Annotated in this window: 54 protein-coding genes and 2 pseudogenes (1 of these 56 running past the window's edge); 26 read left to right on the top strand and 30 right to left on the bottom strand. The window is 66.7% G+C overall.

All coding sequences use genetic code 11. The features are described from left to right. Positions 1-742, top strand: a pseudogene (locus ACAG20_RS09200) (hypothetical protein); the annotation flags it as partial. 194 nt (positions 743-936) lie between these two features. Here the strand turns inward: ACAG20_RS09200 and ACAG20_RS09205 are convergent. From ACAG20_RS09205 to ACAG20_RS09215, 3 genes are all read right to left on the bottom strand, one after another. Further along, on the bottom strand, positions 937-1,353 hold the full coding sequence (locus ACAG20_RS09205; protein WP_370492511.1) for a nitroreductase family deazaflavin-dependent oxidoreductase: 417 nt from the start codon (positions 1,351-1,353) through the stop codon (positions 937-939). A gap of 73 nt (positions 1,354-1,426) precedes the next feature. Next, on the bottom strand, positions 1,427-1,837 hold the full coding sequence (locus tag ACAG20_RS09210; RefSeq protein ID WP_112688428.1) for a hypothetical protein: 411 nt from the start codon (positions 1,835-1,837) through the stop codon (positions 1,427-1,429). After that, complete coding sequence (locus ACAG20_RS09215; RefSeq protein WP_112688426.1) at positions 1,837-2,988, bottom strand: steroid 3-ketoacyl-CoA thiolase; 1,152 nt, start codon at positions 2,986-2,988, stop codon at positions 1,837-1,839. The genes ACAG20_RS09210 and ACAG20_RS09215 overlap by 1 nt, the downstream gene beginning before the upstream one ends. Before the next feature lie 145 nt (positions 2,989-3,133). On the opposite strand from ACAG20_RS09215, the pseudogene ACAG20_RS09220 reads away from it, so the two are divergent. From ACAG20_RS09220 to ACAG20_RS09250, 7 genes and pseudogenes are all read left to right on the top strand, one after another. Then, a pseudogene (locus ACAG20_RS09220) lies at positions 3,134-3,298 on the top strand (steroid C27-monooxygenase); the annotation flags it as partial. Positions 3,299-3,331: 33 nt separating this feature from the next. Continuing rightward, entirely contained in the window at positions 3,332-4,579 is a 1,248-nt protein-coding gene (locus ACAG20_RS09225) for a cytochrome P450 (RefSeq protein ID WP_112688424.1), read from the top strand. Between the two features lie 15 nt (positions 4,580-4,594). Next, on the top strand, positions 4,595-5,608 hold the full coding sequence (locus ACAG20_RS09230) for an acyl-CoA dehydrogenase family protein (RefSeq protein ID WP_370492350.1): 1,014 nt from the start codon (positions 4,595-4,597) through the stop codon (positions 5,606-5,608). Continuing rightward, on the top strand, positions 5,593-6,756 hold the full coding sequence (gene fadE29 / locus ACAG20_RS09235; protein ID WP_370492351.1) for an acyl-CoA dehydrogenase FadE29: 1,164 nt from the start codon (positions 5,593-5,595) through the stop codon (positions 6,754-6,756). Before ACAG20_RS09230 ends, fadE29 begins: the two co-directional genes overlap by 16 nt. A 13-nt stretch (positions 6,757-6,769) precedes the next feature. After that, a complete protein-coding gene (locus ACAG20_RS09240) occupies positions 6,770-7,744 on the top strand; it encodes a bifunctional MaoC family dehydratase N-terminal/OB-fold nucleic acid binding domain-containing protein (RefSeq protein ID WP_370492352.1) in 975 nt (324 codons plus the stop codon). Beyond that, positions 7,741-8,154: a MaoC family dehydratase gene (locus tag ACAG20_RS09245; RefSeq protein WP_370492353.1), complete on the top strand. Its 414-nt coding sequence runs from the start codon at positions 7,741-7,743 to the stop codon at positions 8,152-8,154. Before ACAG20_RS09240 ends, ACAG20_RS09245 begins: the two co-directional genes overlap by 4 nt. A gap of 8 nt (positions 8,155-8,162) precedes the next feature. After that, complete coding sequence (locus ACAG20_RS09250; RefSeq protein WP_370492354.1) at positions 8,163-9,320, top strand: lipid-transfer protein; 1,158 nt, start codon at positions 8,163-8,165, stop codon at positions 9,318-9,320. A gap of 45 nt (positions 9,321-9,365) precedes the next feature. On the opposite strand, the gene ACAG20_RS09255 is transcribed toward ACAG20_RS09250, so the two are convergent. The 3 genes from ACAG20_RS09255 to kstD all read right to left on the bottom strand — a co-directional run bounded on the left by ACAG20_RS09255 (position 9,366) and on the right by kstD (position 13,577). After that, on the bottom strand, positions 9,366-10,823 hold the full coding sequence (locus tag ACAG20_RS09255; RefSeq protein WP_370492512.1) for a PPE family protein: 1,458 nt from the start codon (positions 10,821-10,823) through the stop codon (positions 9,366-9,368). Positions 10,824-11,031: 208 nt separating this feature from the next. Then, a complete protein-coding gene (locus tag ACAG20_RS09260; RefSeq protein WP_370492355.1) occupies positions 11,032-11,892 on the bottom strand; it encodes a MaoC/PaaZ C-terminal domain-containing protein in 861 nt (286 codons plus the stop codon). 2 nt (positions 11,893-11,894) lie between these two features. Beyond that, complete coding sequence (gene kstD / locus ACAG20_RS09265; RefSeq protein ID WP_370492356.1) at positions 11,895-13,577, bottom strand: 3-oxosteroid 1-dehydrogenase; 1,683 nt, start codon at positions 13,575-13,577, stop codon at positions 11,895-11,897. Positions 13,578-13,825: 248 nt separating this feature from the next. Here kstD and ACAG20_RS09270 point away from each other — a divergent pair, with 248 nt between their 5' ends. From ACAG20_RS09270 to ACAG20_RS09295, 6 genes are all read left to right on the top strand, one after another. Continuing rightward, positions 13,826-15,085, top strand: a complete 1,260-nt coding sequence (locus ACAG20_RS09270; protein WP_370492357.1) for a cytochrome P450 — start codon at positions 13,826-13,828, stop codon at positions 15,083-15,085. A 116-nt stretch (positions 15,086-15,201) separates the two neighbouring features. Beyond that, positions 15,202-15,987 (top strand): 2-keto-4-pentenoate hydratase, encoded by a 786-nt coding sequence (locus ACAG20_RS09275; protein WP_370492358.1) that lies wholly within the window; start codon positions 15,202-15,204, stop codon positions 15,985-15,987. 10 nt (positions 15,988-15,997) lie between these two features. Further along, positions 15,998-16,927, top strand: coding sequence for an acetaldehyde dehydrogenase (acetylating) (locus tag ACAG20_RS09280; protein ID WP_370492359.1), 930 nt, complete (start codon positions 15,998-16,000; stop codon positions 16,925-16,927). Positions 16,928-16,929: 2 nt separating this feature from the next. Continuing rightward, complete coding sequence (gene dmpG / locus ACAG20_RS09285) at positions 16,930-17,958, top strand: 4-hydroxy-2-oxovalerate aldolase (RefSeq protein WP_112685710.1); 1,029 nt, start codon at positions 16,930-16,932, stop codon at positions 17,956-17,958. Positions 17,959-17,965: 7 nt separating this feature from the next. Beyond that, entirely contained in the window at positions 17,966-20,047 is a 2,082-nt protein-coding gene (locus ACAG20_RS09290; RefSeq protein ID WP_370492360.1) for a RecQ family ATP-dependent DNA helicase, read from the top strand. A gap of 21 nt (positions 20,048-20,068) precedes the next feature. Beyond that, positions 20,069-20,332, top strand: a complete 264-nt coding sequence (locus ACAG20_RS09295) for a hypothetical protein (protein WP_370492361.1) — start codon at positions 20,069-20,071, stop codon at positions 20,330-20,332. Here ACAG20_RS09295 and ACAG20_RS09300 read toward each other — a convergent pair. From ACAG20_RS09300 to ACAG20_RS09315, 4 genes are read right to left on the bottom strand one after another with little or no spacing between them, the layout of a single operon-like run. Next, positions 20,307-21,023, bottom strand: coding sequence for a hypothetical protein (locus ACAG20_RS09300; RefSeq protein WP_370492362.1), 717 nt, complete (start codon positions 21,021-21,023; stop codon positions 20,307-20,309). The two genes, ACAG20_RS09295 and ACAG20_RS09300, sit on opposite strands and share 26 nt — an antisense overlap. Positions 21,024-21,032: 9 nt before the next feature. Beyond that, complete coding sequence (locus ACAG20_RS09305; protein WP_370492513.1) at positions 21,033-21,962, bottom strand: TIGR03619 family F420-dependent LLM class oxidoreductase; 930 nt, start codon at positions 21,960-21,962, stop codon at positions 21,033-21,035. Next, a complete protein-coding gene (locus tag ACAG20_RS09310) occupies positions 21,962-22,426 on the bottom strand; it encodes a nuclear transport factor 2 family protein (RefSeq protein ID WP_083039724.1) in 465 nt (154 codons plus the stop codon). Before ACAG20_RS09310 ends, ACAG20_RS09305 begins: the two co-directional genes overlap by 1 nt. After that, positions 22,423-23,340 carry an IclR family transcriptional regulator gene (locus tag ACAG20_RS09315; RefSeq protein ID WP_112685720.1) on the bottom strand — a complete coding sequence of 306 codons (918 nt, stop codon included), beginning with the start codon at positions 23,338-23,340 and terminating at the stop codon, positions 22,423-22,425. Before ACAG20_RS09315 ends, ACAG20_RS09310 begins: the two co-directional genes overlap by 4 nt. A gap of 141 nt (positions 23,341-23,481) precedes the next feature. Here ACAG20_RS09315 and ACAG20_RS09320 point away from each other — a divergent pair, with 141 nt between their 5' ends. The 3 genes from ACAG20_RS09320 to ACAG20_RS09330 are packed head-to-tail and all read left to right on the top strand — an operon-like array spanning position 23,482 to position 26,542. Further along, the gene (locus ACAG20_RS09320; RefSeq protein ID WP_083039728.1) at positions 23,482-24,612 is read left to right on the top strand and encodes a hypothetical protein; all 1,131 of its coding nucleotides are present in this window, start codon (positions 23,482-23,484) and stop codon (positions 24,610-24,612) included. Positions 24,613-24,614: 2 nt separating this feature from the next. After that, entirely contained in the window at positions 24,615-25,397 is a 783-nt protein-coding gene (locus ACAG20_RS09325) for an SDR family oxidoreductase (protein ID WP_083039730.1), read from the top strand. Continuing rightward, positions 25,397-26,542, top strand: coding sequence for a sulfotransferase (locus ACAG20_RS09330; RefSeq protein ID WP_112685724.1), 1,146 nt, complete (start codon positions 25,397-25,399; stop codon positions 26,540-26,542). The genes ACAG20_RS09325 and ACAG20_RS09330 overlap by 1 nt, the downstream gene beginning before the upstream one ends. A gap of 88 nt (positions 26,543-26,630) precedes the next feature. Here ACAG20_RS09330 and ACAG20_RS09335 read toward each other — a convergent pair whose 3' ends face one another. Both ACAG20_RS09335 and ACAG20_RS09340 read right to left on the bottom strand, forming a co-directional pair. Continuing rightward, positions 26,631-27,107 carry a hypothetical protein gene (locus tag ACAG20_RS09335; RefSeq protein WP_083039735.1) on the bottom strand — a complete coding sequence of 159 codons (477 nt, stop codon included), beginning with the start codon at positions 27,105-27,107 and terminating at the stop codon, positions 26,631-26,633. A gap of 5 nt (positions 27,108-27,112) precedes the next feature. Further along, positions 27,113-28,285, bottom strand: coding sequence for a Rieske 2Fe-2S domain-containing protein (locus tag ACAG20_RS09340; RefSeq protein WP_370492363.1), 1,173 nt, complete (start codon positions 28,283-28,285; stop codon positions 27,113-27,115). A gap of 112 nt (positions 28,286-28,397) precedes the next feature. On the opposite strand from ACAG20_RS09340, the gene ACAG20_RS09345 reads away from it, so the two are divergent. Then, entirely contained in the window at positions 28,398-28,931 is a 534-nt protein-coding gene (locus ACAG20_RS09345) for a gamma carbonic anhydrase family protein (RefSeq protein ID WP_370492364.1), read from the top strand. Positions 28,932-28,938: 7 nt separating this feature from the next. Here the strand turns inward: ACAG20_RS09345 and ACAG20_RS09350 are convergent, their stop codons facing one another. The 5 genes from ACAG20_RS09350 to ACAG20_RS09370 form a co-directional block, all read right to left on the bottom strand. Then, positions 28,939-29,562: a hypothetical protein gene (locus ACAG20_RS09350; protein WP_370492366.1), complete on the bottom strand. Its 624-nt coding sequence runs from the start codon at positions 29,560-29,562 to the stop codon at positions 28,939-28,941. Between the two features lie 215 nt (positions 29,563-29,777). Next, positions 29,778-30,191: a nuclear transport factor 2 family protein gene (locus ACAG20_RS09355; protein WP_083039744.1), complete on the bottom strand. Its 414-nt coding sequence runs from the start codon at positions 30,189-30,191 to the stop codon at positions 29,778-29,780. A 99-nt stretch (positions 30,192-30,290) separates the two neighbouring features. Further along, positions 30,291-31,475, bottom strand: coding sequence for a thiolase domain-containing protein (locus ACAG20_RS09360; protein WP_370492367.1), 1,185 nt, complete (start codon positions 31,473-31,475; stop codon positions 30,291-30,293). Next, complete coding sequence (locus ACAG20_RS09365) at positions 31,475-32,539, bottom strand: thiolase domain-containing protein (RefSeq protein WP_370492368.1); 1,065 nt, start codon at positions 32,537-32,539, stop codon at positions 31,475-31,477. The genes ACAG20_RS09360 and ACAG20_RS09365 overlap by 1 nt, the downstream gene beginning before the upstream one ends. 14 nt (positions 32,540-32,553) lie before the next feature. Beyond that, positions 32,554-33,519 (bottom strand): Zn-ribbon domain-containing OB-fold protein, encoded by a 966-nt coding sequence (locus ACAG20_RS09370; protein ID WP_370492514.1) that lies wholly within the window; start codon positions 33,517-33,519, stop codon positions 32,554-32,556. A gap of 86 nt (positions 33,520-33,605) precedes the next feature. Here ACAG20_RS09370 and ACAG20_RS09375 point away from each other — a divergent pair, with 86 nt between their 5' ends. Beyond that, positions 33,606-34,637, top strand: a complete 1,032-nt coding sequence (locus ACAG20_RS09375; RefSeq protein ID WP_370492370.1) for an LLM class F420-dependent oxidoreductase — start codon at positions 33,606-33,608, stop codon at positions 34,635-34,637. Between the two features lie 82 nt (positions 34,638-34,719). Here the strand turns inward: ACAG20_RS09375 and ACAG20_RS09380 are convergent, their stop codons facing one another. The 6 genes from ACAG20_RS09380 to ACAG20_RS09405 form a co-directional block, all read right to left on the bottom strand. Then, entirely contained in the window at positions 34,720-35,448 is a 729-nt protein-coding gene (locus ACAG20_RS09380) for a hypothetical protein (RefSeq protein WP_370492371.1), read from the bottom strand. 33 nt (positions 35,449-35,481) lie between these two features. Further along, positions 35,482-36,987, bottom strand: coding sequence for a hypothetical protein (locus ACAG20_RS09385; protein WP_370492372.1), 1,506 nt, complete (start codon positions 36,985-36,987; stop codon positions 35,482-35,484). Beyond that, positions 36,969-37,283 carry a DUF2563 family protein gene (locus ACAG20_RS09390; protein WP_370492373.1) on the bottom strand — a complete coding sequence of 105 codons (315 nt, stop codon included), beginning with the start codon at positions 37,281-37,283 and terminating at the stop codon, positions 36,969-36,971. Before ACAG20_RS09390 ends, ACAG20_RS09385 begins: the two co-directional genes overlap by 19 nt. 357 nt (positions 37,284-37,640) lie before the next feature. Further along, positions 37,641-38,027 (bottom strand): hypothetical protein, encoded by a 387-nt coding sequence (locus tag ACAG20_RS09395; protein ID WP_370492374.1) that lies wholly within the window; start codon positions 38,025-38,027, stop codon positions 37,641-37,643. Between the two features lie 106 nt (positions 38,028-38,133). Beyond that, the gene (locus tag ACAG20_RS09400; RefSeq protein WP_370492375.1) at positions 38,134-39,024 is read right to left on the bottom strand and encodes a hypothetical protein; all 891 of its coding nucleotides are present in this window, start codon (positions 39,022-39,024) and stop codon (positions 38,134-38,136) included. Continuing rightward, on the bottom strand, positions 39,006-39,320 hold the full coding sequence (locus ACAG20_RS09405; protein ID WP_370492376.1) for a DUF2563 family protein: 315 nt from the start codon (positions 39,318-39,320) through the stop codon (positions 39,006-39,008). The genes ACAG20_RS09400 and ACAG20_RS09405 overlap by 19 nt, the downstream gene beginning before the upstream one ends. A gap of 224 nt (positions 39,321-39,544) precedes the next feature. On the opposite strand from ACAG20_RS09405, the gene ACAG20_RS09410 reads away from it, so the two are divergent. Continuing rightward, positions 39,545-40,018: a hypothetical protein gene (locus ACAG20_RS09410; protein ID WP_370492515.1), complete on the top strand. Its 474-nt coding sequence runs from the start codon at positions 39,545-39,547 to the stop codon at positions 40,016-40,018. Between the two features lie 1,882 nt (positions 40,019-41,900). Next, positions 41,901-42,539, top strand: coding sequence for a DUF5631 domain-containing protein (locus ACAG20_RS09415; RefSeq protein WP_370492377.1), 639 nt, complete (start codon positions 41,901-41,903; stop codon positions 42,537-42,539). A 258-nt stretch (positions 42,540-42,797) separates the two neighbouring features. Here ACAG20_RS09415 and ACAG20_RS09420 read toward each other — a convergent pair whose 3' ends face one another. Further along, a complete protein-coding gene (locus ACAG20_RS09420; RefSeq protein ID WP_370492378.1) occupies positions 42,798-43,523 on the bottom strand; it encodes an acetoacetate decarboxylase family protein in 726 nt (241 codons plus the stop codon). A gap of 58 nt (positions 43,524-43,581) precedes the next feature. Here ACAG20_RS09420 and ACAG20_RS09425 point away from each other — a divergent pair, with 58 nt between their 5' ends. Next, positions 43,582-44,793, top strand: a complete 1,212-nt coding sequence (locus ACAG20_RS09425; RefSeq protein ID WP_370492516.1) for a cytochrome P450 — start codon at positions 43,582-43,584, stop codon at positions 44,791-44,793. On the opposite strand, the gene ACAG20_RS09430 is transcribed toward ACAG20_RS09425, so the two are convergent. From ACAG20_RS09430 to ACAG20_RS09440, 3 genes are all read right to left on the bottom strand, one after another. Further along, a complete protein-coding gene (locus ACAG20_RS09430) occupies positions 44,794-45,669 on the bottom strand; it encodes a hypothetical protein (protein ID WP_370492379.1) in 876 nt (291 codons plus the stop codon). 80 nt (positions 45,670-45,749) lie between these two features. After that, complete coding sequence (locus ACAG20_RS09435) at positions 45,750-46,772, bottom strand: NAD-dependent epimerase/dehydratase family protein (RefSeq protein WP_370492380.1); 1,023 nt, start codon at positions 46,770-46,772, stop codon at positions 45,750-45,752. Continuing rightward, entirely contained in the window at positions 46,772-47,572 is an 801-nt protein-coding gene (locus ACAG20_RS09440) for a crotonase/enoyl-CoA hydratase family protein (protein ID WP_370492381.1), read from the bottom strand. The genes ACAG20_RS09435 and ACAG20_RS09440 overlap by 1 nt, the downstream gene beginning before the upstream one ends. A gap of 69 nt (positions 47,573-47,641) precedes the next feature. Between ACAG20_RS09440 and ACAG20_RS09445 the strand changes: the two genes are divergently transcribed. After that, positions 47,642-49,282 (top strand): acyl-CoA synthetase, encoded by a 1,641-nt coding sequence (locus ACAG20_RS09445; RefSeq protein ID WP_370492382.1) that lies wholly within the window; start codon positions 47,642-47,644, stop codon positions 49,280-49,282. 64 nt (positions 49,283-49,346) lie between these two features. After that, positions 49,347-50,762: a wax ester/triacylglycerol synthase family O-acyltransferase gene (locus ACAG20_RS09450; protein WP_370492383.1), complete on the top strand. Its 1,416-nt coding sequence runs from the start codon at positions 49,347-49,349 to the stop codon at positions 50,760-50,762. A gap of 4 nt (positions 50,763-50,766) precedes the next feature. On the opposite strand, the gene ACAG20_RS09455 is transcribed toward ACAG20_RS09450, so the two are convergent. Both ACAG20_RS09455 and ACAG20_RS09460 read right to left on the bottom strand, forming a co-directional pair. Next, a complete protein-coding gene (locus ACAG20_RS09455; RefSeq protein WP_370492384.1) occupies positions 50,767-52,320 on the bottom strand; it encodes a succinic semialdehyde dehydrogenase in 1,554 nt (517 codons plus the stop codon). A gap of 42 nt (positions 52,321-52,362) precedes the next feature. After that, on the bottom strand, positions 52,363-53,163 hold the full coding sequence (locus tag ACAG20_RS09460; protein WP_235620597.1) for a hypothetical protein: 801 nt from the start codon (positions 53,161-53,163) through the stop codon (positions 52,363-52,365). A gap of 142 nt (positions 53,164-53,305) precedes the next feature. Here ACAG20_RS09460 and ACAG20_RS09465 point away from each other — a divergent pair, with 142 nt between their 5' ends. Continuing rightward, entirely contained in the window at positions 53,306-53,740 is a 435-nt protein-coding gene (locus ACAG20_RS09465; protein WP_013830569.1) for a DUF6636 domain-containing protein, read from the top strand. 12 nt (positions 53,741-53,752) lie between these two features. Here ACAG20_RS09465 and ACAG20_RS09470 read toward each other — a convergent pair whose 3' ends face one another. Then, positions 53,753-54,412: a DUF3298 domain-containing protein gene (locus tag ACAG20_RS09470; protein ID WP_232062382.1), complete on the bottom strand. Its 660-nt coding sequence runs from the start codon at positions 54,410-54,412 to the stop codon at positions 53,753-53,755. A 301-nt stretch (positions 54,413-54,713) separates the two neighbouring features. Here ACAG20_RS09470 and ACAG20_RS09475 point away from each other — a divergent pair, with 301 nt between their 5' ends. Further along, positions 54,714-56,456, top strand: partial view of an ABC transporter ATP-binding protein gene (locus ACAG20_RS09475; RefSeq protein ID WP_370492385.1) — the 5' portion only. 138 nt of this gene lie beyond the right edge of the window; only the first 1,743 of its 1,881 coding nucleotides appear in the window; the start codon lies at positions 54,714-54,716; its stop codon lies off the right edge, out of view.

Genomic DNA, 56,456 nt, shown 5'->3' on the forward strand with positions numbered 1-56,456 from the left:
GGCGGCTGCTGATGGCCAGCAGGGTGCTGATGCGGTCGGCACCGGTAACGGCGGTAACGGCGGCAAGGGCGGCAACGGCCAAGCCCAGACCGGTCAGGCCGGCGGTACCGGTGGCCAAGGCGGCAACGCCGGACCGGACGGTGACGGCGGGAAGGGCGGTAACGGCGGCGCCGGTGGTCAAGGTACGACCGGTGCCACCTCGCCTGACTACGGCGGACCGGGCTACACCGGCGGTGTCGGCGGTGTCGGCGGCGCCGGCGGCGATGGCGGTGCGGGTGGCTGGAACTCGGGCGACGGTGGTGCCGGCGGCCATGGCGGTGTCGGCGGGACCGGCGGGCGTGGCGGCCCCGGCCAGAGCGGTGAGACCGGCGATCCCGGCGGTGGCCAGGGCCACATCGGGGGTCCGGGCGGCAGCGGCGGTGTCGCCGGTGACGGCGGTGCGGGCGGTAACGGCGGCACCGCGGCTAACGGCACGACCGGGGTCGGCGGCAACGGTGGCAACGGCGGTACCGGCGGCACCGGCGGCGGCGGCGGAACCGGTGGAACCGGTGGCCAAGGCACCGAGGAGCATCCGAGCGGTGGTCCAGGCGGCCCCGGCGGGCCCGGAGGCGGCGCCGGCCTTGTCGGAGGTAAGGGTGGTGCCGGAGGTACCGGCAGCGTCAATGGCCAGGATGGTGCCGACGGGGGCGCGGGCAACGCCGGCAGCGCCGGTCACCAGGGCGCCTACGGCGCGAACTACTGATCGAGGTCCGAGCCCTCGGCAGCGAAGCAGCACCGGGAGGCCCCGTACGCATGGCGTGCGGGGCCTCCCGGCCGTTCGTCGGAGGATCGCCGGAACGCCGGCGGCCTAACCGCCTGCCGAAAAACCGCCTGCCGAAAAGCGACTTCCGATTACCTGGCCGGGATCGGGCCCAGCCTGCGCTACCACTGCGAGCGCTAAGGATCGCAGATGACGATCGGAATCTCCCGGTCGGTCCAGGCGCGGTAGTTGACGAAGTCCGGGTACATCGCATCGAGCTTGGGCCAGTAGGCGGCCCGCTCCGACTCGTCGGCGTCACGGGCACGCAGCCGCAGCACCTCGTTGCGGATCCGGAACGAGACCTGCGGGTTGGCTTTGAGGTTCAGGTACCACATCGGGTTGGTGGCGCGCCCGCCCTGGGATGCCACCAGGATCACCCGGTCGCCTTCGCGCAGGAACAGCAGCGGGGACTCACGCGGCTCACCGGTCTTGCGTCCGGTGGTGGTGAGGATGCCGACCTCGGGAACCTCGCCGAAGTGCTTGGTGCCCAAGCGCCACTTGCCGCCGACCCGGCCGCCGGTGGCCTTGTAGGCCCAGGTGTTGGCCCGCGACATCCATTTGATGATGGTGCCGGTGACCGGCGAGTCCAGCGATTTCGGCTTCTCCGGTGTGCTCACGTGCGCAACCCTACTGAATGAACGGCTTGATCCCGGCCCGGATGTGGTGGATCGTCGCGATGCCGTCGGGACTGTCGGACGGAATGACGAATACCTCGTCGACGTGCGCGCACACCCGCCGCCCGAACAGCGACGGCTTGGTGATGATGTCGTAGACCGCCCGCACCTCATCACCGTCGACGCTGTATTCCGGCAGCGTGGCGGCTGAGATCAGCCGAAACTGCGGGCCACGATTCAGGCTGCGACGCAAGTGATTTCCGGAGAAGCCGGTCTTGATTCCGACTTCGACTCGGGTGCAGTCCGGACTGAACCGGACCGCGGACGCGTCGTGGCTGACCAGCGCGTCGATGTAGGCCTGCGCCGCTGCGATGCGGTCGGCCTCCGTGACGGGCTTTGAAAGGGGCTGAGACACCGGCGCCACTAAATCCGCTCGATGATGGTGCCGGTGGACAGCGCCCCGCCCGCGCACATGGTGATCAGCGCGGTCGACTTGTCGGTGCGCTCCAGCTCGTGCAGCGCGGTGGTGATCAGCCGGCTGCCGGTGGAGCCCACCGGGTGCCCCAGCGCGATCGCCCCGCCGTTGACGTTGACCCGGTCCATGTCCGGGTTGTGCACCGCCGCCCAGGACAACACCACCGATGCGAACGCCTCGTTGATCTCGACCAGGTCGATGTCACCCATCTTCATCCCGGCCTTCTCGAGCACTTTCGCGGTGGACTGCACCGGGCCGTCCAGGTGGTAGTAGGTCTCGGCGCCGACGTTGGCCTGGCTGATGATCCGGGCCCGCGGCTTCAGGCCCAGCGCTTTGGCCTTGTCCTCATCCATCCACAGCACCGCGGCCGCCCCGTCGGAGATCTGCGAGGAGCTGCCGGCAGTGTGGATGCCACCCTCGATCACCGGGTTCAGCTTGGTCAGGCCCTCGATCGTGGTGTCGCGCAGACCCTGGTCGCGGCTGACGGTGTTCCACTCGGCGGTGGGTTGCTTGTTCTCGTCGATCACCGGCGCCTCGATCGGGGAGATCTCCCGGTCGAACCGGCCTTCATCCCAGGCCTGCTTGGCCCGCTGCTGGGAGCGCAGCCCGAATGCGTCGACGTCGGCGCGGGTGATCCCGCGCCGCTTGGCGATCCGCTCGGCGGCTTCGAACTGGTTGGGCAGGTCGATGGTCCACGACGACGCCCGGGCGCCGCCGCCGTTCTCGCCCAGCCCGACCCGGCTCATCGCCTCGATACCGCACGCGATACCGATGTCGATGGCACCGACCGAGATCAGGCCGGCGATCAGATGGTTGGCCTGCTGCGCACTGCCGCACTGGCAGTCGATGGTGGTGGCGCCCACGTGCTCGGGCAGCCCGGCGATCAGCCAAGACTGCCGGGCCACGTTGTTGGCCTGCTCGCCGTACTGGGTGACACAGCCGCTGATGACCTGCTCGACGCTGCCCGGCTCGATACCGGCCTTGGTGACCAGCGCCTTCTGCACCGCCCCGAGCAGTTCAGTGGCGTGCAGACCCGAGAGCCAGCCGTTACGTTTACCGATGGGGCTTCGTGTGGCTTCGACGATGACAGGATTACCCATGCGGCCAGGCTAGAACACGTTTCATTAGTCTGACAAGCGGCGATGCGAACAGGCCTTTGGTCTATGGTGAGCCCATGTTTTACTGCTACTAGAACGCGTTGCATTTAGGAGTCCGCCGATGTCGAGTGTCAAAGTGCCGCCGCCTTGCATCGGCACCCAGCTGGCCCGGATGTCGGGGAACCTGATGTCCAACGCGATCGCCGACCGCAACCCGGACCTCAAGCCGCTGGACACGCCGGACCGGTTGAAGTCGGGTTGGCTCAACGGCAGCAAAACCTGGCGGGTCGACTACACCGGCAAGTCCGCCTGAACCACCGAACGAGACACGGAGGCTAGTTCCAGCATGTCCACACTTCCCGCAGGATTCGACTTCCTCAACCCCGACCTCATCGCCGAGGGCATCCCCGAGAAGGAGTTCGCGCAACTGCGCAAAACCGCGCCGGTCTGTTGGATCGAGCAGGCCCCCGGCAAGGGCGGCGGCTTCAACGACGGCGGCTACTGGGCGGTCACCAAGCTCGCCGACGTCAAAGAGGTGTCGCTGCGCAGCGACGTCTTCTCCAGCTACGAGAACTGTGTGATCCCGCGGTTCTCCGACGACATGCAGCGGGAGAACATCGAGGTTCAGCGGTTCGTGATGCTCAACATGGACGCACCGCACCACACGCGGCTGCGCCGGATCATTTCCCGGGGTTTCACACCGCGGGCTATCGGACGGTTGCGCGACGAACTCCATGAACGGGCGCAGGCGATCGTCAAGGCCGCCGCCGAGGCCGGCTCCGGAGACTTCGTCGAGCAGGTGTCGTGCGAACTGCCGCTGCAGGCGATCGCCGGACTGCTCGGTGTGCCGCAGGAAGATCGCGACAAGCTGTTCCAGTGGTCCAACGAGATGACCGGCAGCGAAGACCCCGAGTACGCCGACATCGACCCGCAGGCCTCGTCGTTCGAGTTGATCACCTACGCCATGCAGCTGGCGGCGGCCAAGGCGGAGAACCCCGGTGAAGACATCGTCACCACGCTGATCAACGCCGACATCGACGGCGAGAAGCTCTCCGACGACGAGTTCGGCTTCTTCGTGGTGATGCTGGCGGTGGCCGGCAACGAGACCACCCGCAACTCGATCACCCACGGCATGATCGCGTTCTCCGAGCACCCCGAGCAGTGGGAGTTGTTCAAGAAGGAACGCCCGGCGACCACTGCCGACGAGATCGTGCGGTGGGCCTCCCCGGTGATCTGCTTCCAGCGCACCGCGCTGGAGGACTACGAGCTGTCCGGCGCGCAGATCAAGAAGGGGCAGCGGGTGGTGATGTTCTACCGCTCGGCCAACTTCGACGAGGACGCCTTCGATGAGCCGCATAAATTCAACATCCTGCGCGACCCGAACCCACACGTCGGATTCGGCGGCACCGGGGCGCACTACTGCATCGGCACCCACCTGGCCCGGTTGACGATCGACCTGATCTTCAACGCGGTGGCCGACCACGTGCCGGACCTTGCGCCGCTGGCCAAACCCGAGCGGCTGCGCTCGGGGTGGCTCAACGGCATCAAGCACTGGCAGATGGACTACACCGGCAAATGCCCGGTGGCCCACTAGATTTAAGGAGATTCGGTGGACTTCAGTCCAGAGCCGGAACAGCAGGCGGTCGCCGATGTCGTCGCGTCGGTGCTCGAGCGGGACAACAGCTGGGAGGCGCTGGTCGCCGGCGGGGTGAGTGCGCTCGCGGTGCCGGAGCGGCTCGGCGGTGACGGCGTCGGCCTGTCGGAAGTGGCTACGGCGCTGACCGAGATCGGTCGGCACGGGACCGTCAGCCCGGCGCTGTGCACCCTCGGGTTCGCGCTGGTGCCGCTGCTGGAGTTGGCCGGCGACGCCCAACAGGACCGTTACCTGGCCGGTGTGGCCAAGGGCGCGGTGCTGTCCGCCGCGCTCGACGAGCCGGCCGCCGCGCTGCCCGAGCAGCCCGCGGTGACGCTGGCCGGTAACCGGTTGTCCGGCACCAAGATCGGCGTGCCCTACGCCGATCAGGCCGAGTGGATGCTGGTCACCGCGGATTCGGGCGTCGCGGTGATCTCGCCGAGGGCGGCCGGGGTGCGGCTGACGAAGACCCCGACCGCCAACCACAGCGACGAGTACGCGGTCGTATTCGACGATGCCGAGGTCGACGCCGTTTTGGACGGCGCCTCGGTACATCGGGTGAACCAATTGGTGCTGGCGATGGTCGGCGCCTACGCCTCCGGGCTGGTAGCCGGCGCGCTGCGGCTGACCGCCGACTACGTCGGCAGCCGCGAACAGTTCGGCCGGCCGCTGTCCACCTTCCAGACGGTGGCAGCTCAGCTCTCGGAGGTCTACATCGTCTCGCGCACCATCACGCTGGCGGCGACATCGGTGGTCTGGCGGCTGGCCAACGGTCTCGACGCCGACGACGACCTCGGGGTGCTCGGGTACTGGATCACCTCGCAGGCCCCGCCGGTGATGCAACTCTGCCACCACCTGCACGGCGGGATGGGCATGGACGTCGACTACCCGATGGACCGCTACTACTCCACGATCAAAGACCTGAACCGCCTGCTGGGTGGCCGGTCGCAACGTCTCGAAACCCTTGGAGCGCAATGTTTGTCGATCTGACCCCGGAGCAGCGCAAACTCCAGGCCGAACTGCGCGAGTACTTCGCCAACCTGATCACGCCCGATGAGGAAAAGGCGATGGCCTCCGACCGGCACAACCAGGCCTATCGCGATGTGATCCGCCGGATGGGCCGTGACGGCAAGCTCGGCGTCGGCTGGCCCAAAGAGTTCGGCGGCCTGGGCTTCGGGCCGATCGAGCAGCAGATCTTCGTCAACGAGGCGCAGCGAGCCGACATCCCACTGCCGGCCGTGACGCTGCAGACCGTTGGCCCCACCCTGCAGGTGTACGGCAACGAAGCGCAGAAGAAGAAGTTCCTGCCGGCCATCCTGGCCGGGGAGGTGCATTTTGCGATCGGCTACACCGAACCGGAGGCCGGCACCGACTTGGCGTCGTTGCGCACCACCGCGGTTCGTGATGGCGACCATTACATCGTCAACGGCCAGAAGGTGTTCACCACCGGCGCTCACGACGCCGACTACATCTGGCTGGCGGTGCGCACCGATCCGGCGGCGGTGAAACACAAGGGGATTTCGATCCTGATCGTGGACACCAAGGACCCCGGTTACTCGTGGACTCCGATGATCCTGTCCGACGGGGCGCATCACACCAACGCGACCTACTACAACGACGTTCGGGTGCCCGTCGAGATGCTGGTGGGCGAGGAGAACGGCGGCTGGCGGCTGATCACCACCCAGCTCAACAACGAGCGGGTGATGCTGGGTCCGGCCGGCCGGTTCGGCGCCATCTACGACAAGGTGCTCGCCTGGGCCACCAAGCCCGGCAGCGACGGGGTGACCCCGATCAGCCATGATGCGGTCAAACGCGGTCTCGGCGAGATCCACGCCATGTTTCGCATCAACGAGCTGCTCAACTGGCAGGTCGCCGCGGCCGGCGAGATCATCGACGTCGCCGACGCGGCGGCCACTAAAGTCTTCGGCACCGAGCGGATCCAGTACGCCGGGCGGTTGGCCGAGGAGTTGGTCGGCTGCTACGGCAACCCGGCCGATGCGGCCACCGCCGAGCTGCTGCGCTGGCTGGACGTCCAGACGAAACGCAACCTGGTCATCACGTTCGGTGGCGGGGTCAACGAGGTGATGCGGGAGATGATCGCGGCCTCGGGCCTGAAGGTTCCGCGGGTGCCACGATGAGTCGAGGAGACAGATGAGCGACCTTTCCGCCGGGATCGAGCAGATACTGGCTTCCGGCCGCAGCGAGCCGCGGACCGGCCGGGATCCGGTGAACCAGCCGATGATTCGGCACTGGGTTGACGCCATCGGCGATGAGAATCCGATCTACGTCGATGAGGAGGCCGCGCGCGCGGCCGGGCATCCGGGGATCGTCGCACCGCCGGCGATGATCCAGGTCTGGACGATGATGGGCCTGGGCGGCGAGCGCCCCGCCGACGACCCGCTCGGCAAGGTCATGGAACTGTTCGACGGCGCCGGCTATGTCGGGGTGGTGGCCACCAACTGTGAGCAGACCTACCACCGCTACCTGCGGCCCGGCGAAGAGGTCAGCGTCACCGCCGAGGTGACCGATATCGTCGGCCCCAAACAGACGGGTTTGGGCGAGGGCTACTTCATCACCCAGAAGATCCGCTGGTGGGCAGGCCAAGACGGTGACGGGGAACTGGTGGCCGACATGAACTGGCGCATCCTGAAGTTCCTGCCGAAGGATCGTGTCGAAACCGTCGAGACGCCTGAGGATCTCGACCCCGCCAAGATGATGCGGCCGTCGTGGTCGAGGGATTCGGCGTACTTCTGGGAGGGGGTCGCCGCCCACGAGTTGCGGGTCCAGCAACGCCCCGACGGCAGCCTGCAGCACCCCCCGGTGCCGGCGGTCTGGAAGGACAAGACCGAGACCACCGACTACATCGTGGCCTCCGGCAACGGAACGGTGTTCAGCTTCGTGGTGCACCATGCACCCAAAGTCCCCGGTCGCAGCGTGCCGTTCGTCATCGCGTTGGTCGAACTCGAGGAGGGCGTGCGGATGCTCGGTGAGCTGCGCGGCGTCGACGCCGCGGCCGTGCGGATCGGAATGCCCGTCCGGGCAATCTATCTCGACTTCCCGGCTAGCGATGCCGGACCGGCGTGGAGCCTGTACGCCTGGGAGCCAGTGGAAGGAGGCGGGGCATGAGCGCTCCGACCGTCGAAGTCGGCACCAAGCTGCCGGAGCTCAAGATCTATGGCGACCCGACGTTCATCGTCTCCACCGCCATCGCGACCCGCGATTACCAGGACGTGCACCACGACCGGGACAAGGCGCAGGCCAAGGGCTCCAAGGACATCTTCGTCAATATTCTCACCGACACCGGCCTGGTGCAGCGCTACCTCACCGATTGGGCCGGATCCAAGGCGGTGATCCGCTCCATCGGGCTGCGACTGGGCGTGCCGTGGTACGCCTACGACACCGTCACCTTCTCCGGCGAGGTGACCGCCCTGGAAAACACCGCAGACGGACCTCTGGTCACCGTGAAAGTTGTGGGCAACAACAGTCTTGGCGATCACGTCATCGCCACCGCCACACTCACCCTCGGGGAGCGCTAATGCCCGGCATGCTTTCAGCACAGGCGGCTATCGCCGGAATCGGCGCGACCGACTTCTCCAAGGAATCCGGGCGCAGCGAGCTGCGACTGGCCGCCGAGGCGGTGCTCGACGCCCTCGATGATGCGGGCCTGAAGCCCGCCGACGTCGACGGCCTGGTCACCTTCACCATGGACTCCAACCTGGAGACCGCCGTCGCGCGCGCCACCGGTATCGGCGAGCTGACCTTCTTCTCCCAGATCGGCTACGGCGGCGGTGCGGCCGCCGCGACCGTGCAGCAGGCGGCGCTGGCGGTGGCCACCGGGATTGCCGAGGTCGTGGTGGCCTACCGGGCATTCAACGAGCGCTCGGAGTTCCGGTTCGGCCAGGTGATGACCGGGCTGACCATCAACGCCGATTCGCGCGGCGTGGAGTACAGCTGGTCCTACCCGCACGGGCTGAGCACACCGGCGGCATCGGTGGCCATGATCGCCCAGCGCTACATGCACGAATACGGCGCCACCAGTGCGGATTTCGGTGTGGTGTCGGTGGCTGATCGCAAGCATGCGGCGACCAACCCCAAAGCGCACTTCTACGGCAAGCCGATCACCATCGAGGATCACCAGAATTCGCGGTGGATCGCCGAGCCGCTGCGGCTGCTGGACTGCTGTCAGGAGACCGACGGCGGGGTGGCGATCGTGGTCACCACCCCGGAACGTGCCAAGGACCTCAAGCACCGCCCGGCGGTCATCGAGGCGGCGGCACAGGGCGCCGGGGCCGACCAGTTCACCATGTACTCCTACTACCGCGACGAACTGGGGCTTCCCGAGATGGGACTGGTGGGCAAGCAATTGTGGGCGCAGTCCGGCCTGACGCCGACCGACATCCAGACCGCGGTGCTCTATGACCACTTCACCCCCTACACCTTGATCCAGTTGGAGGAGTTGGGATTCTGCGGTAAAGGCGAGGCCAAAGACTTCATCGCCGGTGGCGCCATCGAGCTGGGTGGCCGACTGCCGATCAACACCCATGGTGGGCAACTCGGCGAGGCCTATGTGCACGGCATGAACGGCATCGCCGAAGGAGTACGCCAGCTGCGCGGCACCTCGGTCAACCAGGTGCCGAACGTGGAGCATGTACTGGTCACCGCCGGCACCGGTGTGCCTACCTCGGGGCTGATCCTGGGTTAGTCCCTCCGGCACTGCGCACCGCGAACAGACGCTCGCGCAAGGAAATCAGGCGCCGGTGCCGTCGTTCCAGCTCTCGGGGAGCAGCGGAACCCTCGGTCCATGGCTGAAACCGTTGACCGTCAATGCGGTCATCCCCGCCGCGGCCCGTTCCCGCTTGGCTTGCGCGCCCGGGAATCCCCCGCTGCCGGCGCCGCGGTCTGACGGCTGAGCCGCTGTCTCGACTGGTTCGACGGCGACCTTCACATCGGCGAACTCATTGGCCTCGTCGCGTGCGCGTCGACGGCGGCGGGCGCGGGTGCGGTCCCGCCCGCGAGCCGCCGCCGCGGCCGACTCGGCCGCGTCATCCGGGTTCGGCGTTTTGGTGACTGCGCGGGTGCGGGACTTGGCGTTCGCCCGCCCGTAAGTACCGGCCGGTCCGATTACGTAGGGCGGGAAGAATCCCGGGTTTCCCCCGGCCGGCGGCGCCGTGGGCGGTGCCGCCGCGGGAGCTGCGCTGGTTGCCGGTGCCGATATCGACGCGGTCGTGGCGGCTGCCGGCGCCGCGGGGGCGCTCGAGACGGTGGTGGACGCGCCTCCGGCGGCCGGCAATGCCGCGGTGATCGGTTCTGCGTCGACGGCCACGATCGCAGCTGGCTGCACGCCGGCGAGGCCGGCCAAGCCTGCTGCCCAGCCCAGATTCCCGATGACCAGGACGAGTGCCGGCTGGATCAGCGCCGGGGCGAACTGGCTGAGCGTCGAGGCGATCTGAGAGGCGTGGAAGGTCAGATCAGCCACGATCCATGACAGGTCGGTCATGAAGGCACCCGGATTGGTGAGCAGGTCATTCAGCAGCACTTCGCCGTAGTGGCCCAGCTCAGAGAAGAAGTCCGTCCACCACTCCGGGTCTGCTGGAGTCAGGCTGCCGTCGTGAATTCCGCCGCCCCCGTGGTCGTGGTCGTGGTCATGGTCATGGTCATGGTCATGGTCATGGTCGGACTCGTCGTGCAGCAGGATCGGTGGCGCAGCCGCGGGCTGCGGGGCCGAGGCCAGCGCCGCGCCGGAGACCGCTTCGTAGGTGGCCATGGTGGTGGCGGCTTGGACCCACATCCGTGCGTAGTCGGCTTCGTTGAGTGCGATCGGGATGGTGTTGATCCCGAAGAAATTGGTCGCCACCAAAACCCCGTGGATCGCGTGGTTGGCCGCCAACTCCGGCAACGTCGGCATGGCGGCCAACGCACTGACATACGCCGTCGCCACTGTTTCATGCCGCGCCGCCAACGCGGCGCTGTCAGCGCTGGCCGCCGCCAACCATGCCAGATAGGGCAGATGTGCGGCGGCGTACCGGTCAGCGGTGGGTCCCTGCCACGCCGCTGCCTGGACGGCCCCGAGCTGCGATCGCAGCGCGTCAGCGATCGCGGTGTACTCCAGGCTCAACGACGACCATGCGCCGGCGGCCGACAACAGCGGTCCGGGTCCGGGCCCGCTGCTCAGCGCCGCTGAATGCACCTCGGGTGGCGAAGCCATCCACACCGGAGCCGTCACAGGGTCGCCTTCATTTCGTCGGTCCACGACGCAACCGGAGTGGATGCGTTTCGCGATTCCGATCGACCCTAGCGAAGATGACAATCGTTTTCAATAACGATCACGAAGAGCGGCAGAGCCGGTCCGTGAGGCTACTGCGGGAGGCGTCGTTCCGGCGGATCGCGCGGGGGAAAGACGCGGAACGGCGTTGCTAGGCCGGAACCAGTTCCACGTCGCCCAGTACGGCGGCGTTGTCGCGGCCCGGGGCGACCACGTTGCCCAGCAGCCGGCCGTCTGCTTTCCAGATGTGGGCCCGCAGTGTCTCGCCCGGGAAGACCACGCCGGCGAACCGGGCGCCGAAGGAACGCACCGCGCCGGCGTCGCCGTCCAGTGCGGTGTCCACCACCGCCTTGCAGGTCATGCCGTAGGTGCACAGGCCGTGCAGAATCGGCCGGTCGAAACCCGCCGCGGCCGCGAACTCCGGGTCAGAATGCAGCGGGTTGCGATCCCCGCAGAGCCGGTAGAGCAGTGCCTGCTGCGGCGCCGTCGGGATGTCGATTTCGAAGTCCGGTGCGCGGTCGGGCTGTTCGGCAGCGGTGGACGGTCCGCGCTCGCCGCCGAAGCCGCCCTCGCCACGGGCGAAGATGGACCGCTGCTGGGTCCACAGCGGGGTGCCGTCGGTACTGGTAACGCTCGTCTCGAGCACCACGACGGCGGCCTTGCCCTTGTCCCAGATGTCGACGATCCGGCTGACCGACCGTGCGCTGCCCGACGGCGGCAGTGGCGCCGGCACGATGACTTTCTCGGACGCGTGCAGGATCTTGGCCAGGTCGATCTCGACGCCCGGCCAGCTCACCTTGGGCGGGTCGACGTCGTTGAACGACGCGGCGACGCAGCCGAACGTCGGCAGCACCTGCGGGGTGCGGTCGACGACGTAGCTCAGCTCACGCGGGTCCATCGGGTCCGAACCAGCGCCCAGCCCCAGGTTGTAGAGCTGCACATTGGTTGCGCTCCAAGAGAACTCAACCCGGCCGAACTCTGCACCGAGAGCGGCATCGAGATCGATTGCCATGTCTAAGCCTTTCCTGCGATGTCGAGAGCGGCCAGGTAACCGAATGTCATCGCGGGCCCGATGGTGCCACCGGGGCCCGGGTAGGTGTGGCCCATCACCGGGGCGCTCACGTTGCCCGCCGCGTAGAGCCCCTCGATGACGCTGTTGTCGTCGCGCAACGCCCGGCCGCGCACGTCGGTGCGGATCCCCCCCTTGGTCCCCAGGTCACCGGGCACCATCTTGGCGGCGTAGAACGGGGCCTGGGCGATCTGGCCCAGGTTCGGGTTCGGCTTGTTGGTCGGGTCGCCGTAGTAGCGGTCATAGGCGCTCTCGCCGCGGTGGAAGTCCTCGTCGACGCCGGTGCGCGCGAACTCGTTGAACCGTTCGACGGTCGCGGTCAAGGCCGCCGCCGGCACGCCGGTCTTGGTCGCCAGCTCTTCCAGGGTGTCGGCCGAGACGATCACCCCCGACTCCAGCCACTTCTTCGGGATCCGTTGTCCGGGCTGCAATCCGGCAAAGATGTAGTTGTTGCGGTAGCGCTGGTCGAACACCAGCCAGGCCGGAATGTTCTCGCCGGGACCCGGTCCCTGGCCGTATTGGCCGCCGTACATATGGTGGCAGGCTTCGACATAGGGCATCGACTCATTCATGAACCGCTTGCCGGCCATGTTGACGATGATCGACCCGGGGGAGTTGCGCTCCGAGAGCGCGAACCACGGTGCGTTCGGCAGCGGCACCGTGGGGCCCCACCAGGAGTCCTCCATGATGTCCAGCGCGGCACCCAGTTTCTCGCCGGCCAGGATGCCCTCGCCGGTGTTGGCCTTAGCGCCCACGGTCCACTCGGTGGTGATCGGCGCGCGCTGATACTTCACCCGCATCTGCTCGTTGTGCTCGAACCCGCCGCTGGCCAGAATGACGCCGCGTCGTGCCCGGATCAGCCTCGGCTCGCTTTCTTCGGAAGCGTTGCTGTCGCGCACATAGACGCCGCGCACCACGCCGTCGGAGACGTAGAGGTCGGTCAGTGCGGTGTTGAGCTCGACCGGGACACCGGCGTCGCGCAGCCCGATGCGCAGCGGCGCGATCAGGGCGCGGCCCATGCCCACCAGGTTCTTTCCGGTGGCCTGCGCCCACATGGTGCGGGCGCCCACCTTCAGGCTGCGCAGCACCCCGCGCGGGTGGCGCTTGAGCTGGTTGAGCCGGACGTAGTCCTGCTGCATGACAACGACGTTCAGCGGCACCTTGCCGTACGGCGGTTCCAGGCCGGCCATGTCGGCGCCGAGTTTGCGGGCGTTGAACGGCTTCGGCTCGATCGATCGGCCGGTCGGCTTGCCGCCGGGCTGCTCGGGGTAGTAGTCGGCGTAGCCGGGAACCCAGCACATCTTCAGCGGCGAGTTCTTCAGCACGAACGACAGCATCTCGGGACCGCGCTGCAGGTAGGTGTCGATCTTCTCGGCCGGAACCACGTCGCCGATGATCGTGTGCAGGTAGGTGCGGGCGGACTCGGCGTCGTCTTTGACGCCTGCGCGCTTGAGCACCTCATTGTTCGGGATCCACACGCCGCCGCCGGAGCGCGCGGTCGATCCGCCGTAATGGGCGGCTTTCTCGATGACTACCGTTGACAGTCCCTGGTGGGCCGCGGTGAGAGCGGCGACCATCCCGGCGCCGCCGCTTCCGACCACGACGACGTCGTACTCCTGTTCGGCCATGTAGAACACGTTATAGAATTGCCCCGCCCGCGCGCCAGTTGGCCGGTGGTATCGCCGGTCCGTCACCCGGACGACCGTTCTCTTCCCTGCTGGTGGCCGACGGGACCGTCCAGTTCAGGTTGGTCGACCGCCCGGTAGAACGCGTTCCAGTTTGGTCGCCTGCGCGCCTTTCGTTCGCGGCTAGACCATGTTTTACTGGCGCGAGTAAGTATCGTGTTTTTTACACGCCGTATGAAGGAGTTGTCACCGTGGCCAGCCCCACCGCCCGCTCAGCCCCCAGCATCCCCGCCGGTTTCGACCCGACCGATCCGGAGATCTGGGCGGAGCGCATACCGAATGCGGAGTTGGCCGCGCTGCGTGAAAGCGAGCCGATCAAGTGGATCGAGCAGCCCGACGGCGTCGGTGGCTTCAACGACGGCGGCTATTGGGCCATCACCCGCCACGCGGACGTCAAAGAGATCTCCCGCCTGGACGACGTGTTCTCCAGCGAGATCAACACCGCCATCCCGCGGTTCAACGACGACATTCAGCGGGAGCAGATCGACCAGCAGCGTTTGATCATGCTCAACCAGGATGCGCCGCGGCATACCCGGTTGCGCCGGATCGTCTCGCGTGGCTTCACCCCGCGCCACATCCTGCCGCTGCATGACGACCTGGAGCAGCGGGCGCAGAACATCGCCAAAGAAGCGCTGGCCCGCGGCACCGGTGACTTTGTGGTGGAGGTGGCCTCCGAGCTGCCGCTGCAGGCGATCGCCGGTCTGATGGGGGTTCCGCTGGAGGACCGCGGCAAGCTGTTCAACTGGACCAACCAGATGACCGGCTATGACGACCCGGAATACACCGACAAGTACGACCCGGCGATGTCGGCGATGGAGATCATCGCCTACGGGTTGCAGCTGGCCGAGATGAAGCGGCAGAACCCCGGCAGCGACATCGTGACGACGCTGATCGAGGCCGACATCGACGGCGAGAAGCTCAACGACGACGAGCTCGGGTTCTTCATCATCCTGCTGGCGGTGGCCGGGTCCGAGACGACCCGCAACTCGATCACCCAGGGGATGATGGCCTTCATCGACCACCCCGACCAGTGGGAGCTGTTCAAATCCGAACGCCCGGAGACCACCGCCGACGAGATCGTGCGCTGGGCCAGCCCGGTGTCGTCGTTCCAGCGCACCGCAACTCGTGACTACAACCTCAACGGAACGCAGATCAAGGAAGGTCAGCGTGTGGTGATGTTCTACCGCGCCGCCAACTTCGATCCCGAGGTGTTCGACAACCCGCAGCAGTTCAACATCCTGCGCGACCCCAACCCGCACGTCGGCTTCGGCGGCACCGGTGCGCACTACTGCATCGGCACCCACCTGGCGCGGATGACCATCGGCCTGATGTTCAACGCCATCGCCGACCACATCCCGGACCTCAAGCCGCTGGACGCTCCTAGCCGGCTGCAGTCCGGCTGGCTGAACGCGATCAAGCGTTGGCCGGTCGATTACACCGGTAAGGCTTAGTTCACGGGCCTTCCCGGCTACCGGAACCGCGGCCGCCACCAGCGCCAGCGCCACCTAGACTGGCTGTTGGCGGGGTTTCACCCGTTCACCACCAGCACCCGAGGGGACCATCGAAGATGCTCAGCGCCCAGATCCGCGACGAACTCGCCGCCGAGTTGGCGCAAGCGGAGCGCAGCCGGGTCCCGATCTCCCCGTTGACGGCGGCCCACCCCGACATCGATGTCGTCGACGCCTACGAGATCCAGTTGATCAACATCCGGCAGCGGATCGCCGAGGGTGCTCGGGTCGTCGGACACAAGGTCGGCCTGTCCAGCGAGGCGATGCAGCAGATGATGGGTGTCGATGAGCCGGACTACGGGCATCTGCTCAACGAGATGCAGGTGTTCGAGGACACGCCGGTCAAGGCGTCGAACTACCTCTACCCGCGGGTCGAGGTGGAGGTGGCCTTCATCCTGGGCGCTGATCTGCCCGGCGCGGACTGCACCGAGGAGCACGTGCTGGCCGCCACTGAGGCGTTCGCCCCGGCGATCGAGCTGATCGACAGCCGGATCACCGACTGGAAGATCAAGCTCTGCGACACCATCTCCGACAATGCCTCCTCGGCCGGCTTCGTCCTCGGCAAGCAGCGAGTCAAGCCCGGTGATATCGACATCAAAGGCATTGATGCGTCGCTGACCAAGAACGGCGAGGTGGTCGCCAAGGGCCGCAGCGACGCGGTGCTGGGCAACCCGGTCACCGCGGTGGCCTGGTTGGCTCGCAAGGTGGAGAGCTTCGGGGTGCGGCTGAAGGCCGGCGACATCGTGTTGCCGGGTACGGCGACCCGGGCCATCGATGTGCACGCCGGCGATGACTGCGTCGCCGATTTCTCCGGGCTGGGTTCGGTCCGGCTGGTTTTCGAATAGAGGAGCGTTCATGGCTGCCAAAGCCTCAGTCGCGATCGTCGGGTCGGGCAACATCAGCACCGACCTGCTGTACAAACTGCTGCGCTCGGAGTGGCTCGAGCCGCGCTGGATGATCGGTATCGACCCCGAATCCGAGGGCCTGGCCCGCGCCCGCAAACTCGGTCTGGAGACCTCGGCGCAGGGGGCGGACTGGCTGCTGGCCCAAGATGAGTTGCCGGACTTCGTCTTCGAGGCCACCAGCGCCTACGTTCACAAGGCGTACGCGCCCAAGTACGAGGCGGCCGGCATCCGGGCCATCGACCTGACCCCGGCCGCGGTCGGCCCGGCGGTGATCCCGCCGGCGAACCTGCACGAACACGTCGACGCGCCCAACGTCAACATGATCACCTGCGGCGGGCAGGCCACCATTCCGATCGTCTACGCGGTGACCCGCGCGGTCAAAGAGCAGGGCGGCACGGTGCCCTATGCCGAGATCGTCGCCAGCGTCGCGAGCGTCTCGGCGGGGCCGGGCACCCGGGCCAACATCGATGAGTTCACCAAGACCACCTCGCGCGGAGTGGAGACCATCGGCGGTGCGCAACAGGGCAAGGCGATCATCATCTTGAACCCGGCCGACCCGCCGATGATCATGCGCGACACCATCTTCTGCCAGATTCCCGAGGACGTCGACCGCGACGCGATCACCAAGTCGATCCACAGCGTGGTCGAGCAGGTGCAGACCTACGTGCCCGGCTACCGGCTGCTCAACGAGCCACAGTTCGACGAGCCGTCGCTGAACTCCGGCGGTCGCGCGGTCGTCACCACCTTCGTCGAGGTCGAGGGCGCCGGTGATTACCTGCCGCCGTATGCGGGCAACCTGGACATCATGACCGCGGCCGCCACCAAGGTCGGCGAGGAGATCGCCCGCGAGCTGGCGACCGCGAAAGCCGGAGGGGCGTAACCATGTCTGATCACATCTTCGACGTGCGGATCACCGACACCTCGCTGCGGGACGGTTCGCACCACAAGCGCCACCAGTTCACCCCCGAGGAGGTGGCGGCGATCGTTGCCGCGATCGACGCCGCCGGGGTGCCGGTCATCGAGGTGACCCACGGCGACGGCCTCGGTGGATCCAGCTTCAACTACGGGTTCTCCAAGACCCCCGATCAGGAGCTGATCAGGCTCGCGGCGCAGACCGCCAAAGACGCCAAGATCGCCTTCCTGATGCTGCCCGGCGTGGCCACCAAGGAAGACATGAAAGAGGCGCAGGGCAACGGCGGTCAGATCTGCCGGATCGCCACCCACTGCACCGAGGCCGACGTCTCCATCCAGCACTTCGGGCTGGCCCGCGAGCTGGGTCTGGAGACCGTCGGGTTCTTGATGATGGCCCACACGATCCCGCCGGAGAAGCTGGCCGCCCAGGCCCGGATCATGGCCGACGCCGGCTGTCAGTGCGTCTACGTGGTGGACTCCGCCGGTGCGCTGGTGCTCGAAGGCGTGCGCGATCGGGTGGCTGCGCTGGTCGCCGAACTCGGTGGCGACGCGCAGGTTGGTTTTCATGGCCACGAGAACCTCGGTCTGGGTGTCGCCAACTCCCTGGAGGCGGTGCGCGCCGGTGCCAAGCAGATCGACGGCTCGGTGCGCCGGTTCGGCGCCGGTGCGGGCAACGCCCCGGTCGAGGCGCTGATCGGGGTGTTCGACAAGGTCGGCATCAAGACCGGTATCGACTTCTTCGACATCGCCGACGCCGCCGAGGACGTGGTGCGCCCGGCCATGCCCGCCGAGTGCGTGCTGGACCGCAACGCGCTCATCATGGGCTACTCCGGGGTGTACTCCAGCTTCCTCAAGCACGCGGTGCGCCAGGGCGAGCGCTACGGCGTGCCCGCCCACGAATTGCTGCACCGGGCCGGCCAGCGCAAGCTGATCGGCGGTCAGGAGGACCAGCTAATCGACATCGCGCTGGAGATCCAGCGGGAGCGGGCCGCGAAGTAATCGCGACATGACAGCACGGCCGCAAGCCCAGGCGATTCTGGAGCAGCTGGCCGGACCGCAGGCGCTCCTGCGCGACGACCAGTGGGCCGCGATCGAGGCGCTGGTGGTGCAGCGCCGGCGCGCGCTGGTGGTGCAGCGCACCGGGTGGGGTAAATCGGCGGTGTACTTCATCGCCGCGAAGCTGTTGCGTGCGGCCGGGCACGGGCCGACGGTGATCGTCTCGCCGCTGCTGGCCCTGATGCGCAATCAGGTCGCCGCCGCCGAGCGGGCCGGGGTGCATGCCGCCACCATCAACTCCTCGAATGTCACCGAGTGGGCCGACGTGCAACGCCGGGTGGCAGCCGGTGAGCTGGACGTGCTGCTGGTCAGCCCGGAGCGGCTCAATAACCCGGACTTCCGCGACGAGGTGCTGCCCGCGCTGGCGGCCCGGGCCGGGCTGGTGGTGGTCGACGAGGCGCACTGCGTCTCGGACTGGGGCCACGATTTCCGGCCGGACTATCGGCGCATCCGCACCTTGATCGCCGACCTCCCGGCGGGAGTCCCGGTGCTGGCGACCACGGCGACCGCCAACGATCGGGTGGTCGACGACGTCGCGCGCCAACTCGGGGTGGGCGGTGCCGACACCTTGGTGCTGCGCGGCGGCCTGGACCGGGAGTCGCTGCGGTTGTCGGTGGTGGCCGCCGGCGGCCCGGCGCAGCGCGCCGCCTGGATCGGCGAACACCTCAACGAGCTGCCAGGCTCTGGGATCGTCTACACGCTCACCGTGGCCCAGGCGCACGACGTGGCCGCCGATCTGCGTGCCCAGGGCTTCGCGGTGGCGGCCTATACCGGTTCGACCGACTCCGCCGACCGGGAGCAACTCGAGGCCGACCTGCTGGCCAACCGGGTCAAGGCGCTGATCGCCACTTCGGCGTTGGGTATGGGTTTCGACAAGCCGGACCTCGGATTCGTGGTGCACCTTGGCGCGCCGTCGTCGCCGATCGCCTACTACCAGCAGGTGGGGCGGGCCGGGCGTGCCACCGCCAGCGCCGAGGTCATCCTGCTGCCCGGTGCTGCCGACCAGGACATCTGGCGCTACTTCGCCTCGCTGGCGTTCCCGGCGGAGTCGTTGGTGCGCAAGGTGATCGGCGAGCTGTCGCTCGATCAGCCGCTGTCGACGCCGGCGCTGGAGGCCCGGGTCGACCTGAATCGGTCGCGATTGGAGATGGTGCTCAAGGTTCTCGACGTCGACGGCGCGGTCCGCCGGGTCAAGGGCGGCTGGCTGGGCACCGGTGCGGAGTGGACCTACGACGAACCGCGCTACCGCAAGCTCGACGAGCTGCGCCGCGGCGAGCAGCAGGCGATGCTGGACTACCAGAGCACCGATGGCTGCCGGATGAGTTTTCTGCGCGCGCAGCTCAACGACCCGCAGCTGCGGGAGGGCGAGCGTTGCGGGCGGTGCGACAACTGCGCCGGGCCGCGGTTCGACGCCGAGGTGGATCCCGCCGCCGCCGCAGCCACCCGGGAGCGGCTGATGCGCCCCGGCGTGGAGCTCACCCCACGCCGACAATGGCCGTCCGGACTGGCCCAGCTCGGTGTCAAGCTGTCCGGCCGGATCGGCGACGGGCCGGAGCCGGGCCGGGTGATCGGCCGGCTCACCGACCTGGGCTGGGGTGTTCGGCTGCGGCGGCTGCTCGACGAGCCGGACCGCGAGGTTCCCGACGACGTGGTGCGGGCGGCGGTGTCGGTGTTGGCGGGCTGGGACTGGCAGACCCGACCCACCGCGGTACTCGGGCTGGATTCGGCCACGCATCCGGTGCTGATCAGCTCACTGGCCGACCGGCTGGCGCAGCTCGGCCGCCTTACCCGGCTGGATACGCTGCGCTACGCGCCGGACCGGCGGCCGGTGACCGCGGCGAACTCGGCCTATCGGGTCGCGGCCCTGCAGGGCGCCTGGCAGCCGCCCACCGGTCTGCCGGCCGATGTCGGCCCCGTGTTGCTGGTCGACGACGTGACCGACACCGGGTGGACCCTGACGATGGCCGCCCGGGTGCTGCGCGCCGCCGGTGCGCCGCAGGTGCTGCCATTCGCGCTGGCCAGCATGAACTGACAATGCGAGTACCGTCGAGTGATGAGCGGCATTACTCGAGCAATTGTGGTGGGTCTGCTGAGCATGGCCGGGATGCTGGCACCGGTGGCCCACGCGCAACCGTGTGACCAAACCGTCGGGGAATCCATCGACGCGTACCTGAACCGGCATCCGGATGTCCGGGCCGAGCTGGACGAGAAGGGGCGGCAGGAAGACCCTGGTGCCCCGAATCCGACGCTGTCCTATCTGGAACGGCACCCGCACGTGCGGCAGGCGCTGATCACGTTGTCGCAGCAATGCGTGTGAACGGCGACCGCAGCAGGTAGCGGCTGGTGGGCACCGTGTCGATGTTCTGGTGCGCACCGAAGGCACTGACACTGGCCAGCAGCCGCTTGAGCCGGTCGGCCAGATCGGCCTCGTCGGACGCGCCGTAGAACGCGTATGGATCCGACACCGCGCCGTCGGGGAACAGTTCCTCGACGATGCCGTCGATCGCCGGCGCATCCTCGGTGAGCGCGCGGACCACGACGTTCTGGGTGTAACCGAAGGTCGCCTGGGTATCGATCGCCACCTGGGTGTGGTCGACGTGCCAGCGGTGCAGCCAGCTACGGTGATCCAGGTCGGGGGGCCGGCGCAGCAGGGCCACGTTGGCCAATCCCGGAGTGCGGGTGCCGTCGCCCGAGTCCGGTGGCGCCATCGGCGTCGATTCGGTAACCAGATACGCTGCTGCCGAATCGGATTCGGATTCGATCAGCGCGATGGCGGCCCGAACCTGCGAGCCGTAGTACTGCTCGGTCCACAGGCTGATGACTGCGGCGACCGGCGGATCCAGTGTCGTCAGGGTCATCATGGCGTCGCGCACCGGCTCGTCGCGCACGTTGACCGCCAGGCCCGGAAGTCCCGAATCCAGCAGCTCCGCGGCTACCGGCCCGCGCAGCTTGCGGCACCATTCCTCACTGAAATCGGCTGTCCGGGCGATGATCACGACCTTTTCCATCGGTGTCTCCTAGGTTGCGGCGGCGCGGAACGCTTCGACGAGTTCGCTCAGCAGCTTGGTGGCCCGCTCGGCGTCGCGCGGCAGTGAGCAGGTGACACGTACGTCGGTGACGCCGGCGGCCACCAGCGCCGGCGCCGATGCCACGGTTGCCGCGGCATCGAGGGAACCGTCAGCGCGCTTGACGGTCTTCGCGTGGCCCAGCACCTGCAGGCCGGTGGGATCGCCGCCGAGGCCGGCGATGCGGTTCTTCATCGCGGCGATGGCACCGGCCGGGTCCCGTATCGCCGGACCCCACGGGATCCAGCCGGTCCCGAACCGGGCCAGCCGGCGTGCCACCGCGTCGTTGACGGTGCCGCTGACCCAGATCGGAACACCGCCCGGCTGCACGGGCTTGGGCATCTGATGAATGTTGTCGAATGACAACTCCGGTGAGGCGTAGCTGCTGCGCTGCTGGGTCCAGAGTGCCTGGCACACCTCGAGGGTGTGATCCAGTAACCGCCCGCGGCGCTCGAATACCAGCCCGGCGGCCTCGTATTCCTCGCGTTGCCAGCCGACGCCGACGCCCAGATCCAGCCGCCCGCCCGAGAGTACATCCAGGGTGGCCAACTGCTTGGCCAACACCGCCGGTCGGCGCAGCGCCGCCAGCAGGACCGCGGTGCCGAGCCGGATCCGGGTGGTTGTCGCCGCCAGCGCGGTCAGCACGATCAGCGGGTCGAGCCATTGGCCGTCGGGCCCGGTCGGTTGTCGGCCACCGGCGATCCCACCCAGCCGGGGATCGGCGTAGGCGTCCGGGTTCTCGCCGAACACCACATGGTCGGAGACGACGACCCGATCCACCCCGGCGGCGTCCATCGCGGCGCCCAGCGCCAGCGTGGCCTCCCAGTCATGGCCGGGATCGTCGGTGAAAGTCTTCAGCTGCAACGAGATCTGCGGTGACATCACGTTCGCACCTTTCGGGCCGGCCGGGACTCGATCGCGTCGATCGACAGCGCGCGCACCGCGATCCGCCAGCCCTGCTCGCCGCGGCGGTAGACGTCGCTGTAGCGCAGGTACCAGACGTGGTCGGTCAGCTTGCCGTCGCTGTCGATCCAGTGATGCGCTACCCCGGCGATCTGTCCGGTCGCCGTGTCGCCGGCGGCGGTATCGGAGGCGGTGTAGATCTCGCCGAGGATGCCGTGCTGGGTCCGGGTCACGCCGCCGAGCGCGGACAGCGCTTCTCGGACCCCGGCATGGCCGGTGTGACGCACGTGCGGCTCGAGGTGCTCCGGTGGTTGCGGCACGATCAGTTCGGCGTCGGCGGTGAACAATTCAGCCACTTCGTCGAATCGGCGCGCATCGACGTAGCCGGCGTAGCGGTGCACAAGCCCCGACACTGCCAGCCGGTCGGCCATCGGCAAGCTCATGGCGCCGACCCCAACAGCGACGTCGGCTTGCTCCCACCGAGTTGCCCGGTGAGCGCGTCGGCGGTCCGGAGCAGCCCGCGCGCCCATCTGGTGATCTCGGTGTCGGTCAGTGCGCGCTGGGCGTGCAGCGAAACCACCATCGCCTGACGTTGATGATGGTCGTACACCGGTGCCGAGATGACGCTGATGTCGTGGCGGCCTCGGCCGCCGGCCTCGCTGCGCAGGTACACCCGCTCGCCGATGTCGGAGACCAGTTCGCCGAGCAGGGCGCGCAGTTCGTCGGGCAGGTCGCTGGACAGCCCCGCCATCATGGCGTAGAGCCGCTGCCCCCCCGGGGTCAGCCGCTCGACCAGGTAGCCGTCGGAACGGCATTCGGCGATGACCCGCCGCAGCCGTTCGCTTTCGGAGCGCAGCGGAATGGTGGGCTGCCGGGCCAACCAGTCCTGCAGGGCGGCGTCGTCCCAGAGCACGAACATCAGCCCCACCGGCGGGGCGAACGGATAGCTCTGGCCGGCTTGAACTCCCAGGTGTGCGTTCGGCGCCGCGACCAACTCCAGAACCGTGATCCGGTCGTCGAGCACCGCGCTCAGCGCGGCGGACGTGGCGAACTCCACCGAAAGGCGCCGCAGTTGCTCACGGGCCGCCGGGCCGGCCCGCAGCGACTGCTGGGCGGCGCGGCCGAGCGAGATCAGCCCCGGACCGAGCCGATAGGTCTTGTCCGGGTCATCGCGCGTCAGGTAGCCGGCCTCGGTCAGTGTGGTGGCGATGCCCAGGCAGGTGGGCTTGGACAGGCCGGTCCGGCGGGCGAGGTCGGAGAGCCCGAAGCGCTGGTCGGGGTGCTGGGCCAGAAAGTCCAGCAGCGCCACCACCCGTTCGGTCGGTGGCGACGACCGCGCCGATTGTCGGGGCGCCACTTGCCCAGACGCCGGTCGTCCAGACGGTTGTACGGGCACACCCATTGCCGCATGGTAGCGCGACCATCTAAAGTCGGTTCGAGATATCTACCATCTCGGTTCATTATTGAACCAACCGATGATCAGTGAGGTGCTGCCGCGATGTACTCCGAGCCACTGACGGCCGCGATCGCCGAGGCGGAGAAGCTGGTCGCCGCCGCCCCCCACATCGAGTCCGAGGCCGACCTGCTCGAAGGTCTGCAGTACCTCGCCGGCGGGATCGAAGCGTGCGTGCATGCCGCGTTCAACTCTGAACGCGACCACCCGTTCCTGCTGTCGGGCACCGGACCCTTCACCAAGATGGGCCTGGACAATCCCGACACGTTGTATTTCGGCACCGTGGTGCGTCCCGGCAACGACTATGTGGTGCGCGGTGTCCGGGGCACCACGACCGACCTGAGCTTCCAACTGCTCGGCGGCGAGTACACCGACGACAACGTCCCGGCCAGCGAGGCGGCGTTCGACGACCGCGAACTCGATATCTCGGCCGCCGACGGCAGCTTCGAATGGCGGTTCCGTCCGAAGACGCCGGCGCAACTGGTGATCCGCGAGGTCTACAACGACTGGAGCGCCCGGCGCGGCACACTCTCGATATCCCGGACCGACACCGCGGGCACCGCCCCGCCGCCCCTGACTCCCAAACTCATCGAGAAGCGTTATGCAGCAGCGGGAAAGCAACTGATCAACCGGATCAAGACCTGGTTGGCATTCCCGCAGTGGTTCTACCTCAATCTTCCGGTCAACACCATGGTGGCGCCGCGGCTCACGCCCGGCGGGCTGGCCACCCAGTACTCGTCGGCGGGGCACTACGAGTTGCGGCCCGAGGAGGCGCTGCTGATCACCCTGCCGGTGTCGGATGCGCCCTACCTGGGTTTCCAGCTGGGCAGCCTGTGGTACATCTCGCTGGATTACATCAACCACCAGACTTCGCTGAATGCGACTCAAGCGCAGGCAGACCCGGACGGCAAGATCCGAATCGTGGTCTCCGACACCAACCCCGGCATCACCAACTGGGTCGAGACCCTTGGTCACCGCCGCGGCTTCCTGCAGTTCCGCTGGCAGCGCGTGTCACGTCAGCTCACCGAGGCCGACGGGCCGACCGTCGAACTCATCGGCGTCGACGCGATTCCGGCGGCACTGCCCTTCTACGACCACAACAAGATTTCGCAAGAGGACTGGCGAGCGCGTATCGCGCTGCGGCAGCGCCAAATCGCCAACAGAATGCTGGGGTGAAGATGACCGGAATGCTGAGCGGAAAAGTCGTGGTGATCAGCGGGGTCGGGCCGGGGCTCGGCAGTACGCTGGCGCACCGATTCGCGGCCGAGGGTGCCGACCTGGTGCTGGCCGCCCGCAGCGCGGACCGCCTCGACGAGGTCGCGCAGCAGGTCCGCGCCGCCGGGCGTCGCGCACTTGCGGTACCCGCCGACATCACCGACGACGACCAGGTAGCCAACCTCGTCGAGGCGGCCACCGGCGAGTACGACCACATCGACGTGCTGATCAACAACGCCTTCCGGGTGCCATCGATGAAGCCGCTGGCGCAGACCAGTTTTCAGCACATCCGGGATGCCATCGAGCTCAGCGGTCTCGGTGCGCTGCGGCTGACGCAGGGGTTCACTGCCGCGCTGGCCGAGGCCAACGGCGCGGTGGTCAACCTGAACTCCATGGTGATCCGGCACTCCCAGCCCAAGTACGGTGCCTACAAGATGGCCAAGGCGGCGCTGCTGGCGATGTCACAGTCACTGGCATCCGAACTGGGAGAGCAGGGCATCCGGGTCAACTCCGTTGCGCCCGGCTACATCTGGGGCGACACGCTGCAGGGCTATTTCGCCCACCAGGCCGGCAAGTACGGCACCACCGTCGAGCAGATCTACGCCGCCACCGCCGCCAACTCCGACCTGAAGCGGCTGCCCACCGAGGACGAGGTGGCCTCGGCGGTCCTGTTCCTGGCCAGCGACCTGGCCAGCGGGATCACCGGCCAGGTGCTCGACGTCAACTGCGGGGAGTACCACAACTGATGACGCCACGTACCGATGTCGGAACCGTCGAGGATCTGCATGCCTCGGCCACCAAGATGGTCGGCCTCGACGACTTCGGTCCCGACGACGACAACTACCGTGAAGCCCTCGGCGTGCTGCTGGAGTCCTACCGAACCGAGGCCGATCTCACCGAGCTGGGCAGCAAGATGAACCGGTTCTTCCTGCGCGGTGCGCTGGTGGCCCGGCTGCTGGCCCAGGCCGGTTGGAAGCAGCATCCCGAGTACGCCGAGGTGGCCGTCGAACGGCCGATATTCGTCACCGGGCTGCCCCGCACCGGCACCACCGCGTTGCACCGGCTGCTGGGCGCCGACCCGGCGCACCAGGGCTTGGAGATGTGGCTGGCCGAATTCCCGCAGCCGCGCCCGCCGCGTGAAACCTGGGAAGACAACCCGGTGTTCGCGCAGATGCAGGCGCAGTTCGCCCGGCACCACGACGAGAACCCGGACTACACCGGGCTGCACTTCATGACCGCCGACGGTCTCGAGGAGTGCTGGCAGTTGCTGCGCCAGTCGCTGCATTCGGTGTCCTATGAGACGCTCGCGCACCTGCCGAGCTATTCGCGCTGGCTCTCCGAGCAGGATTGGATCCCGTCATACCGGCGGCATCGCCGCAACCTGCAGCTGATCGGGCTCAACGACCCGGGTAAACGTTGGGTGCTCAAGAATCCCAGTCACCTGTTCGCCCTCGACGCGATTATGGCGGTCTACCCGGACGCGCTCATCGTGCAGTGCCACCGGCCGGTCGAGACCATCCTGGCGTCGATGTGCTCGCTGGCCCAGCACACCACCGAAGGTCAGTCGAACACCTTCGTCGGCGCGCAGATCGGCATCGACGAGATGGAGACCTGGGCCCGCGGACTGGAGCTGTTCAACAGCCAGCGCCCCCGCTACGACCAGGCCCAGTTCTGCGATATCGACTATCGCGAGTTCGTCGCCGATCCGCTGGCGACCGCGGCGGGCATCTACGAACGCTTCGGCCTGCCGTTGTCGGATGAGGCACGTCAGGCGATGGCCGACGACTACGCCGCCAGCCAGACCGGACCGCGTGCGCCCAAACACGAGTACTCACTGGAGGATTACGGGCTGACCACCGAGCAGGTCCGGGAGCGTTTCGCCGGCCTGTGAGCCGGACCCCTTGCGCGAGTGTGCGCGTCCCCGGCCGACACGCCGGCCAAAACACCGGGTTTGCGCACACCCGCGAACGGCGAGACGGTCAGTCGATCCCGTCACCGGGCGGCGGCGCGCTGGAGGTCTCCTCCAGGTGGCCCTCGGCGACCGCGTGCCGGATGCTTTTCGCCAGGTTCGGGCAGCCTTTCGTGCGGCTACTGGAACGGCCGGCTTCGCGCTCGGCGGCGAAGTACGCACACTGCGCCAGCGACTCCGAACTCCACTGCACCGAGGTGTATCCCGGCCCCAGCTTCTTCACCTCGACACTCGCCCGGCAGTGCCGGCACTCGACCGGCACCAGGCCGGAGTGCAGATAGCGCTCCGAATCCCGTTCCGTCGCAGCACGTATTGCCTCATACCGGGCTGGATCGACCGGGAACAACGGCTGCCTCGAGTAACGGGAGTCAGGACCGGAGTCGTCGGTGTCGGGCTCGTCGTGGTGGTCGTCATGCGGGCCGTACAGCGCCAGCATGGACCGCGCCAGGTCTTCGACTGCCGGGACGCCGCGTTCCTCCGGGCCCATGACGGCTACTCGGCGCTAACGGTTTCGGTGGACTCCGGGCTCTTGTCGGACTCGGCCTGCTCGCGCAGGTTCTCGGCGACCTCAGCGTTCCACTTCTCATTGGCGACCGTCGCGTCGATCTCGATCTCGAAGCGATCGGTCATCTCCGGGGTGACGTCGGCGACGTCGACGTAGAACTGCGAGTACCAGCGCCGCAGCTGGTAGACCGCGCCGTCCTCCTCGACCAGCAGCGGGTTCTCGATGCGGCTCTTGTGCGTCCAGATCTCGACGTCCTGCAGGAAGCCCTTGCTGACGCCCTCGGTCATCACCTCGGCGAGCTTCTCGGTGGTCTCATCGTCCAAGCCCTTGGGCTTCTGCACGATGACGCCCCACATCAGCCGGAACTGGTCATGGCTGATCGGGTAGTGGCAGTTGATCAGAATCGACTCGGACTTGAAACCGCTGTAGCTGTTGTGCAGCCAGTTGATCATGAACGACGGCCCGAAGTAGGACGCCTCGGAGTCCAGTTCCGCACCGGCGTAGCTGGTGCCCAGGCCGGGGACGTCGGGACGTCCGACGTTGTGCAGGTACTGCGAGGCGATGTGGCCTTCGAAGACGTTCTTGAACGACGTGGGCAGGCCGTAGTGGATGTAGAAGAAGTGCGCGAAGTCGGTGACGTTGTCGATGATGTCGCGGCAGTTGGAGTCGATCACCATGGAGTTCCAGCGCCAGTCGGTCCACTCGCCGCTGGACCACTCCGGGATCTCCGGGATCCGCACCTCGTCCGGCGGCGGGTTGCCCTCCGGGTCGTGCCACATGAACAGCAGGCCGCCGCGCACGTCGGTCGGGAAGGAGCGGGTCCGGGCCATCCGCGGGGTCCGCTTGGAGTAGGGCACCAGTTTGCAGCGGCCGTCGCCGCCCCAGCGCCAGTCGTGGAACGGGCAGGCCACCTCGTCGCCCTTGATGGTGCCGCGACTGAGGTCGCCGCCCATGTGTCGGCAGTAGGCGTCGAGTACGTGCAGGTCACCGTGGGAATCGCCGAAGACCACCAGCTTGGCGCCGAACGCGTGGATCGCGTGCGGCTTGCCGTCCAGGAACTCTTTGACCGGCCCCAGGCAGTGCCAGCCCCTGGCGTAGCGATCCGGCAGTGTGCCGGTGTCGATTTCGCGGACGCCGACCTCGGCGCTGTCAGTGCTCACCTGTTGCCTCCAACCCGTTGCTTCTAACTAGAACACGTTACAGTTTTGCTGCCCGGTTGTGCAATAAAGCCAGCTTGTTCCGGGTCTTTAGTCCTTGCGGTATATGTGAACGATGCAGCTCTTCGCCTTCAACGGACGTTCTCCGCGGATCGACCCCACCGCCTTCGTCGCGCCGACGGCCACCCTGATAGGCGACGTCACCATCGAGGCCGGCGCCTCGGTGTGGTTCGGCGCTGTGCTGCGCGGTGACGACGCGCCCATCGTGGTGCGCGAAGGTGCCAACGTTCAGGACGGCTCGGTGCTGCACGTGCCGCCCGGGGTGCCGGTCGACATCGGGCCCGGCGCGACGGTGGCGCACATGTGCCTGATTCACGGCGCGCATGTGGGAGCCGAGGCGCTGATCGGCAACCACGCCACGGTGCTCGACGGGGCGGTGATCGGCAGCCGCAGCCTGGTGGCGGCAGGGGCGACGGTGCTTGCCGGGACCAAGGTCCCCGACGGGATGCTGGTGACCGGTGCGCCCGCCGTTGTCAAGGGCCCGATCGCGGGCACCGGCGCGGAGATGTGGATCAACGCGAACCCGCCGTACTACCAGGACCTCGCGCAGCGCTACCGCGCCGGACTCGAGCCGCTTGATCCGAACTAAGCCCGAGCTAAGCCCCGGCGGCCGCGAGTTCGGCCAGCAGCGGGGCGAACACGTCGCCGATATCGGATGCGTCGGCCCCGCCTGAAGCGTCGGTGAACGGGATCTCAAACAGGGCGAATCGCAGCCCGGGGAAGATGCTCACGATGTCCGTCATGCCGTCGTCGGTGAACAAGAAGGTGTTGGTGAACAACGGTGTGAAGCTGAATTGGCTGCCGAACCCCGCCTCGGGGTCGTTGATGACGGTGCTGGTGAACATGTTCATCATGCCGAAGCCGGGCAAGCTGAACGGGAACAGCTCGGTTGTGTCGAAAACCGTCCCTACGCTGGGATAACCGGCCGAATCGTCGAGCACGCTGAGGACCTCCATGTGCTCGTAGTGGTAGATCAGGGGGATGTTGAGTTTGTCGATGTGGGCCGTGTACCAGTCGGGCCCGCCGGAGCCGTCGGTGACAGTGAAGACGCCGTCCACGCCCCCTCTGGGATCCCAGAAACCGGGCGCCTCCATACCGCCGTAACCGATTCCGTAGGGCCAGGCGTCCTCGATCGGATCGGCGGCGGCGTGGCCGGCGAAGCCGATCGCGACGCCGACTGCGGCTCCCAAGAGTCCCACCGCAGTGCGGGTCGTGCCCATGACTGCCCCCTGAAAAGCGAAAAGCTATCTTGTTCTTTTCAGGAAATTATCAATTTCGAGCGAGTTAGTCAATGGCAGGTCGGAGCTTCACCACAGCTCCGTTGGGCCCGGCGCACCGTCGGAAGGCAGTTCGAACCGGGTGAAGTTGTTGACGATGGGACCGAAGGCGTCTTGCCCTTCGTTGTTGCCAGCGGGAGTCGATGAATCGAGCGAGATCAGAGTTTGCGAGCGGTCTTTGCCGCGCGCTCGACCTCCCAGAAGGCGCGCAGCGCGATGAGCTTGCCCTCGTCGTTCACCCGGTAGGTGAACACCCCGTCGGTGGTGATCTGGTGGCCCGCCATGGTCGTCACGATCGAGCCGACGTTGGCCTGCTCATTTCCGCAGGCGAAGCTGTCGACGAAGTTGAACTCGATCTTGTCGGTCGGGGCGATCGCCTTGTCCCAGAACGCCGAGATCGCATCCCGGCCGCGGTGGCCCTTGCCCTCGGGGTCGAACGGCGAGGGACCGATCGGGTCCTCGACGATGGCGTCGTCGGCGAAGACTGACAGCCAGGTCTCCTTGTCGCGTGCGGCCACCGCATCGCGGGAGCGTTGGCCTGCCAGGTGGGCGGGGTGTTCGGTGTTGGCCATAGGTCTACTCCTGCAAGCCGGAATCGATATGGGTGTTGGCGAAACGTTTCAGGGAGTCCCGGTTGGCGCAAGCTAGCGCACGGATGAGGGTGTACTTCATCAGCCGGCGGGTTTGTCTGGCTTGTCGGTGCCGACCACCCACATCGAGTAGTACTGCGAACCGCCGCCATAGGCGTGCCCCAGCGCCTTGCGGGCATTGGGCACCTGGTGATCACCGGCCTTGCCCATCACCTGGATCGCTGACTCGGCGAACCGGATCATGCCCGACGCCCCGATCGGGTTGGACGACAACACCCCGCCGGACGGGTTCACCGGCAGCTTGCCATCGATCGCGGTCTCGCCGGCCTGGGTGAGCTTCCAGCCTTCACCGGGCGCGGCGAAACCCAGGTTCTCCAGCCACATCGGTTCGAACCAGGAGAACGGCACGTAGATCTCCGCGGCGTCGATCTCGTCGATCGGGCTGGTGATGCCGGCGTCGCGCCACAGCGCGGCCGCGGCGTCCCGACCGGCCTGCGGGTTGACCTGGTCACGGCCGGCATAGGCCAGCGGCTCGGTGCGCAGCGCGGTGGCATGAATCCAGGCCACCGGATGGCCCGCGGCGACCCGGGCGTCGGCGGTGGCCTCGTCGCCGATCACCAGCGCGCATGCGCCGTCCGATGACGGACAGGTCTCGTCGAAACGGATCGGATCCCACAGCATCTGTGACGACATCACCTTCTCGACGGTGATGTCGGGCTGGTGCAGGTGTGCCAGCGGGTTGCGGGCACCGTTGAGCCGGTCTTTGACCACCACCTTGGCGCCGGTGTCCACCGGGGCGCCGGACCGGCGGATGTAGGCGCGCACATGTGGGGCGAAATAGCCGCCGGCACCGGCCCCGACGGGCTTGGTGAACGGCACCGGGATGGAAAGCCCCCACATGGCGTTGGACTCCGACTGCTTCTCCCAGGCCATCGCCAGCACCCGGCGGTACTTGCCGGACTTGACCAGGCTGGCGGCGACGATTGCCGTCGACCCGCCCACCGAGCCCGCGGTGTGCACCCGGATCAGCGGCTTACCGGTGGCGCCCACGGCATCTGCCATGAACAGCTCCGGCATCATCACGCCCTCGAAGAAGTCCGGCGCCTTGCCGACCACCACCGCGTCGATGTCGGCGAACGTCGAGCCGGAGTCGGCGAGCGCGCGGTCGATCGCCTCGCGCACCAGCCCGTTCATCGATACGTCGTGACGCTTGGCGACGTACTTGGTCTGTCCGGTACCGAGCACCGCGGCAAGTTGGGTGGCCATCAGTTACGTCCCTCCATCACCGCGACCAGGTTCTGCTGCAGCGCCGGCCCGCTGGTGGCGTGCGCCAGCACCCGGCCTGCCGAGCCATTGAAGATGTGCTGGGCGGCGAAACCGATCCGCTCCAGCCCGGCGACGAACATCGGATTGGCCGCCAGCGCGCCGCCCGACGGATTGACCTTCGCCCGCGACGGCAACCGCATCGCCTCGGTCAGGATCAGGTGCTGATGGGTGAACGGCGCGTGGATCTCGGCGACTTCCACCGCGGGCATGTCGTCGCCGCTGGCCGCGCGTGCCGATGCGGTAGTCGACGGCGAGCGGGTCAGATCGCGGCTGCCGAGCACCGGGGAGTCGATGCGGTGCTCGAAACCGGTTATCCAGGCCGGGTTTTCGCGCAGTTCACGCGCCTTGTCGCCGGCGGCCAGGACGATCGCGGCGGCGCCGTCGGTGATCGGTGCGATGTCGTGCCGGCGCAGCGGGTCGGCGAAGAACGGGCGCGCCAGCAGTTCATCGAGGCTGTCGGAGGACTCCACCGAATCCACTCGTTCGGCTGCCGCGAAGGACTCCAGCGCCACCCGGGCCATCTGCTCTGGGGTCCACTGCCCGCCGTCAAGGCCGAGCCGGGCCTGCAGTCCGGCGATCGAAATCGAGTCCGGCCACAGCGGGGCGACGGTGTAGGGATCGGTCTGCAGCGCCAGAATCCGGCGCAGCTGGCCGGCCGAGGACTTGCCGAAGCCGTAGGCCAGCGCGGTGTCGACCTCGCCGGTCAGCACCTTGATGTAGGCCTCATACAGCGCCCACGCGCCGTCCATCTCCACATGCGACTCATTGATCGGCGGCACGGCGCCGATCGAGTCGATCGCCGAGATGAACGAGAAAGCCCGCCCGGCAAGGTAATCCGAGGAACCGGAACACCAGAATCCGATGTCGGCGCGTTCGATTCCCAGTTCACGGTAAAGCTGCACGAAGCACGGCATCAGCATTTCGACGCCGTTGGTGGTGCCGTCGGTGCGGCGGACGTGCGGGGCGTGGGCGAAGCCCACCACCGCGACATCGCGAGTGCTCATCTGGCGGGTTCCCCTTACAGGTGGTGCTTGTAGGTGTCGTAGTCGGCGTCCGGCTCCCCGGTTGGCCGGAAGTACTCGATGTTCTCCATGCCGTAGGTCCATTCCTCGCGGGGCTTCCACACCGCCTGCACCCGCATGCCCATCCGCACGTCGGCGGCGTCGACGTCGGAAACCAGTGTCAGGAACGGGATGTCGGCGCCGTCGAGCAGCACGTAGGCCGCCACGTAGGGCGGTTTGATCTTCTGGCCCTGGAACGGGATGTTGATGATCGCGAACGTGGTGATGGTGCCGGTGTCCGGCAATTCGACGTAATCGGTGAGCTGTCGGCCGGTGGCCGGGTCGGCCTCTCGGGCGGGGAAGTAGACCTTTCCGTCTGCGCCGGTACGCGCGCCCAGCAGCTTGCCCTCCTTGAGCGCACGAAGGTAGGCGCTCTCCGGGTGCGAGGCGCTGTGCTGGATCTCCAGCGCGATCGGGGTGATCACCATCGACACCGGGTCCCGCTCGTCGGAGCCTTGCTCGACCGGTTCGGGGTCCTCGCCGATCGCGAAGTAGGCGATGTCGGTGATCGCGCCGACCGTTTCCTCGGCCCAGTGCACGTGCACCCGGGTCCCGGCGCTGATCGCCTTGGGGTTTTCGGCGGCCACCGCGTGCAGCAATGGCACGTCGGCGCCGTCGAGCTTGATCAGCGCCCAGGCGAACGGGGTGTCCAGCGGCTGGCCCTCCAGGGGCTCCGGCTGCCAGGACCATGACACTACGGTGCCGACACTGGCCACCGGTACGATCTCGGTGAGCTGTTCGTATGTGACCGGGTCGTACTCGGCGGGCGGTACGTACACCCGCCCGTCGGAGCCGCGGACACCGACGATGCGGCGCTCACGCAGAGCGGTGAAGAATTGGCCCAGAACCGGACCCGTCGAACGGGTGTAGTCGAAGGACAACCCCAATGGGGCGGACAGCGGCGGTTCCGACGGTTCTGTCAGGGCGGAGCGGGGTTCGCTGACGGTCACGGCATCGAGTAGAACAGGTTCTAGGAATCTGAGCAAGAAGACGAGAAGGAATTCAGGCGATGAAGCTGGGACTGCAACTGGGATATTGGGGCGCGCAGCCGCCGACCAACCACGCCGAATTGGTGGCCGCGGCCGAGGATGTCGGTTTCGACGCCGTCTTCACCGCCGAAGCCTGGGGCTCGGATGCCTACACACCGCTGGCGTGGTGGGGGTCCTCGACGTCGCGGCTGCGGCTGGGCACCTCGGTGGTGCAGCTGTCGGCGCGCACGCCGACCGCGTGTGCGATGGCCGCGCTGACGCTGGACCACCTCTCGGGCGGCCGGCACATTCTCGGGCTTGGCGTCTCGGGCCCGCAGGTCGTGGAGGGCTGGTACGGCCAGCGATTCGGCAAGCCGCTGGCCCGCACCCGCGAATACATCGACATCCTGCGCCAGGTGTGGGCCCGTGAGGCCCCGGTGACCAGCGCCGGACCGCATTACCCGCTGCCGTTGTCCGGTGAGGGCACCACCGGGCTGGGCAAGGCGCTCAAGCCGATCACCCACCCGCGCCGCGCCGACATCCCGGTGATGCTCGGTGCGGAAGGGCCGAAGAACGTCGCATTGGCCGCCGAGATCGCCGACGGCTGGCTGCCGATCTTCTACGCGCCGCGACTGGCCGACATGTACAACGAGTGGCTCGACGAGGGCTTCGCGCGGCCCGGGGCGCGGCGTACTCGCGAGGACTTCGAGATTTGCGCGACCGCCAACATCGTCATCACCGACGACCGCGCCGCGGCATTCGCGGCGATGAAGCCCTACCTGGCGCTCTACATGGGCGGCATGGGCTCGGAGGACACCAACTTCCACGCCGAGGTCTACCGCCGGATGGGCTACGCGGAGGTCGTCGACGACGTGACCAAATTGTTCCGCAGCGGGCAAAAGGACAAAGCCGGCGAGATCATCCCCGACGAGCTGGTGGACGACGCCGCGATCGTCGGCGACGTCGACTACGTCCGTAAGCAGATCAAGGTCTGGGAGGCCGCCGGAGTCACCATGATGGTGGTCACCGGACGCAGCACCGAGCAGATTCAGCAGCTGGCGTCGTTGATCTGAGCCCGGCGCTGCCGGGGGTTGCAGCGACTAGAAAAAGGCGGAAGCTGCGGGACCCGTACCGGGAGGGGCGGGAAGCGAAGATCTAGGGCGAGTCACCGTTGTCCTGCTTCCAGTGGCGGGGATGTATCCGGTACTCCATGGATCTCTTGGGGCGTCGCGGCCAGCGCTTTCCGGCGTGGAATCCCGGGAAATAGAGCGCTGCGAAGATTCCCGCCGTCATGATAGTCAAGGTAGCTAATTGCGCTAGCTGTCCGCGGGCTATCGGGTAGTCCCAACTCGCATCCCAGTAGCCAAAGTAGAGTGGCACATATATAAAAATGATGGCTGCCGGAATTCCGGCAAAGTGAATGTTATGCGCGACGAAATCGTCGTAGATCACGAACATGCATATCGCATAAGCTCCGATCGTCATCCACCAGGTTTGATTGGCGGTAGACGAGCCAGTGTATGAGTCGGGAATCGGATCGTGGCCCGGTTCCTCGTTTTGCTCATCGGATTCCGCCAGGCGGTCAGATCTCCACCATGCGTATACTTTCCCGCGGACCTTAATGTAAGGCGTATCCCGTAACGCAAGGAGGAAAAACAGAGCGCCAACCGCGAACGCTGCTTCGAGGCTATATCTCCAGTCGGGCAGCAGACCGAGGAATGCGAATACCATTGCTGCGCCAGTGGCTCCCCAGAAGATCCGTCTATTTCGGCTTAGATTTTCGCGGTCAGACGAGTCCGGAATAAAGGCTATTACTGCGCAGACAAGGGCGCCCACGAACGCAACCAGCTGATCCATGCTGGCAAAGCCCGCGACCGGGTTCACGATTTGAACGCTAAACGTCGCACCGCTCGCACGTCAATTCCTCGCCAGCTCGAGGAGGTTTTCCATGACCTTCTCTCCAGACACCGAACCGACAACCCCGAAGGCCAGTGCGCCAACGAAAGCGCCCACTGGCCCGGCGAGGGCACCAACGGAGGCTCCCAATTCTGCACCTGCGATTCCGCCTCCGAAACCCCCCGCGCTTGTGGCCGCGGTGTCCACGAACGGCTTGTGGTCGACGAACACGTCGTAGAATCCGACGGCGGACCCGAGCACGTTGCCGGCGAAGCCCATGCGCTTCGACAGATTCGTGATCGCGGCGATGTCTTCCGCGCTGTAAGCAACCCCCGGTGCCCAATGCTTTCCGGTGGGAACCTTGTCGGCAAACGCGTTGAGGGCCGCCTTGCCGGCACTGGCAGAGATCCCCGCGGCGTCGCCGCCATTCCGCAGGATGTGGCCAACTCGGCCTCGCGCGATGTCGCCGATGAGTTGCGTCGCGCCTTGGTGCGACATTCCGCCGTTTCGGACGAGGGCGTCGATTGCCTGCCGGGTCACGATGACTCGGGCATTCTGTTCCGCGGTGTCGAGTAGCTGGGTGGCCTGATCCGGGGTGAAAGCTCGGCCGTCGGCCATCCCCCGTTCGAGATCCTTCTGCAGCTCCAGCCGTGTTTGGGCGCGGGTTCGAGCCTCTCCACCCAGGACCGGGTCCATCGGCAGCGGGCCGATGAAGTTGGCCATTCGGTAGTCGTCGAGGCGCTCGCCGGCCAGGCGCCGGGCCTGCGGATCGGCGGCCGGGTCGGTAGCGGTGGAATAGTCCCTCAGGCGCGCGGCGGCGTCGACTTTCTCCGGTGTCATCTGACCGGGGCGGTCCACCAGTTCCCGGTCGCGGTCACGCTGGGTAGCGCCGTAGTTGTCGGCGGCCTGAGAGGCCTGCTGGTCCTGGTTCGGTTGGTCGTCGCCGTCGTAACCGTGCAGAGGTGCTGGATCGTAGCCATCGGAGAGCAGTTTGCTGGTGGCGCCTTGTAGGACTGCGGCGTAGTCATCGCGGAGCTTTTCGAGTTGATGCAGGAGGCCGGCGGTGTCGTCGATCGCCACCTGTTCCAGCTCGGAGGTGTCGAGGTGCGCCTGCTGGTACATGCCGATGCGGTTGTCGATGTCTTGAAGCTGGATCTCGAGCGCGTTGATCTTTGCGGCCGCTGCCTTCTGCGCCTCAGCAAGCGCGGCGGCGATGGTTTCCAGGTCGGTGCCGATCGCAGTGAGCTGGGTTTGTTGCAGATGCAAGGTGGTGGTGGCGCGCTGCACTTCTGCCGAGTCGTTGATGGGATGCTCGCCGTTCTCCCGGTTCCAGGCGGCCTGGAACCGTTGGCGTGCTTGGGCGAACGCGGCACTGGATTCGGCGGTGCAGGCGCCGGCGTCATGGAAGGCCTGCGCCAACTCCTCGATGACGGCTGGTCTCCCGCACTGCAGCGTGTTGTTGACCTGCCACGGGTCGCCGCCGGCTGCTTCGATCAGCAGCGCCAGGTTTATGTGCTGGAGTTGCACCGCACCGCACGAAGCTGGGCCGCGTTGCGCTGATCCATGCCGGTGAACTCGCGCGCGGCATAGTGGGCTTTGTCGCCGACGCCGGCCAGGGTCCGGCGGTGGCCACTGAGGGTGGTGATGTGCTCGCTGTGGGCCGTGGAGATCGCGTTGTGGAAGACGTCCGCGGCGCCGAAGCCGCCGAAAATGCCCGCTGCTACGGAGGTCTGGTTTAGCCGTGACGCCCCGGCGTGGGCGTGTTCGCTCGCACCGCGCGTATCCGCTGCCCCTGACCGCAGCATCGCCGGATCGACAAACACCAGAACTCCTCTCAGATCGGTCGTTAACAACCCTGACAGGGCCGCAGTTCGGCGTCAATTCAGCTTGCGCGGTGGCCTCCGAGCGCAATTGTCGCTGGCCTCAACTGCGGGTTTCCACGCCCAGTCGCAGTTCGGCGACCCAAAGTTCGACCCTGTGGCCGAAGTGGGGAACCGATGATGTAAGCGACGAATTGGCATCCGGGGATACCATCCGTGACGTGACCACCAAACCTGGGGCGGTTCACTTCGTCATCTGGATGTCCCGCAACACCTAGATTTCTGAAGGCCAAGGGCCTCAGCTGTCAGACACGCCGAGCACCATCACCCCCATTGCCCGGCCACGATCGAAGAGCCGATTTAGGGGCCTGCGTCGAGGGCTCGCTTGCCGGCTTGCTCGATCTGGTCGACGGACATGAGCATAATGTGGCTGAAGATTGTCGACGTGCCGGACACGAGGACAGCGCAATCGCCGCGCAGGCATATTTCAATGTGTGCGTCATTTGTGGGAACGACGTCAACGCCCGGCGCGTATCCTCTCTTGTACAGATCGGCACCCAACTGACCGGAAGCGAGACTCGGACACGCCGTCGTTACCCAATCCCAGATCAGGTACTTCTCCGCCAGTTCGAAGGTCGAAAATTTAGCGACGCCGTTCGACCGTTGGCGACGGTCATCAACGGTATCGATAATCCACCACTGGCCATTCTTGTGGAGATGCACCGAATAGTCACTGGACTCGAACAAGAGTTCACAGTCCGCGCAAGCGGACGACACTGTCGCGTCAGCGAGGCCGGCCCTAGGCGCCCATTCAATCCAAGTCGTGGAAAGACGCGATAAATCCGTCATGCTGTCACCCAACCTTCCGTATGGCGCCGTCGGGGCCCAAGTGCACCGAGGCCGGATCGATTTTTGAGTAGTCGGGAATCTTGCCCAGGTCGTCGAGGGCATCGGCCAGGTTCTTCTTCAAGGTCGGCAGCCGGTTCATCGCGTCTTGGGCCGCTTCGCTGCCGGCGCCCTGCGCGTAGGCCTTTGCTGCGGCGTCGTCGAGGGCCTTCTGGGCGGCCCGTACCCGGGCCATCGCATCGAGTACCGCTTGGTTATTGGCGCGCAACAGTTCCTCGAATGCGGACTGGTTGTCCGGCGAAGTCGTGGAGGGACTTAGGGGGCCGTGCAGCGGTGCCGCATCGTAGCCATGGGACAGCAGCTTGGTCGTCGAAGCTTGAAGTATTGCGGCGTAGTCGTCGCGCAGCTTTTCGATCTGATGCAGGATGCCGGCGGTGTCGTCGATCGCCACCTGCTCCAGCTCGGAGGTGTCGAGGTGCGCCTGCTGGTACATGCCGATGCGGTTGTCGATGTCTTGAAGCTGGATCTCGAGCGCGTTGATCTTTGCGGCCGCGGATTTCTGTGCCTGGGCCAGCGCGGCGGCGATGGTTTCTAGGTCGGTGCCGATCGCGGTGAGTCGGGTTTGTTGCAGGTGCAAGGTGGTGGTGGCGCGCTGCACTTCTGCCGAGTCGTTGATGGGGTGTTCGCCGTTCTCCCGGCTCCAGGCGGCCTGGAACCGTTGGCGTGCTTGGGCGAACGCGGCACTGGATTCGGTGGTGCAGGCGCCGGCGTCATGGAAGGCCTGCGCCAACTCGTCGATGACGGCTGGTTTCCCGCTCTGCAGCGTGTTGTTGACCTGCCACGGGTCGCCGCTGGCTGCTTCGATCAGCAGCGCCAGGTTTATGTGCTGGAGTTGCACCGCACCGCACGAAGCTGGGCCGCGTTGCGCTGATCCATGCCGGTGAACTCGCGCGCGGCATAGTGGGCTTTGTCGCCGACGCCGGACAGGGTCCGGCGGTGGCCACTGAGGGTGGTGATGTGCTCGCTGTGGGCTGCGGAGATCGCGTTGTGGAAGACGTTCGCGGCGCCGAAGACCCCGAAAATGCTTGGCGCCACGGCTGTTTGGTTCAGGCGGGCCGCCCCGGCCTGGGCGTGTTCGCTCGCGCCATGCATATCCGCCGCCCCCGAACGCAGCATCGCCGGATCGACAAACACCCCCAACCCCTCTCAGATCGGACGTTGACAACGCTGACAGGGCAGGCCTTCGGCGTCAATTCAGTTTGCGGCGGTCGACGAGCGAGGTTGTCGCTTGAGCCTCAACTGCGGGTTTCCACGCCAGCCGCAGTATGGCGACGCATAGTCCAGACTTGTGGCCGAAGTGGGGAACCGATGATGTAAGCGAAGAATCGGCACTCGGAGATACCATCCGTGACGTGACCATGACACAGCCCTGGCCCGCACCCCCCGCACCTGTCCGATCCCGCAACTGGCTGACAGTGACATTGGCCGCCGTTGCCGTGATTCTTGCGGCGGTGGCGTTGATCGTGGCGGTGACGCGGTCCGGATCGGGGTCGAGTGCGACCTATACGGCGGCGGAGAAGGCGGAAGCGAAGAGGGATTTGTGTGAAAAGTATAAACTTGCCGCGCGCGCAATGCACATTGAGACTTCGACGCCCGACAACACTGCGCTGGCCCGCATTGCCATGTCCAACGGTGCCCTGATTCTAGAGACAGCGGCCGCAAACCCTGCGTTAGACGCCAAACAACGTGACGCAGCCCGCGCCTTGGCGGCCACTTACCAAACAACAGCGGCAATTGGCACGACTGGCATGGCCACCAGGGAACAGTATAATGAGTCCGTTGATGACATGAATGTAAAAGACCGTGTGATGCAAGGATTGTGCGGTGAGTGACCTCCCCGACTATAGGCCTTTCACGCGGATGTTGATCGGTGCGTGGTGGCCTGCACCACCCACCCAGCCAGCTGATGCAGTCGGCTTTTGGTTCAGTCACCAGCAGGCGAAGCAGGAAGAGGCTGAATACATCCGCAACCTCGCCACTTTATTAGCGCAAAACAACAGTGGTCAGACCGCGGAGGATATGCTAACTCGTCTAACGCTCGGCAGGAATCGCTTGCTTGACGTTGCTCACCAGTGTCGCGCCAAAAGCGATGCCAATGGCGAGGTTGTCAAAGCGGTGACTCAGTTACGTGACACGCTTACCGGTATCGCGAGGTCAGGGAATGGCGAGATCGACACAATTCAGAAAAGTAATGAACCTCCGGCAGTCAAGACCACGAAAATTGGCAACGTGGTATTTGAGGCTAATCGGCAGGCGGGCAATGCGGCTATAATCGCGAACAATGCGATAGTAGAAGCGACCCAGCGGATGTTCGATGAAACCGGGGTCCACGAGAACGCTCGGGAATCGCTGCGGCAACGTGGTGCGAATCTCGATGTACCACCGCCCCGAAGGCCGACCCCGGATGAAGTGACCAGGGCACAGAATTATGACGGCGGCCAGGGCGGCCTTGGAACTGAGGGATCACAGCCCGCGGGCAGGGCCGGTGCTGCTGACGGCGATGGTGGTCAGGGCGGTCTGAGCCCGAATGTTTCGCAGCAGTCCGAAGGGACCGCAACTACGGGGGGTGACGGCGGCCAAGGCGGCATCGCCGGAACGACACCCAATGCCGCCGGGGCGAACGGCCCTGACAGCACCGTCGGCCAAGGCGGCAGCGGCTATGGCGTGCCTACAACCTCGGGCAGCGGTGGCGGTCGTGGGACCGGGGGAAGCAATGCGAGCGGCTACGGTGGACCGGGTACTGGTGGCGGTTCTGGGACCGGGGGAGGCAACGCGAGCGGCTACGGTGGACCGGGTACTGGTGGCGGTTCTGGGACCGGGGGAAGCAATGCGAGCGGCTACGGTGGACCGGGTACTGGTGGCGGTTCTGGGACCGGGGGAAGCAATGCGAGCGGTCAAGGTGGGCCAGGCGTCGGCGGTAACGGCGGGAGCATCGGCGGATCGCCAGGCGCTGCCGGTGGAAGCCCGGGAGGCGGCGTTGGCTTCGGCCCGTCCAGTGGCGGCGGGATGGGTGGCGGACTTGGCGGTACATCACCTCTAACTTCCTCCACGCCAGGCCTCGGCGGCGGTGGGGGTGGCGCTACCCCGCAGGGCCTCCAGGGCGGCGGATTGAGCCAAGCATTTGCATCGGGTACGCCCGGGGGCCCAGCTGGCCCAGGAGGGCCGGGCGGTACACCGCCATTGGCGCAAGGGGGTTCGGGCTCCGGCGGATTCGGTCAATCGTCAGGTCCGCAGGTGCCGCCCTCACCATCGGTGACACCGATGGCGGGCGGGGTGCTCGGCAATCTGGGAAGTCTCGGGGCCTCCAGCCCAGAGGTTGCTCCGACAGCTTCGACCACGGGAGCGACGACGCCGACACCGGCAGCGGCTCCGCCCATGACCGCTGGGCCGACATCGGTGCCGTCCGCGCCGATCAGCGCCGGCCCGGCAGCCCCGTCGGGTCCGCTGCCAGGCTACGGCGCGGACCTGCGCCCAGCTGGTGCTGCAGCACCAGCCGCACCCACGCCGACGGCTGGTCCACCTCCTGTGTCTCCCTCAGCGCCGGGCGGCCCCACGACACCCACCTCCGGTGGTGCCACCGTCGCGTCCTCCGGTGATCGTCCTGCGCCGGGCAAACCAACCGCTAGCACAAGTGGGCAGTCGGGTGCGGCGCTGGCCGGCGGCGCGGCCGCCGGAGGTACGGCCGGAGCGGGGGCCGGCACCGCCGCCAAGCGCATGGCCGAGCAGGACGATGTGCAGCGCAAAGTCGATGCGGTGGCCCGCCAGGCACCGAACCTGGCCTGGGCGGCCGGCTTGCGCGACGACGAGAGCACCACCGTGCTGGTAACCGATTTGGCCGGAGGCTGGATTCCTCCCGGCGTTCTCTTGCCGCCCGGCGTAACGCTGCTCGCTCCCGCCCAACGCCGACACAATTTGAACGTGGTTGATCTACTCGGCGCGGTCATCGCTACCGCGACACATCAGCCCAACACCTATGTAGCTGAAGCCGGCCCCAACGACCCACTTCCGGGCGCTGGGGAGCGCGCCCGCTACGGCCAGCGCATCGACGAACTCGGACCCACGCTCACCGATGCGGCGGGCGCCAGCTCTCGGCTACCGCGCATAGTGCAGACGGTCGCCCACGCCGTGGCCCGCAGATCCGGTATCGCCGACAACGAAATCGAACGATTCCGCAATGTCATCGCCGACACCGCAGACAAGGTGCTCTCGGCTTATCCTCACCATCTGCCCCGGGATGTCGCCGACTGGATGCTGCTGGCGGCCATTGATGCCCTGATCGACGGAAGCGAAGAGCTCGCCCGCTATCACCTGGCCTGGCATAAGGTCGTTGCCCCGGGCAGGCAAGCCGCATGAATGCGCCTGACGGGTCGCCGTGCGGCATGGCAATGGCCGGCCTGAACCAGTTGCTGGATTCAGAAGCAGTGACGCGCCCGGACGCCCGGACAAGAAGCAAGCGTGGACGACAGCCGCCGCTGCGATCAACCACCTACGCGCACGGCTAACAGAGATCTGCGAAGCCGGGGATCAGGCCTGCAACGCAGCTGTGGCCTCCGCCCTGCCGGACGACGCCAAGCTCACGCAGCTCAACGCCATCACCAAAGACAGACTCCGCTAGCGGCCAACAACCTCGGCATCCCCGAACGTCATCTCGACGTGCCCCACCGTCGACGACATCATCGGCCGCTTGGGCAGGCCCAGCGCGGCCAGCTCACGGGCGTACGGGTGGGTGCCCAGCCGCAGCGTCGTACCGCCTAACGACCCGCGCACCCTGGAAATCCGCATCTCCCAAGGAATTTCGCGAGTGGCACCGTCGAGGTGACTGTAAGCCCGAAGCGTGCGGGGCTGGGATGTGAAAAGACTCGGTACCGGCAGCCCGCGCCCGAATTCCATCGTGGCGACGTGCTGGCCGCCGGCGGCCACATCGAACCCCAGCCGCTTGCCGTCGCGAACGGTGAAGTCCGCCATGATCTTCGGGAACCCCCAGATGGTGCGTCCGGCTTCTAATGTAAATCCTTGATCCACCGGCAGGTGGTGGATGAACGCACCGGCGGAGCCCAATGCGCGCCAGCCACGGGCCGACGAACCTGGCGGGTTGACCATCACCGCGGTACCGAACTCGTGGTACTTCCCCAGATCGCCGTCGATGTAGCGGGCCAGCATCAGGTTAACCACCGCCTGTCCGGGCCGGTACTGGAAAACCTGCAGGCCGCTGTAGTCGATCATCGCCTGCGCGGCGTCCGCCGAAACCGAGAACATCGCGGAATGCACATCCGCCTGACGGACGCGGACCGGCATGGTAAGCACAGTGCCAGCGATGGTGTGCTGTGAAAGAGCCATGACGCCCACTGTAATCCGGAGGACGCTGATGACTGAGGTTATGGCTGATGTGAAGCCGATGACCAAGCCTGATGTCGACTTGACCGACGGCACTTTCTACTCCGACGGGGGAGCGCGCGCCGCCTACAAGTGGATGCGCGCTCACGAGCCGGTGTTCCGGGACCGCAATGGTCTGGCCGCCGCGGCCAGTTACGCCGCGGTGATCGACGCCGAACGCAACCCCGAGCTGTTCTCCAGCACCGGAGGGATCCGGCCCGACCAGCCGGGCATGCCGTACATGATCGACATGGACGACCCGGAACATCTGGTGCGCCGCAAGCTGGTCAACGCCGGCTTCACCCGCAAGCGGGTGCACGCCCAGCTGCCGTCCATCGGAGAACTCTGTGACAGGTTGATCGACGCGGTCTGCGAGCGGGGTCAGTGTGACTTCGTCCGCGATATCGCAGCGCCACTGCCGATGGCGGTGATCGGCGACATGCTCGGCGTCCTTCCCGAAGATCGTTCGAAGCTGTTGAAGTGGTCCGACGACTTGGTGGCGGGGCAGAGCTCGCACCTAGATCCGGCATCGGCGACGTTCCAGGCGGTCATGGAGGCCTTCGCCGGCTGGACCGAATTCACCCGGGACATCATCGTCAAACGGCGGGCCGAACCCACCGACGACCTGTTCTCCGTTCTGGTCAACGCCGAGGTGGACGGGGCGGTGATGTCCGATGACGAGATCATCTTCGAGACCCTGCTGATTCTGATCGGCGGCGACGAGACCACCAGGCACACGCTGTCCGGCGGGACCGAACAGCTGCTGCGCCACCGCGATCAGTGGGACATGCTGCGCGCCGACGCGAGTCTGCTGGCCGGGGCGATCGAGGAGATGTTGCGGTGGACCTCCCCGGTGAAAAACATGTGCCGCACGTTGACCGCCGACACCGAATTCCACGGCACCCAGCTCAGCCAGGGCGAGAAGATCATGCTGATGTTCGAATCGGCGAACTTCGACGAGTCGGTATTCGACGACCCCGAGCGATTCGACATCAAACGCGACCCCAACAGCCATGTCGCATTCGGCTTCGGCACCCACTTCTGCATGGGCAACCAGCTGGCCAGGCTGGAGCTTTCGCTGATGACCGAACGGGTGCTGCAGCGGCTGCCGGATCTGCGGCTGGCCGACGGTGCGGAGGTGCCGCTGCGTCCGGCGAACTTCGTGTCCGGCCCGGTGTCCATGCCGGTGGTGTTCACGCCGAGCAAGCCGGTACTGGCGTCGCCGAGCGTGTAATCAGCGCGAGAGTCTCGCACGAAAATCGCTGGGAGTACACGCTCGTCGCGCCCAGGCGTCCGCGACTCGGCCGAGGATCCCGGCCTCGGTGTCTTCGAGGGTGATCCGCAGGTCGATCCAGCCGAGCCCGGTCACCGTCTCGTGGCGTCGGATGTCTTGGTTGAAGCGCCGTGGATTGGTGCGGTGATGTTCGCCTTCATAGTCGAGGCCGACCATGATCTCCTCCCAGCCCATGTCTATGACCGCGACAAGCTGCTGCCATTCGTCGTAGACCGGGATCTGTGTCTGCGGCGGCGGGTAGCCGGATCGAATGAGAAACAGTCGCAGCCGGGATTCCCGTGGTGAGTCAGAACCGGTGTCGACGAGCCGCAGCGCGATTCGGGCATCACAGATGCCGCGGCGTCCCCGGTATCGTTCGGCCAGCAACTCGACGTCGGTGATCTTGAGGTCGGTGGCCTGTCCGAGGGCGTCGATGGCCGCGACCGCCTTGACCTGGGAATAGCGGCAGGCCAGGTCCAATGCGGTGCGGGCCGGCGACGTCACCGCTATGCCGCCGATCAGCTGCACCTCGTCTTCGCCGACGCGGTCCGACCAGGAGTGGATGTGTTTGGGTGGCCGGCGACAGTCGTAGAGCAATTCAGCTGGCGCGTGATCATCGACCCATTTCGCGCCGTGCAGCGCGGCGGCCGACTGGCCCGCGACGACGCCACGTCGCCGCGACCACAGCCACGCGGCTTGGGCGCGCAATGCCGCGGTGGGTCGAGTACCGGCTGGAACATAAACGTCCGGATGGATCGCGACGAATCGGCTCCGCAAGGCGTACGGCGTCAACCGGCCGCTTCGGACGGCCTCGCTGCCCAGGAACGGTGTCGCCATGGCGGGAGTCTGCCCACTAGCACTGACACGACCGCCGAACGTGTACTGGCTGCGAAAATGCCACCGAAATTTCGCAGTGGTTACACGTTCGGCGGGATGGCTGGCGGCAGGACCGGCGCAGCGGGGCTGAGGCCGACCCGCAAAGACTCCACGATCGCGTCCACCGGCGAACGCCACTGCAAGCCGAGATCCGCCAACGTGGCCGAGTCGTCGGTCGGAGTGGCCGAGGTCAGCAGCCAGGCCGCCTCGTAGCTGAGCGACTCCGGCAGCGACAGCAACTTACTGGCCAGATCGCTGACCCAGCCGATGCCCTTGAAAACACTGGGGGCCACCCGGATTCGGCGCACCGGCTTGCCCAGGCCCCGCTCCACCGCGGCGATCATCTCGTCGAAGCTGACCATGATCCCGCCGCACAGGTAGCGGTGCGGGCCTCGACCGGGCTTCATCAAAGACGAATGCACCTGGCCGACATCGCGCACGTCGACCATCGCCATACCGCCGCGCACTACCGGGGCCACCCGGTACTTCACGATCGGCGCCCAGCCCCGCTCGGTGACGCCGGGTGCCGTCCAGAACGCGGGACCGACCACGCTGGAGGGATAGGTGACCACGACCGGGTGCCCCTCGTCCTGCAGTCGCCGGGCGACCCGCTCGCCGTAGGCCTTGGTGCGGGCGTAGGCGCTACGCCCGGGAACGGTGGGCGAGTCCGGGCCGATAACACCGTCGGGCGGCGGGAACAGTGCGCTGTAGCTGCTGACCGACACCACGGGGTCCAGGCCGGCTTCCACCGCGCGGGTCAGGATCGCCTCGGTGGCGTAGGCGTTGATGTCCCACATCAACTTCTCTTGCCGGTCGTTGGTGCCGACCACTCCGGCGGCGTGCAGCACCGCGTCACAGCCCTCCAGCAGCGCGGCCACCACCGCGGTGTCGCGGATGTCGCCGTCGAGCACCTCCAGCGTGCCCAGCTCGCGCAACCGCGGAATGACGGGCTCGTCACCGCAGCCCGGCGCGACCAGCAGACGCACCGAGTGCCCGGCTTCCAGCAGGGCCCGAACGGTGTGGGCGCCGAGGTATCCGGTGCCGCCGGTGACCGCGATCTGCATCAGCGGTTCTTGAACTCGGGCTTGCGCTTCTCGGCGAAGGCGCGGGGCCCTTCCTTGGCGTCCTCGCTCAAGAACACCTTGATGCCGATCTGGGTGTCGATCTTGAAGGCGTCGTTCTCGTGCATGCCCTCGGTCTCATGGATGGTGCGCAGCATTGCCTGCACCGCCAGCGGACCGTTGTTGTTGATCTGCTCGGCGATCTCCAGCGCCTTGTCCAGCGCGGAACCGTCGGGCACCACGTGACCGATCAAGCCCATCTCCAGCGCCTCGGCGGCGGTGATGTGCCGACCGGTGAACAGCAGGTCACACGCCATCGTGTAGGGGATCTGGCGCACCAGGCGCACCGCCGAGCCGCCCATCGGGTACAGGCTCCACTTGGCCTCGGAGATGCCGAATTTGGCGCTCTGCCCGGCGATGCGGATGTCGGTGCCCTGCAGGATCTCGGTACCCCCGGCGATCGCGGGCCCTTCCACTGCGGCGATCAGCGGTTTGGTCAGCCGACGGCCCTTGAGCAGTCCGTCGATGCGTGACGGGTCGTAGCTGCCGTCTTTGAACGAGTCGCCGGGCGCCTTCTTGTTGGCCGCCTTGAGGTCCATACCCGCGCAGAAGTAGCCGCCGGCGCCGGTCAGGATGCACGAGCGGATCTCGTCGTCGTTGTCCACCCGGTCCCAGGCCTCGACCATGATCGCCAGCATTTCGCCGCTCAGCGCGTTTCGGGCCTCGGGCCGGTTGAGCGTCAAGATGAGGGTGTGTCCGCGCTGCTCAACCAGGGCGTGGGGCTCTTGTGACGACTCGCTCACCGGCGTCCGCCTTTCCGGGTGGGGACCTCGACTTGAAAACGAAATGTAACACGTTCTAGTTTGTGTGGCATGGCTCTCAACATCGCGGATCTCGCCGAACACGCCATCGACGCCGTCCCCGATCGGGTGGCCCTGATCTGTGGCGACGAACAGCTGACCTACGCGCAGCTGGAGGAGAAGGCCAACCGGCTGGCGCACTACCTGATCGACCAGGGCGTCAAGAAGGACGACAAGGTCGGCCTGTACTGCCGCAACCGCAACGAGATCGTCGTCGCGATGCTGGGCATCGTCAAAGCCGGGGCCATCCTGGTCAACGTCAACTTCCGCTACGTCGAGGGCGAGCTGCGCTACCTGTTCGACAACTCCGACATGGTCGCGCTGGTGCACGAGCGGCAGTACAGCGAGAGGGTGGCCCGGGTCCTGCCGGACGTTCCGAACGTCAAGACCATCCTGGTGGTCGAGGACGGCAGCGATCTGGACTACGCCCGCTACGGCGGTGTGGAGTTCGAGGCCGCACTGGCGCAGGGCTCACCGGAGCGCGACTTCGGCCCGCGCAGCGCTGACGACATCTACCTGCTCTACACCGGCGGCACCACTGGGTTCCCCAAGGGCGTGATGTGGCGCCACGAGGACATCTACCGGGTGTTGTTCGGCGGCACCGACTTCGCCACCGGCGAGCCGATTGCCGACGAGTACGACCTGGCCAAGCAGGCCGCCGCCAACCCGCCGATGATCCGCCACCCGATCCCTCCGATGATCCACGGCGCCACCCAGTCGGCGACCTGGATGTCGCTGTTCAGCGGCCAAACCGTGGTGCTGGCACCGGAATTCGACCCTGATCAGGTCTGGCGCACCATCCACGACCACAAGGTGAACCTGCTGTTCTTCACCGGCGACGCCATGGCGCGCCCGCTACTCGACGCGCTGCTGGCCGCCCAGGCCGAAGGCGAAGAGTACGACCTGTCATCGCTGTTCCTGCTGGCATCCACCGCGGCGCTGTTCAGCCCCAGCATCAAGGAGAAGCTGCTGGAGCTGCTGCCCAACCGGATCATCACCGACTCCATCGGGTCGAGCGAGACCGGTTTCGGCGGCACCAGCATCGTCGCCAAAGGCGAGGCGCACACCGGCGGCCCCCGGGTCACCATCGACAAGACCACCGTGGTGCTCGACGAGGACGGCAACGAAGTCCAGCCCGGCTCCGGCGTCCGCGGCATCATCGCCAAGCGCGGCCACATCCCCGTCGGCTACTACAAGGACGAGAAGAAGACCGCGGAAACCTTCCGCACCATCAACGGCGTGCGCTACGCCATCCCCGGCGACTACGCGCAGGTTGAGGCCGACGGCACCGTCACCATGCTCGGTCGCGGCTCGGTGTCGATCAACTCCGGGGGCGAGAAGATCTACCCCGAGGAGGTCGAAGCCGCCCTCAAAACCCACCCGGACGTGTTCGACGCCCTGGTGGTCGGCGTGCCCGACGCCCGTTACGGCCAACACGTGGCCGCGGTGGTGCAGCCGCGCGGCGATGCTCGGCCGTCGCTGGAGGAGATCAACACCTGCGCACGCACCGAGATCGCCGGCTACAAGGTGCCCCGCAGTCTGTGGTTCGTCGACGAGGTCAAGCGTTCCCCGGCCGGCAAGCCCGACTACCGGTGGGCCAAGGAGCAGACCGAAGCCCGTCCCGCCGATGAGGTACACGCCAACCACATGTGATGGGCCCAGCGAGATTCCCGCGATCCGTATCCGGTGACCGGGGTCGCGGGGCTAGTCTCGGTCGATGCAGCGACTTTCGGGCGTCGACGCCGCGTTCTGGTCTGCCGAGACTGCGGGCTGGCACATGCACATCGGTGGGCTGGCGATCCTGGATACCAGCCAGGCACCGAATTACAGTTTTGAGCTGGTCCGCCAACTTCTGATCGAGCGACTACCGCAACTGCCGCAGCTGCGCTGGAAGGTCGCCGGTGCGCCGCTGGGTCTGGACCGGCCGTGGTTCGTCGAAGACAACGAACTCGACATCGACTTCCATGTGCGGCGTATCGGCGTCCCGGCCCCGGGCGGGCGCCGCGAGGTCGAAGAGCTCGTAGGCCGGTTGATGTCCTACAAACTGGACCGTTCCCGACCGCTGTGGGAAGTGTGGGTGATCGAGGGGGTCAACGGCGGCCGGGTCGCGACGCTGACCAAGATGCACCACGCGATCGTCGACGGTGTCTCGGGCGCGGGCCTCTCCGAGATCATGCTGGACGTCACGCCGGAACCGCGTCCACCGGAACCGCAGGCGATCGGATCGCCAACCGATGACGGCATTCCCAGCTTCGAGCGCCGTGCCATCGGTGCGCTGGTCAACGTCGCGGTCATGACGCCGTTTCGCATCGGCCGGCTGCTGCAACAGACCGTCCGCCAGCAGATCGCCACGATCGGTCTGGGCGTGGCACGTAAACCGCCACGCTACTTCGACGCTCCGGTGACCCGGTTCAACGCCAGCGTGTCGCCGCACCGGCGGATCACCGCCTGCCGCGTCGAGTTGGCCCGGGTCAAGGCCGTCAAGGACGCCTACGGCGTGAAACTCAACGACGTCGTGCTCGCCATGGTCGCCGGCGCCGTCCGGCAATATCTGAGTGAGCGCGGGGAGTTGCCGGACAAGCCGCTGGTCGCCCAGATCCCGGTGTCGACCCGCACCGAGGAAAGCCAGGGCGAGGTCGGCAACAAGGTCAGTTCGATGACGGTGTCGTTGGCCACCGATCTCGAGGGCGCGGGCCAGCGGCTCAAGATGATTCACGAGAACACCCAGAGCGCCAAGCAGATGGCCAAGGCACTGTCGGCGCACCAGATCATGGGCCTGACCGACACCACCCCGCCCGGACTGCTGCAGCTTGCCGCGCGCGCCTACACCGCGACCGGCCTGTCGAATCGGCTGGCCCCGATCAACCTCGTCGTTTCCAACGTTCCCGGCCCGCCGTTCCCGCTCTACATGGCCGGCGCGGAAGTGGAATCGCTGGTGCCGCTGGGGCCACCGGTCATGGACGTGGCGCTGAACATCACCTGTTTCTCCTACCGCGACCACCTCGACTTCGGGTTCGTGACCACGCCTGAAGTCGCCGAGGACATCCACAAGATGGCCGATGCCATCGAACCGGCGCTGGCGGATCTGGAGCACGCCGCCGGTCGGAGTAAGCCCCGGGCCGGGAGGCGTTGAAGTGCTACCGGCCGGGTAGTGCCTGCACCAGACGGATCATCGGGGTCAGCAGCTTCTGCCACAGTGGGCCCGAGATGCCCAGCGGCGGATCCAAGTTCAGGATCCGGGCGGTGGAGACCGTCTGCGACTCGGTGTACTTCAGGAGGCCGTCGGCGCCGTGGCGGCGGCCCACCCCGGACGCCTTCATCCCGCCCATCGGTGCCGCGGTGCTACCAAAGGCCAGTGCGTAACCTTCGTCGACGTTGACGGTGCCGGACTTGATCCGGGCGGCGATCGCCTCGCCTTGCGCCTTGGTCGCGGCCCACACGCTGGCGTTGAGACCGTACTCGGTGTCGTTGGCGCGTGCGATGGCTTCCTCGATGCTGTCGACCGGGTAGATCGACACGACCGGGCCGAACGTCTCGTTGCGTCCGCACTCCATCTCGTCGGTGACGTCGGTGAGCACGGTGGGCTCGAAGAACAGCGGACCGAGGTCCGGACGGGCATTTCCGCCGGCGATAACCTTGGCGCCCTTGGCCTTTGCATCATCGACGTGGTTGGAGACGGTCTTGAGCTGGTCCTCGGAGATCAAGCTGCCCATGTCGGCGGAGAAGTCGTAGGCGCCCGAGAGCGTCATGGCACGCACCTGCTCGGCGAACTTGGTGGCGAACTCGTCGGCGATCTCGCGCTCGACATAGATCCGCTCGATGGAGATGCACAACTGGCCGGCGTTGGAGAAGCAGGCGCGGGTGGCGGCCTTGGCGACCTCGGCCAGGTCGGCGCCGCGGGTGACGATCATCGGGTTCTTGCCGCCCAGCTCCGCGGAGAACCCGATCAGCCGGGCGCCGCACTGCTCGGCCAGCGACCGGCCGGTGGCGCTGGAGCCGGTGAACATCAGGTAGTCGCACTGCTGCACGATCGCCGTGCCGACCACCGATCCCGGACCGGGCACCACCGCGAACAGCTCACGCGGCAGACCGGCCTGGTACAGCAGTTCGGCGTTGGCCAGCGTGCAGTACGGGGTCTGGCTGTCTGGTTTGACCACTACGGCATTACCGGCCAGCAATGCGGGGATGGCATCCGAAATCGACAGTGTCATCGGGTAATTCCACGGTGAGATGACCCCGACGACGCCCTTGGGATGGTGGTTGACCACGGTCTTGACGATGCCGGGCAGCAGACCCTGCACCCGCTTGGAGGCCAGCAACTTGGCGGCCTGGCGCGCGTAGTACCGCGCGTTGAGCATGATGTCGACGATCTCCTCCTGGGCCGCCGAACGGGCCTTGCCGGTCTCGGCCTGGGCGACGTCCATCAGGAAGTCCCGGTTGGCGATCACCAGGTCGCGGTAGCGCTCGATGATCGCGCAGCGCTCCTTGACGCTGCGGGCCGCCCACTGCTGCTGGGCGGCGCGGGCCTTGGCGAAGGCCGCCGTCACATCCTCGGCGGTGCCCACCGGGATGGTGGTCAGCGGTTTGCCGGTGAAGACCTCGTCGATGGTCTTCGACTGCCGCCCGTCGATGTCATCGATGGCGGCCAGTGCGCGCAGCCGGTCGAATGCTGCGGCGGACGGAGCGGGCATGGCTGTCTCCTACTCGCGGGTAACAAGTGGTTAGCCGCCAACCTACCCGGCGCAGCGGCCGCCCGGTAGCGCGGCGGCATTGGCGCTGAGCCACTGGGTCATCTGGTTGAGGGCGGCCACCCCGGAGTCGAAGCTGCCGTCGTTGGGCTCGGCGGCCATCGCCACCGCAAGATCACCATGGGGGCTGCGGACGATACCGAACTGTCGCACCAGGTAGCCGCCGCCGGGGCCGGGCCCCCAGCCGCCTTTGCTGGGGACGCTCAGGCCGGCCAGCCCCCACCGCTGGCTGGTCACGGTGTTGCGCATCAGACTGTAGACGGGCGCGCCGGCGGCCAGGCACGGCAGATGGGCGGCGAACACCGCCTGGCGGCCCAGCGGCCACTGGGTCTGGCCGAAGGCGCTGAATTCCGGCCGCAGCCGCCGGGATTCGACCGCGGTGCCGGTGTCGCCGAAGGCCCGCAGCACGGCCTGCACCTGCTGGGCGGCCTGCGGTGCCGGCCCGAGCTCGGACCACAACTTCTCGGCGGCGTCGTTGTCCGAGGCGGTGACGGCCCTGGCCGCGAGGTCTTGCGCGTCGGGGCGGTTGGCGTGGATTGCGGCGATCGCCAGCGGGACCTTGATGGTCGACCAGGCCACCCCGTTCTGCAGGGCGCCGAGCGTAACGACGCCGTTCTGGCCGACCGGAGCGTAGGCGATGCCGATGGTGGCCGGCACGGTGCCGGCCAACTGTGCGAAGGCGGGCTGCAGCGGATCGGCGGAGGCGGGGGAGGCCGGCGAAACAGGGGAGGCCAGGGCCAACAGGGCAGCCAGGACCGTGGTGAGTACTCGACGGGCGACAGGCATTGCCTCAGTATTGCGCGGTGGGCGGCCGAAACCGTGGTGGTCGATGGGCGGGTCGGCCGCTGTGCGCCATCCTTGGGGACCACCGACGTGGAAACATTCACGAAAAGCCGCACTCATTTCTATTTAGGATTATCGTCTCGGTATGAAAGCTCCCGTCCGCGCAGCGGCGATCGCCGTAGCCACTCTGACCGCCGCGGCGATCAGCGGCGCCCCCACGGCCGCAGCCCAGCCGGAAATGTATTTCTTCGAGTCGCCCAGTGGAAACATCGCGTGTCTGTCGGCCTCGGACTGGGTCCGCTGCGATATCCGCGAGCGGGACTGGTCACCGCCGCCGCGGCCGGCGGATTGCCCCAGCCAGACCGGCTACGGTCAGGGCATCAACCTCGAGGCCACCGGAAAGCCCAAGTTCGTCTGCGCCGGCGACACCACCTTCGGTGGCGACGCGCGCACCCTGCGCTACGGCGATCGGGATGCGACGACCGGCTACACCTGCTTCAGCGAGCAGTCGGGCATCAGGTGCGAGAACCGCGACGACCACGGATTCACGATCAGCCGCGAGTCCTACGAACTCTTCTGATTCCCGGTGCACTCACCGCTGCGCAAGCGCCGCCATGTCAGGCGCCAGTACGTCGGTCAGCGATGACCACGGCACGGTGATCACCGGCAAGCCGTGTCCGAACTGGTAGTCGGCGAAGTGCAGCTCCATACCCTCGGCGGTGGGTATCCAGTTCGCGAAGTTCTCCGCGATCGGTCGGTTGCCGGGTTCGTCGGCCATCGGCTCGCCGTCGCCGTAGACCGTCGGCCATATCCGCTTGGTCTGCTCGGAGAGCCGGTTGAGGCCGTCCTGCTCATTGGAGAACAGGTCGCTCAACGTGATGGGTTTGGCGCTACGGCTGTCGATCACGACCGTGCTCACGTAGTTGTTCGGATGGGCGGCACCGTGCACGTAGTAGACACCGGTGAGAAGTTGTGCGAGCGCCGACGGTCGAAAGAACAACTCGGACTTCACTTCGAAGGTCCACGACGGAATCGAGTCTGCATCGGCGCGCACCTGCTCGATCTGGTCGCGGGCCGAGGCGTCCCCGGCCTTGTTGAACGCCTCGGCCACCGAGGGATCGCCACCGGACACCTGAGCGACCTCGGCGTGCCAGCGTCCATCACCGTCCGGAGTCGCTCCGGCGATTGTGGCGGCCGAGACGGTATAGGTCTTACCGTTGGACTCTCCCGATTCCGAGGCGGCGGCCGGCATGGGATCCGCGAGCGCCCGAGGTGACATCTGAGCTGAAGTCGGTTGCGTTGTTGCCGAAAGCGAATCGGTGTTACCGCATGATGTCACCGAACCGAACGCCACTGCGACGATGGCCGCGAGGGATGTCGTGAAGATGTTAGGCATCAGGCGCGCAGGGCTTTCCGGGTTGGCCACCGAAGCTGTGATCGGCGGATTACTGGAACGACATCAGCAGATCATCCCACTGTCACCGTGCTCGCGCTGGAAAAAGCGGTGTCGCAGACTGACAACCCTGCCAACGCCTTGATCGAGGAGCAAGTCCATGTACATCCGACGCAGCCTGGTCATGCTGCACACGGTCCGCGGCACGGTAGTGCTCTCGGTCCTGCTGGGGTTGGTCGTCACCGCCCTGCCGTTCGTGTCCAACGCAGCATTCGGTCCGCTGATGCAGGCGGTCGCAGTTGCGGGCATGGACGGAAATCTGGCCGACGTGTGGGGCTTGCAGGGGGCGTTGCTGAGCCGTGAAAGCGGTGGCGCCTCCGGTATTTTCGGTTGGCTGACAACACCGGTGACTTTCGCGACGCTGCTGGCAGTCTGGGCGGTTTCGCTGGTGCTCGCGCAAGCCCTGAGTTTCGCCAACGCCTGGGTCGGCGCACACGTCGAGCGGAAGCTGCTCAGTGCGATCCTCCAGCGCGTTCACGGCCATATTCAGTCGCTGTCACTGGATTTCTTCATAGGCGCGCGCAGTGGTGCGCTTATCCAGCGAGTACAGCAAGAGGCCCCGTGCGTTCAGCGGCTCTTGACCGAGTGTCTTGTCCCACCGGCAGTCGACGCCGTGGTGCTGCTGATCGCATTGAGCTATCTGCTGGCGCTGTCGTGGCAGATGACGATCGTGTCGCTGGTGCTGACCCCCTTGGCGCTGATGGCACTTCGCTTCGCGGGGAAGGGGCTACAGGCCGCCACTCGACGGGCGATGATGGCAAACCGCGCCATGAGCAGCGAACTCGCGGAGACCACCAGTGGTATCGCCGAGATTCAGGTCTTCAACGCCCAACGGCGACGCAATGAGTTGTTCCGGGTCTCGTCGACGTCCGCAACGAGGAATATGGCCGCGATGAGGATCTGGATGCAGGCCGCGGCCAACGGGGTTCAGGTTTTCATCGCGTTGAGCACCGTGCTGGTGTTGATCACCGGTATCGCGTTCAGCGGCCGCTTCGGCCTCACCTTCGCGGGCCTGGTGGTGTTCATCGCCTACGTGCCGACGATGTTCGCGGCGGTGCAGCGGATGGTGTTGGCGTACACGACGTACAAGTCGATCCTCCCGCACATCGCGTCCACGTACGAACTGCTCGACACCGAGGCGACCGTGCGGGAGCGACCGAATGCCACGCCGCTCGGTGAGGTCCGCGGCAACGTGGTATTCGACGACGTGACATTCAGTTACTCGCCGCACCAGAAGATACTCGACGGGCTGTCATTCTCGATCGCGGAGGGAGAAACGGTCGCGCTGGTCGGTCCGATCGGATCAGGCAAGTCGACCGTCTTCAATCTGTTGCTCCGGTTCCTGGATCCACAGGGGGGCCGGATCCTGTTGGACGGCCGCGATATCCGCGATGTGACGCTGCATTCGCTGCGTGAGCAGGTGTCCAAGCTTGCGCAGTTCCCGTTCTTCTTGAAAGACACCATCCGCGAAAATGTGCGGCTGGGCCGACAGGACGCCACCGACAGTGACATCGAAGCGGCATGCGAGCTGGCGCACGTTCATAGCGTGATCTGCGACCCGGCTAAGGTGCGAGACGGCTACGACACCGTCATCGATGTGGAGGTGCCGTCGGGAGGCCAGAAGCGATTGATCGCCTTCGCCCGGTGCCTGCTCCGCCGGCCCGAGGTGTTACTGCTCGACGAGCCGACCGAGAACCTGGATGCGGATCAGCGGGCGAGGGTGACCGCAGTGATCCGCGAATATGCCGGCGATCGAACCTGCCTGGTAGTCAGCCATGACATGGATTTCATTGCCTCGGTGGCCGATCGGATCATCGTCCTCAGCCAGGGGCGTGCGGTGGAG

It is taken from the genome of Mycobacterium sp. pW045, assembly GCF_041287085.1.
GTDB lineage: Bacteria > Actinomycetota > Actinomycetes > Mycobacteriales > Mycobacteriaceae > Mycobacterium > Mycobacterium algericum_A.

Excerpts from the sequence above, each read along its gene's own strand:
- ACAG20_RS09205 (WP_370492511.1), bottom strand. The coding sequence starts at position 1,353 with ATGTCGCGGGCCAACACCTGGGCCTACAAGGCCACCGGCGGCCGGGTC.
- ACAG20_RS09215 (WP_112688426.1), bottom strand. The coding sequence starts at position 2,988 with ATGGGTAATCCTGTCATCGTCGAAGCCACACGAAGCCCCATCGGTAAA.
- ACAG20_RS09225 (WP_112688424.1), top strand. The coding sequence starts at position 3,332 with ATGTCCACACTTCCCGCAGGATTCGACTTCCTCAACCCCGACCTCATC.
- fadE29 (WP_370492351.1), top strand. The coding sequence starts at position 5,593 with ATGTTTGTCGATCTGACCCCGGAGCAGCGCAAACTCCAGGCCGAACTG.
- ACAG20_RS09240 (WP_370492352.1), top strand. The coding sequence starts at position 6,770 with ATGAGCGACCTTTCCGCCGGGATCGAGCAGATACTGGCTTCCGGCCGC.
- ACAG20_RS09245 (WP_370492353.1), top strand. The coding sequence starts at position 7,741 with ATGAGCGCTCCGACCGTCGAAGTCGGCACCAAGCTGCCGGAGCTCAAG.
- ACAG20_RS09250 (WP_370492354.1), top strand. The coding sequence starts at position 8,163 with ATGCTTTCAGCACAGGCGGCTATCGCCGGAATCGGCGCGACCGACTTC.
- ACAG20_RS09255 (WP_370492512.1), bottom strand. The coding sequence starts at position 10,823 with ATGGCTTCGCCACCCGAGGTGCATTCAGCGGCGCTGAGCAGCGGGCCC.
- ACAG20_RS09260 (WP_370492355.1), bottom strand. The coding sequence starts at position 11,892 with ATGGCAATCGATCTCGATGCCGCTCTCGGTGCAGAGTTCGGCCGGGTT.
- kstD (WP_370492356.1), bottom strand. The coding sequence starts at position 13,577 with ATGGCCGAACAGGAGTACGACGTCGTCGTGGTCGGAAGCGGCGGCGCC.
- ACAG20_RS09275 (WP_370492358.1), top strand. The coding sequence starts at position 15,202 with ATGCTCAGCGCCCAGATCCGCGACGAACTCGCCGCCGAGTTGGCGCAA.
- ACAG20_RS09280 (WP_370492359.1), top strand. The coding sequence starts at position 15,998 with ATGGCTGCCAAAGCCTCAGTCGCGATCGTCGGGTCGGGCAACATCAGC.
- dmpG (WP_112685710.1), top strand. The coding sequence starts at position 16,930 with ATGTCTGATCACATCTTCGACGTGCGGATCACCGACACCTCGCTGCGG.
- ACAG20_RS09290 (WP_370492360.1), top strand. The coding sequence starts at position 17,966 with ATGACAGCACGGCCGCAAGCCCAGGCGATTCTGGAGCAGCTGGCCGGA.
- ACAG20_RS09295 (WP_370492361.1), top strand. The coding sequence starts at position 20,069 with ATGAGCGGCATTACTCGAGCAATTGTGGTGGGTCTGCTGAGCATGGCC.
- ACAG20_RS09300 (WP_370492362.1), bottom strand. The coding sequence starts at position 21,023 with ATGGAAAAGGTCGTGATCATCGCCCGGACAGCCGATTTCAGTGAGGAA.
- ACAG20_RS09305 (WP_370492513.1), bottom strand. The coding sequence starts at position 21,962 with ATGTCACCGCAGATCTCGTTGCAGCTGAAGACTTTCACCGACGATCCC.
- ACAG20_RS09310 (WP_083039724.1), bottom strand. The coding sequence starts at position 22,426 with ATGAGCTTGCCGATGGCCGACCGGCTGGCAGTGTCGGGGCTTGTGCAC.
- ACAG20_RS09320 (WP_083039728.1), top strand. The coding sequence starts at position 23,482 with ATGTACTCCGAGCCACTGACGGCCGCGATCGCCGAGGCGGAGAAGCTG.
- ACAG20_RS09325 (WP_083039730.1), top strand. The coding sequence starts at position 24,615 with ATGACCGGAATGCTGAGCGGAAAAGTCGTGGTGATCAGCGGGGTCGGG.
- ACAG20_RS09330 (WP_112685724.1), top strand. The coding sequence starts at position 25,397 with ATGACGCCACGTACCGATGTCGGAACCGTCGAGGATCTGCATGCCTCG.
- ACAG20_RS09335 (WP_083039735.1), bottom strand. The coding sequence starts at position 27,107 with ATGGGCCCGGAGGAACGCGGCGTCCCGGCAGTCGAAGACCTGGCGCGG.
- ACAG20_RS09345 (WP_370492364.1), top strand. The coding sequence starts at position 28,398 with ATGCAGCTCTTCGCCTTCAACGGACGTTCTCCGCGGATCGACCCCACC.
- ACAG20_RS09350 (WP_370492366.1), bottom strand. The coding sequence starts at position 29,562 with ATGGGCACGACCCGCACTGCGGTGGGACTCTTGGGAGCCGCAGTCGGC.
- ACAG20_RS09355 (WP_083039744.1), bottom strand. The coding sequence starts at position 30,191 with ATGGCCAACACCGAACACCCCGCCCACCTGGCAGGCCAACGCTCCCGC.
- ACAG20_RS09360 (WP_370492367.1), bottom strand. The coding sequence starts at position 31,475 with ATGGCCACCCAACTTGCCGCGGTGCTCGGTACCGGACAGACCAAGTAC.
- ACAG20_RS09365 (WP_370492368.1), bottom strand. The coding sequence starts at position 32,539 with ATGAGCACTCGCGATGTCGCGGTGGTGGGCTTCGCCCACGCCCCGCAC.
- ACAG20_RS09375 (WP_370492370.1), top strand. The coding sequence starts at position 33,606 with ATGAAGCTGGGACTGCAACTGGGATATTGGGGCGCGCAGCCGCCGACC.
- ACAG20_RS09410 (WP_370492515.1), top strand. The coding sequence starts at position 39,545 with ATGACACAGCCCTGGCCCGCACCCCCCGCACCTGTCCGATCCCGCAAC.
- ACAG20_RS09415 (WP_370492377.1), top strand. The coding sequence starts at position 41,901 with ATGGCCGAGCAGGACGATGTGCAGCGCAAAGTCGATGCGGTGGCCCGC.
- ACAG20_RS09420 (WP_370492378.1), bottom strand. The coding sequence starts at position 43,523 with ATGGCTCTTTCACAGCACACCATCGCTGGCACTGTGCTTACCATGCCG.
- ACAG20_RS09425 (WP_370492516.1), top strand. The coding sequence starts at position 43,582 with ATGACCAAGCCTGATGTCGACTTGACCGACGGCACTTTCTACTCCGAC.
- ACAG20_RS09430 (WP_370492379.1), bottom strand. The coding sequence starts at position 45,669 with ATGGCGACACCGTTCCTGGGCAGCGAGGCCGTCCGAAGCGGCCGGTTG.
- ACAG20_RS09435 (WP_370492380.1), bottom strand. The coding sequence starts at position 46,772 with ATGCAGATCGCGGTCACCGGCGGCACCGGATACCTCGGCGCCCACACC.
- ACAG20_RS09445 (WP_370492382.1), top strand. The coding sequence starts at position 47,642 with ATGGCTCTCAACATCGCGGATCTCGCCGAACACGCCATCGACGCCGTC.
- ACAG20_RS09450 (WP_370492383.1), top strand. The coding sequence starts at position 49,347 with ATGCAGCGACTTTCGGGCGTCGACGCCGCGTTCTGGTCTGCCGAGACT.
- ACAG20_RS09455 (WP_370492384.1), bottom strand. The coding sequence starts at position 52,320 with ATGCCCGCTCCGTCCGCCGCAGCATTCGACCGGCTGCGCGCACTGGCC.
- ACAG20_RS09460 (WP_235620597.1), bottom strand. The coding sequence starts at position 53,163 with ATGCCTGTCGCCCGTCGAGTACTCACCACGGTCCTGGCTGCCCTGTTG.
- ACAG20_RS09465 (WP_013830569.1), top strand. The coding sequence starts at position 53,306 with ATGAAAGCTCCCGTCCGCGCAGCGGCGATCGCCGTAGCCACTCTGACC.
- ACAG20_RS09470 (WP_232062382.1), bottom strand. The coding sequence starts at position 54,412 with ATGCCGGCCGCCGCCTCGGAATCGGGAGAGTCCAACGGTAAGACCTAT.